The following is a 56,164-nucleotide window of genomic DNA, read 5'->3' as shown; positions in this document are numbered from 1 at the left end:
CGCCGCCCAGGACGTCCCCCGTGACGTCCCCCGCGACATCCCCCAGGAGACCGCATGACCGCCCGCCCCGCGCCCGCCCGTCTCGCCACCCCCGGCGGCGTCCTGACCCTCGAGCCGCTCGTCCCGGACGCGACCACCGTCGAGCTCCTGCACGCCTGGCTCACCCACCCCCGGTCCCGGTTCTGGGACCTGCTCGACGCCGACCCCGAGCGCGTCCGGCGCACCTTCGCAGCCGTCGCCGAGGACCCGCACTGCGACGCGTGGCTGGCCCGCCTCGACGGCGTCCCGCTCGGGCTCGTCGAGACCTACGACCCCGGCGCGGTGCTCCTCCCCGGCCACTACGCGCACCGGCCCGGCGACGTGGGGATGCACCTGCTCCTCGCCCCCGCACGGACCCCCGTGCCGGGCACGAGCGCCGCCCTCATGGCCGCCACGCTGCGCTGGCTCTTCGAGGCGCGCGGGGCCCGGCGCGTCGTCGTCGAGCCCGACGTCCGCAACACCGCCGTCCACCGGCTCAACGCCCGCGCCGGCTTCGAGGTCCACGGCCCGCTCGAGCTGCCCGGCAAGACCGCGCTGCTCAGCACGTGCACCCCCGAGGCGTTCGCGGCCTCCGAGCTGGGCCCCGCGACCGCCGTGGTCCCCGCCGTGGTCCCCGTCGCGGTCCCCGGGGAGGAGGCCGACGACGGGCCCACCCACCTCGGCCTGCACCCGATGCGGACCGCCCACCGCCACCTGTGCTGCAAGGCCCTGGCCGAGTTCGCCCACGAACGGCTGATCGCCCCCGAGCCCGTGGGGGAGGGGCTCTACGAGGTCCGCACCGGCGGGGACCGGGTCCGCTACCGGTTCCGCGCCCGGCGCACCGCCCTGGAGCACTGGGTGCTGGACGAGGGCTCGCTGCGCCGCTCCGTGGACGGCGCGGACGCCGAGCCGGACGCCCAGGCGCTGGTCACGGAGCTGGCCCCCGCGCTCGGCATCCCCCCGCACCTGCTGGCGACCTACCTCGAGGAGATCGCCGGGACCCTCGCCTCGGCCGCGTACAAGCTGGTGCACCGGACCCGGCCCTCGGCCGCGCTCGCGGAGGCGGGCTTCCAGGACGTCGAGGCGGCGATGACCGAGGGGCACCCGGGCTTCGTGGCCAACAACGGCCGGATCGGGATGGGCGTCACCGAGCACGACCGCTTCGCCCCCGAGGCCGCCCGTCCGGTGCGCCTCGTGTGGCTCGCCGTCCGCCGGGAGCTCAGCCGCCTCGACACCGGGCGCGGCCGCACCGAGGAGCAGCTGTGGGCCGGCGAGCTGGACCCGGCCGTGCGGTCCCGCTTCCGGGCCCGGCTGACCGGTCTGGGCCTGGACCCGGAGGACTACCGTCCCCTGCCGGTGCACCCCCACCAGTGGGAGCACCGGATCGCGGTGACGTTCGCCCCCGACCTCGCCCGCCGGGACCTCGTGCTGCTGGGCACCACCGGGGACGAGCACCGGGCGCAGCAGTCGATCCGCACGTTCTTCAACGTCTCCCGTCCCGACCGGCACTACGTGAAGACCGCCCTGGCCGTGCAGAACATGGGCTTCCTCCGGGGGCTCTCCCCCCGGTACATGCGCGACACCCCCGCGATCAACGACTGGGTCGCCGACGTCGTCGCGGCCGACCCGGTGCTCGCGGAGGCCGGGTTCTCGGTCCTGCGGGAGGTGGCCGCGGTCGGCTACACCGGGGACGCGTATCACCGCGCCGCCGCCTCCGGCCACGGGGAGGAGGGCCCGCACACGAAGATGCTCGCGGCGCTGTGGCGGGAGAGCCCCGTGCCCCGGCTCGCGGACGGGGAGCGGCTCGCGACCCTCGCGTCCCTGCTGCACGTCGACGCCGGCGGCACGCCGCTGGTCTCCGTGCACGTGCGCGCGTCCGGGCTGGACGCCGGGGACTGGGTGCGGCGGCTGCTCGCCGTGTACCTCGCCCCGGTGGCCCGGTGCCTGCTCGCCCACGACCTCGTGTTCATGCCGCACGGCGAGAACGTCGTCCTCGTCCTGGCCGGGCACGTCCCGCGGCGGGCGGTCATGAAGGACATCGGCGAGGAGGTCGCCGTCGTCACGGACCGTCCCCTCCCGGAGGGCCTCGAGCGGATCCGCCACGTGGTGCCGCCCGCCACGGCGGCGCTGTCCGTGCACACGGACGTGTTCGACGGCGTGCTGCGGCACCTCGCGGGCCTGCTCGAGGCCGACGGGCTGCTGGCCGCGGACGAGTTCTGGGACCTCGCGGCGCGGTGCCTCCAGGACGTCGCCGACGCCGACCCGGCCGGCGCGGACCGCGTGCCGCTCTTCGCGCCCCGGTTCGAGCACTCCTGCCTCAACCGGCTGCAGCTGCTCAACACCCTGCAGATGGTCGACCTGACCGACCAGGCGGCGTCCCTGCAGTACGCCGGGACCCTGGAGAACCCGGTGGCCGGGCGGATGCCCGTGCACTGAGCACGACGCGGCCCCACTCGGGGCCCGGGCGGGGCCCCGCCCGCCCGGACCCCGAGTGGCGTTTCCCCGGGGCCTGCCCCAGGATTGAGCGGTGCCCGACGACCGTTCCGCCACCGCCGACCCCACCCCCGGCCACGAGCCCGCCCACGACTCCGTGCCCGAGCTGCTGGTCGGCCTCGTCCTCTCCCCCCAGATCGCGGGCGCCCTGCCCCGGGACCTCGCGGCCTCCCTGCCGGGGCCGCTGCACGCGCGCTATCCCGGGGTGCGCTGGCGGGTGGCGGCGGTGACCGACCGGCTGGTCGTCCCGCCCGCCGACGGCCTGGACCTGCTCGAGGCCGCTCGCGACCGGATGCTGGACGAGGACTGGGACCTCGTCGTGGTCCTCACGGACGTCCCGCTCAAGGACGGCCGCAGCCCGGTGCTCACGCAGCTGAGCCCCGTGCACGGCGTGGGCCTGGTCGCCGTCCCGGCCCTCGGCGCGCTGCACGTGGGGCAGAAGGTGCGGCAGACGACCGTGCGGGTGGTCGGCCACCTGCTCGGCCACGACACGGAGGACGCGGACGACGCCGACGCGCAGGAGGAGCTCGTGCGGCGGGCGCGGCAGCGGTCGGAAAACCTGGAGGACCGGCCCGAGGACAACGCCGTGCAGTTCACGGCCCGCGTCCTCGGCGGCAACGTGCGCCTGCTGCTCGGGATGATCCGCGCCAACCGGCCGTGGACCCTGGTGGTGCGGCTGTCCCGCACGCTCGCCCTGGCCGCGGCGACCGGCGTGCTCACCCTGGTCGCCTCGGACCTGTGGCTGCTCGCCGCCGCCTACGGGCCCTGGCGGCTCGGGCTGCTGGGTCTGCTGTCGATCGCCGCGGTGACCGGTGCCCTCGTCGTCGGCGCCCGGCTGTGGGAGCGCCCGCGCCGGCGGGCCGAGCGCGAGCAGGTGGCCCTGTTCAACCTCGCCACCGCCGCCACCGTGGCCATCGGCGTCTCCGTCTTCTACCTCGCGGTCTTCGCCCTGTCCTGGCTCGGGGCGCTGCTGCTCGTGGACGGCGGAGTCTTCGCGGCGGTGATCGGCGCCCCGGCCGGGGCGGTGGAGTACGTCAAGCTCGCGTGGCTGACCGCCACGCTCGCCACCGTGGGCGGGGCCCTCGGCGCCGGGCTGGAGGACGACGACGCCGTGCGCGCCGCGGCGTACACCCGCTCGGAGCCCTGACCGGACCCGCCGCGGGCCTCGTCCGCGCGGACGCCGACAGTCAGTAGACTTGGTGTTCCCGGGGTGCTCCCGGAGCCGACCCGGGAGGACACCATGGCCGCCGCGCAGCAGAGCCCCGCGAAACCCCGCACGCCCCGCACGCCGCGCCTGCGGCGCAGCAACTGCAGCCGTCCCGGGATCACCCGCCGCGGGTACGGCAAGGGGTTCGCCTACCGGCACGCCGACGGCACGAAGGTCCAGGACGGGGACGAGCTCGACCGGATCCGCGGGCTGGCGATCCCCCCGGCCTGGAAGGACGTGTGGATCAGCCCCCAGCCCAACGGGCACATCCAGGCCACGGGAGTCGACGGCGCCGGACGGCGCCAGTACATCTACCACCCCCGGTGGCGGGAGCTGAAGGACCGCGAGAAGTTCGACCGCGTCCTCGACTTCGGCGACACGCTCCCGCAGGCCCGCCCGGCCGTCACCCGGCTGCTGCGGACGGAGGGCGCCACGGAGGAGAAGGCCTGCGCGGCGGCCTTCCGGCTCATGGACGAGGCCGCCCTGCGCATCGGCAACGAGGAGTACGCCCAGTCGAACGGCTCCTACGGCGTCACCACCCTGCTGGTCCGGCACGTCCGGGTGGACGGCCGGGACGTGCACCTCGACTTCCCCGGCAAGAGCGGGCACCGGTGGACGCTGGACCTCCGGGACGCCGACCTCGCCGCCGCGCTCGCGCCCCTGCTGGAGCGCGGCCCGGACGAGACCGCGCTCGCGTTCCGCGACGAGGACGGGCAGTGGACCGGCATCACCAGCGCCCGCCTCAACGACTTCGTGCGGGACCGGTGCGGCCCCGACTTCACCGCCAAGGACTTCCGCACCTGGCAGGGCACGGTGACCGCCGCGATGGCGCTCGCCGCCCGCGCCGGCACCCGCCCCAGCGAGAGCGCCCGGAAGAAGGCCGTGTCCGCCGCCATGCGGGAGGTCGCCGAGCACCTGGGCAACACCCCCGCCATCGCCCGCAGCTCCTACACGGACCCGCGCGTGATCGACCGGTTCCTGGACGGCGAGACCATCGACGCCGCCACCTACCGGGCCGCGGAGCGGTCCCTGCGCGGATTCCTCACCTGAGCCGCGGGCCCGGGGTGGCCGGGCGGCCGCCCCGGGCCCGTGCTCAGGACAGGCCCACGTAGGTGGCCGAGTAGCCGAAGCCGACGACGTCGTCGCGGCCGTCGCCGTCGACGTCCCCGAGCAGGCGCGGATACCGCGCCGGGTCCCAGCCGGCCGCCCAGCCGAAGGAGCCGGACGTCAGCTCGGGCCCGGTCAGGAAGTCGTCGTCCCCGTAGGCCACGAGCACGCCCGCGTTGCCGAAGCCGACCACGTCCAGGATCCCGTCGCCGTTGATGTCCGCGAGGTCCCGGGGGTGCCGGTCGGTGCGCCAGCCCTGCGCGGCGCCGAAGTCGGCGAGCTCGAGCGAGACCGGCTGGTACCTGGGCTCGCCCGGGGCGGAGGGCCGGGAGTAGGCGGCGAGGGCCCCGCGGTGGCCGAAGCCGACCACGTCCGGGGGAAGGTGACCGCTGACGTTGCCGACGACCCGGGGGTGCTGGTCGACGCGCCACCCCTGGGCGTAGCCGAAGTCGCGGATCTCCAGGGCGGGCTGGGTGAACGTGTCCCCGAGCGCCGAGAAGTAGGAGACGTACGTCCCGGCGTCGCCGAAGCCCACGATGTCCGCCGTCCCGTTGCCGTCCATGTCGGCGAGCATCCGGGGGTTCTTGTCGATCCGCCACCCGCGGTCCCAGCCGTAGCTGTCGATCCGCTTGCCGGTGCCGTCGAAGGTGCGGTCCGCACGGCCGTGGGAGATGGTCACGCCGGAGTACCCGAAGCCGACGATGTCCGCCGTCCCGTTCCCGGAGAGGTCGGCCAGCTCGCGGACGTGCTGGTCGACCCGCCAGCCCTGGTTCCAGCCGAACTCGCGGACCTCGAGCTGCGGCGCGGTGAAGCTGCCGTCGGGCTGCGCGTAGGAGACGATCACGCCGGCGTTGCCGAAGCCGACGAGATCGTCCCGGCCGTCGCCGTCGACGTCGGCGACCGTGCGCGGGTGCCGGTCGGTGCGCCAGCCCTGCGCGGTGCCGAAGTCGCGGACCCTCAGCACCGGCGCGGCGAACGTGCCGTTGGTCTGGCCCAGGGCGACGAAGACGCCGGGGTCGCCGAAGGCCACGACGTCGGCGCGGCCGTCCCCGTTGACGTCGGCGAGCTCGCGCACGTGCTGGCCGACCCGCCAGCCGTCGACGTAGGAGAGGAACCCCTGGGTGGACACGGCGTGGGCCGGTCCGGCGAGAGCGATGCCGGTGGTGGCCAGCGCCGCCGCGGAGAGCCCGGTGAGCAGCCGGGCCGTCGGTGAGCGTTTCATGGTGGAACCTCCAGGTTCCGAGGAGCGGAGAACTCGGTCCGGATCGCCGGACGGAGGGTGGGGCGCCGGTCGGCCCCCACCGCCCGGCGATCGGCCGTGCGCTCGGCCGGGGTCCCGGGACCGTGGGTCCACCGGTGACCGCCCTCTGCCGAACGGACGGGACTGCTGGTGGGACCAGTCTAGATCCGCGCGTATGCGATCGCTAAGTGTTCTCCGTGCCATGCTGAATCGTTATCCCGGATCCGTGGCCGGAGGCCCGGGTCCCCGTCCCGGGGCCGCTCAGCGGCGGATGCCGCGCCGGAAGTACAGGACCGGGCCCACGAAGTTGACGGCGATGATCGCGGCCCACTTCCCCTTGCCGCCGTCGACCTCCGCCGCGGGCCGCAGGGCGAGGTCCGTCCAGGCGGTGGCCGCCAGCGAGACCTGCACGGACGCCAGCGTCAGCAGCGCGGTCCGCTGCCCCGGCGTGAGGTCCTTCCACCGGGTGCTCCTCCTGGTGCCGATGCGCGTCATGGTCGTCCTCCCGGTGCTCGGGGACTCGGGGTCCCGGCGGCCGCTCCGCGGGCGGCCCGTGGCACTCATGCTGGTGCGGGCGCCGCCGGTAGTCAACGCCTGACCGGCACGCGGGCCCCGGGCGCCGGTGCACGCGCATGGGGACATCCTCCTCCACCGCCGGGTCCCGTGTCCGAGTGCGACCGAGGATTCAGGGCGTCGGCGGGCTCCGGCGTCCGCCGCGGGGCCGGCACCGGTCCGGCGGTCTAGCCTGGGAGGCATGACCCGGTCCCGGACCTTGCCGCCGTCCGTTCCCGTCCCCGTCCCCGTTCGGGGGCCGGGCGCCCGCGCGGCCGCCGCCGTGCCGCTCGGGGTCCGGCCGTGACCGGGCGGTTGCCGCGCGGCGCCCGCCGGCACTGGGCGGACCTGGAGCGCCCGGGCCACCCGGTGCCGCCCCCGGTGGACACCGCGGCGTTCGCCGGCCTGCCCGAGCCCGCGCGCCGCTGGCTGGGGCACGCCGTGCCGCCCGGCACCCCGGCGTGGGTCTCGGCGGAGCTGTCGATGCGCGGCGAGATCCGGCTCGGCGGCGCGTGGCGCCCCTTCTCCGCCCGGCAGCTCATCACCCCCGGGATCGGCTTCGTCTGGGCCGCCCGCACCCGGGTCCTCGGTCTGCCGGTCGCGGGCTACGACCGGTACGGGCCCGGCGGGGGCGAGCTGCGGTGGCGGCTGCTGGGCCTCGTGCCCGTGCTGTCCGCCGCGGGACCGGACATCACGCGCAGCGCCGCCGGGCGGCTCGCCGGCGAGGCGGTCGTCGTGCCGTCGGCCTGTCCGGCCGCCGCGTGGTCGGAGGGGCCCGTCCCGGACACCGCCGTCATGACCTGGGTCCTCGACGGGGAGCGCGAGGACGCCCTGATCCGGGTCGACCCGGACGGCCGGCTCCGGGAGCTGAGCATGCAGCGGTGGGGCGACCCCGACGGCACCGGGTACGGCCGCCACCCCTTCGGGGTCGCGTTCGCCGAGGAGGCCGATCTCGCCGGCGTGCGCGTGGCCACCGTCCTGCGCGCCGGCTGGGCCTGGGGCACCGACCGGCAGGCCGAGGGCGAGTTCTTCCGGGCGCGGATCGAGGGCGTCCGGTTCCGCTGAGCGGCCCTCCCGGGACGGGACTCCCCGAACGGGGCGACCTGCCCCGGAGGCCGTCCGGTCAGCGGTTCGGTCCCTGGTCGACCGGTCCGTCCCCGGGCCGGTCCTGCGGCCGGTCGTGCGGCCGGTCGGGCGCCGGGGAGGACCAGGGCACCGGCGCGGCCGCAGGGGACCGGGGCTCGACCGGCCCCTGGTCGAGCCGGAACGGCGGGTACTCGTCCCGCAGGAGCAGCACGTAGGCGAGGACCCGGTTGACCCAGCGGTTGATGCCCACGACCAGCGCGAACAGCTCGGGACGGTACCGGCCCGTGAAGAGCAGGACCACGGCGGCCACCAGCACGAGCAGCCCGAGCAGGGACGGTCCCCAGCTGGTGGTCGTCGTGCCGTCGTCGCCGCTGCGGGTGGTGCTCCACGTGCCTCCGCCCGTGAGCACCCCCACGATCAGCAGGTGCGGGATCGCCAGGAGCCACCACTTCACGAGCACGAGACCGCGGGAGAGCCGCTCCGGGTAGGCGACCTCCAGCTGCGCCGGATGGTCCGCACGGGCCAGGGTGAAGGGCGGGTACCGGTCGGTGCCCAGGGCCGAGTAGGAGTAGAACGCCACCCGCCAGCTCCACCGCAGGACCCCCACGCTGAAGGAGAACCACGAGAGCGGGTACCGGCCCGTGAACAGGATGGCGAACCCGGCGGCGACCGTGGTGACCACCAGGGCGAACCACAGCACGGCCAGCACGATCAGGTGCGGGATCACCAGCAGCCACTTGACCAGCCACAGCCACCGGGACAGCCCCGCGTCGAGGAAGCCGGTCAGGCGCACGGGCGAGACCGGCGGCGGGGTCCGGTCCCGCCCCGGGTCCTCGGCGAGGGCCGCGCCCGGGCCCGTGCCGCGCGGCGGGGTGCGCGGGTCGATGTCCCGGCCGAGTCCGGCGGCGCCGAGCAGCAGCAGCGGGAGACCCACGACCAGCCCGGCCAGCCCGCCGACCAGCTGGCCGCCGGCCAGGGGGCCCAGGAGGTCGGAGCGCGCCCCGAGCTGCAGGTCCGCCCAGACCGGCCGGGTGGCGTCGGCGTTCATCACCACGAGCGTCCAGCTGCCCGAGCGCAGGTCCAGGGTCAGCTCCCGGGTGCCGGGGCCCTGGTCCGAGTCGGCCCAGAAGGTCTGGTTCCCGGGCCGGTCGGGCACCCGCTCGCCGGGCACCCGGGCCCGCGTGTCGTCCCCGGACTCCGTGGCGCGGCCGAGCTCGGCGTGGGCGACGCCGTCGAGGTACCGGTCGACGTCGGCGGTCTCGGCCACGCCCACGAAGATGTCCTGCTGCGGGTCGGCGGCCGTCACGCGCACCTGCACCCTGCCGAGCTGGTCGAGGAAGGGCACGGGGGAGAGCTGGGCGTCGCCGACGTCGAGCACGGCGGGCGGGCCCACCAGGGCGTAGGTGATGGTCTGGTGCCGGTCCGGGGACGCGGTGAGGAAGCGCCCGTCCTGCTGGGCCGCGGCCGCGCCGGCGAGGACCAGACCGCTCACGAGCGCCGCCAGGCCCAGGGCGGTCAGCAGGGTGCCCAGGACCAGCAGCACCCACTGCCCGGGTCTGGTGCGGCGCGGAGCGTCCTGCCGGTCGGCCGGACGGGGTGGGCGGGAGGCGGGGTGCTCGTTCACGGGAGCTCCTGAGGAGTCGGGCGGTGGCCGGAGCCCGGTGCGGGGCGTCCGCGGGATGTCGGCGGGTGGTCTCTTCGATGTGCTTCCCGGGTCCGCTGCCCTGCGGTGCGGTCCCTGCGGTGCGGTTCGGTCCCGGCCGGGCCCGGGGCCGGTGGGGCCGGGGCTCACCCGCGCAGGACGGCGGCCCCCGTGATCCGGTCCGCGGCCAGGTCGGCGAGGGCCCGGTCCGCGGCGCGCAGGGGGTAGGGGACGGTGGTGGGCCGCAGCCCCAGCCGGGCGGCCAGCCGCAGGAACTCCTCGCCGTCCTGCCGGGTGTTGGCGGTCACGCTGCACAGCTGCCGCTCCTGGAAGAGCTCCGCGGCGTAGTCGAGGGCCGGGACGTCGCTGAGGTGGATCCCGGCGACGGCCAGGGTGCCGCCCCGGTCCAGGGCGCGCAGCGCCGGGGGGACGAGGGTGCCCACGGGGGCGAAGAGGATCGCCGCGTCCAGCGGCACCGGGGGAGGCTCGTCGGCCTCCCCCACGAAGGCGGCGCCCAGGTCGCGGGCCAGCTCGCGCGCCGCCTCCGAGCGGGTCATGACGTGGACCTCCGCGCCCTGGTGCAGGGCCACCTGGGCAGCGAGGTGGGCGGACGCGCCGAAGCCGTAGATGCCCAGCCGGCCCCCGGGCGGCAGCTGGGCCCGCCGCAGCGCCCGGTAGCCGATGATCCCGGCGCACAGCAGGGGGGCCGCGTGCTCGTCGTCGAACTCCTCGGGCAGACGGTAGGCGAAGGCCTCCGGGGCCAGGGTGAGCTCCGCGTAGCCGCCGTCCTGGTCCCACCCGGTGAAGCGCGGGGCGGTGCAGAGGTTCTCCCGGCCCCGGCGGCAGAACCGGCAGCGGCCGCAGGTGTGCCGCAGCCACGCGACGCCCACGCGCTCGCCCTTCCGGAACCGGGCGCAGCCGGGACCCGCGCCCACCACCTCGCCGACGATCTCGTGGCCCGGGATCACCCCCGCCCGGTGCAGCGGGAGGTCGCCCTCCACGAGGTGCAGGTCGGTGCGGCACACCCCGCAGGCCCGCACCCGGAGGAGCAGCTCCCCGGGCCCCGGCACGGGGTCGGGGCACTGCCCGAAGCGCATCGGCCCGCCGGCCGCGGGACCGGGCTCATCGATCCACCACGCACGCATGCTGTCCTCGTCGATCCCCCGGGAGGGCTCCGGCCGCGGCCGTGCCCCCTGTCCTGGCTCCGAGTCTAGGAACGGATCGGGGGCGCCGTCAGGAAACGAGGAATGTTAATGCCTGGCCCCGGAGCCCGGGGCCGGGCGGGCCGCCCCCGCTTCTCGGCGGGAGGTGTTCCCAATCGGGACGCGGGGGACGAGCATGGGGGGACGAAGGACCGCGCGGGTGCGGCCCGCGTCGCAGGCACCCGGGCGGAACCCGATCCGGCGCGCGACGAGAGGACTCAGGGATGACCGAGCGCATCGACCGATGGCCCACGGGGGCTCCGTGCTGGGCGGACATCATGGTTTCGGACCTCGACCGTTCCATGGACTTCTACGCGAGCGTGCTCGGGTGGCGGTTCACGCCCTCGGACCCGGAGTACGGCGGCTACTGCAACGCCCTGGTGGACGGCCAGCCGGTGGCGGGGATGTCCCCCGCGCTGCCCGAGATGGAGGACGACCCGCACGCGTGGGCGGTCTACCTCGCGTCCGACGACATCGTGGCCACGGGCAGGGCCGCGGTGGCGGCCGGTGCCCGGCAGCTGTTCGAGCCGATGGCCGTGGGCAGCTTCGGCACCATGGGCGTGTGGATCGATCCCACGGGGGCGGCCTTCGGGGTGTGGCAGCCGCAGGAGCACACCGGGTTCAGCATCGTCGGCAAGCACGGGACCGTGGCCTGGTGCGACCTCCTGACCACCGACCAGACAGCCGCCGAGCGGTTCTACGCCGAGGTCTTCGGCTACACGTACCAGGACATCGGGACGCGGCACGAGGCGTACGCGGTGTTCACGGTCCCGGGCATGGACCGTTCGGCCGGCGGCATCGGCGTGGCCGCCGAGGACGTCGACCACCTGCAGGAGGCGCCGCCGCTGTGGTGGGTCTGCTTCGAGGTCGACGACGCCGACACCGCCGCCGAGCGGGTCGTCGCCGCGGGAGGCGCGCTGGTCCAGGAGCCGGAGGAGTTCGGCTACGGGGAGCTGGTGTTCGCCGCCGGCCCGGACGGCGAGCGCTTCGCCATGATGGGCCCGTCCTCGGAGGACTGGACGGAGGAGGACGACGAGGACGCCGACCCGGACGACGACGGCGCCGACGGGGACGCCGGCCGGCCGTGAGCGCCGTCCCGGCCCGCCCCCGCCCGGCGGCGGGCCGGGACGGTCGGGTGCCTCAGGTCGGCGGGCTCAGAACATCCCCACGACGGCGCCGACGAACCACAGCACCACGAACAGCGCCACGAGGCCGATGATGACGGCCAGCGCGAGCTTCCCCTTCGAGGAGTCGCCGGGCCGGTCGACGTCGAGCTCGGGGTTGGTGGGGCCCACGCCCGAGCCGGCGTCGGGAGGGGTGTCGCCCTCGATGCTCAGGCCGGACTCCTCGTTCAGGGCGTCACCGGCCTTCTTCGGGTCGTTGCGTTCCTGCTCGGGATTGATCTCGGCCACGGGGTCCTGCTCTCTTCCGGTGGGACGTGCTGGAACGGGTGCTCCCAGCAGAATAGCAAGCTTGCTGGTGAAACGGTCGGGGTCGCCCGGGTGCGCCGGGAACGGACGAACCGGTGTGCGCGATCGGAAACATGCCCGCCACGCGGGCATGAGATGACTTGAGTGCAACTCGTGGTATCACTTGTACCGTGTGGTACCCGTCACACGCCTGCCGGCAGTCCGGGGACCCGCGTCCCCGCTCCGCCACCCGGAGCCGGTCCTGCCGCTCGCCCCTCGAGGAGTCCGTTCATGTCCACGCCATTCCGTCCGGGGCGCGCCCGCCGCCCCCTCGCCGTCACCTCCCTGGCCGCCGTGGCCGCCCTCGTCCTCACCGGCTGCCTGTCCTCGGACCGCGAGGAGGGGGGAGCCGGCGCCACCCCGGCCGCCGGCGGCGGCGACGTCGACGGCACGTTCGTCTTCGCGGCGTCGTCCGACCCCAAGACCCTCGACCCGGCGTTCGCGCAGGACGGGGAGTCCTTCCGCGTCTCCCGCCAGATCTTCGAGGGTCTCGTGGGCGTGCAGGAGGGCTCGGCGGACCCCGAGCCCCTGCTCGCCGAGTCGTGGGAGCAGTCCGAGGACGGGCGGACCTACACGTTCCAGCTCCGGGAGGGCGTCACCTTCCACGACGGTACGGCGTTCGACGCCGAGGCCGTCTGCGCGAACTTCGAGCGCTGGTACAACTTCGAGGGCCTCCTGCAGTCCGAGAACATGGCCTACTACTACGGCTCGCTGTTCAAGGGCTTCGCGGACGCCCCCGAGGACGCCATCTACTCCGGCTGCGAGGCCACGGGGGAGGGGGAGGCCGAGGTGACCCTGAACAAGCCGTTCGCCGGTTTCATCGCCGCCCTGTCCCTGCCGGCGTTCGCCATGCAGTCCCCCACGGCCCTCGAGGAGTACGGCGCGGACACCGCCGGCGGCACGGAGGAGTCCCCGGAGCTCTCCGAGTACGCCCAGGGCCACCCGGTGGGCACCGGGCCGTTCCGGTTCGACTCCTGGGACGTGGGCAATCAGGTGGTCCTGGCCGCCCACGACGACTACTGGGGCGAGCAGGGCCAGGTCACCGACGTGATCTTCAGGATCATCGACGACCCCCAGGCCCGCCGCCAGGCGCTCGAGTCCGGCAGCGTGGACGGCTACGACCTGGTGGCCCCGGCCGACACCCAGGCCCTGACGGACGCCGGCTACAACGTGGTCACCCGCGACCCGTTCACGATCCTGTACCTCGGCTTCAACCAGGCGCAGGAGGAGCTCGCGGACGTCGACGTCCGCCGCGCCATCGCGCACGCCATCGACAAGGAGGCCCTGGTCTCCCAGACGCTGCCCGAGGGCACCACGGTGGCCACCCAGTTCATCCCGGAGTCCGTCAACGGCTACAACGAGGACGTCACCGAGTACGAGTACGACCCCGAGCGGGCCCGCGAGCTGCTCGCGGAGGCCGGCTACGCCGACGGCCTGGAGCTGGACTTCAGCTACCCGACCGGCGTCTCCCGCCCCTACATGCCGAACCCCGAGCAGACGTTCACCACGCTCACCGCGCAGCTGGAGGAGGTGGGCATCACCGTGAACCCGCAGCCGGACAAGTGGTCCCCGGACTACCTCGACCGCATCAACGGCACCCCGGACCACGACCTGCACCTGCTCGGCTGGACCGGCGACTACAACGACACCGACAACTTCGTGGGCGTGTTCTTCGGCCGGGAGAAGCCCGAGTTCGGCTTCGAGGACCCCGAGCTGTTCCGGGCGCTGGCCGAGGCGCGCGAGCTGACCAGCGTCGAGGAGCAGACGCCGGTCTACGAGGACATCAACGAGCAGATCATGCAGCTGCTGCCGGCGGTGCCCCTGGCCAACCCGGCGCCGTCGCTGGCCTTCGACCCCCGGGTGGAGTCCTACCCGGTGAGCCCGGTCAACGACGAGGTCTTCAACAGGATCGAGCTCAGCGAGTGAGCCCGGGTCCGGGGCGGCGCAGCGCGCGCCGCCCCGGACCGCCCCCGCCGTCCTCCCGGCGGTCCTCCCCTCTGCCCCTCTCCGTCCGGAAGGACCGGAATGCTCCGCGTCATCGGCAAGCGGCTCGCCCTGCTCGTCCCCACCCTCCTCGGCCTGTCGGTCCTGCTCTTCGCGTGGGTCCGCGCCCTGCCCGGCGGGCCGGCCACCGCCCTGCTGGGGGACAAGGCCACCCCCGAGGCCGTGGCCCGCATCAACGAGGTCTACGGCTTCGACCGCCCCCTGCTAGAGCAGTACGTCGTCTACACGGGCCAGCTCCTCCGGGGGGACTTCGGCGCCTCCATCGTGACCGGTCGGCCCGTGGTCGAGGAGTTCCTCACCCGCTTCCCCGCCACCCTGGAGCTCTCGCTCGTGGCGCTGGTCTTCGCCGTGGGCATCGGGGTCCCGCTCGGCTACGTGGCCGCCCGCCACCGCGGCAGGCTCCTGGACCACTCCTCGGTGGTGCTGTCCCTGCTGGGCGTCACCGTCCCCGTGTTCTTCCTGGCGTTCATCCTCAAGTGGCTGCTCGCGATCCAGGTCCCGCTCTTCCCGGCGGACGGACGGCAGGACCCGCGCATCGACGCGACGCACCACACCAACTTCTTCGTCCTCGACGGCGTCCTCACCGGCGAGTGGGACGCGGCGTGGGACGCGCTCCTGCACCTGGTCCTGCCGGGCGTGGCCCTGGGCACGATCCCGCTGGCGATCATCGTGCGCATCACCCGCGCCTCGGTGCTGGAGGTCCAGAGCGCGGACTACGTGCGCACCGCCCGCGCCAAGGGCCTGACGCGCGGTCTGATCCGCGGCCGCTACATCCTGCGCAACGCCATGCTCCCCGTGGTCACCACCATCGGCCTGCAGACCGGCCTGCTGATCTCCGGGGCCGTGCTCACCGAGACCGTCTTCGCGTTCAACGGCATCGGCCGGTTCCTGCGGGACGCGATCTTCACCCTCGACTACCCCGTGCTGCAGGGCTTCATCATCTTCATCGCCCTGGCCTACTCCCTGATCAACCTGCTGGTGGACATCTCCTACAGCCTCATCGACCCCCGGGTGCGTGTCCAGTGAGCGCCACACTTCCCCCCGCCCCCTCCGGCCCCTCGCACACCGAGGGCCCCGAGGCCGTCACGACCACCCCGGGCACCACCGCGGCGGTCGGCACGAGCCTGTGGAAGGACGCCTTCCGCCGGCTGCGCCGCGATCCCGCGGCCATCGCCGGGGCCGTGATCGTCGGCGTCTTCCTGCTCGTGGCCCTCCTGGCCCCGTGGCTCGCCCCGTTCGGCGGCGAGGAGCTGCCCGGGCGCACCGAGATCACCCCCACCACCATCCCCGGCCCCGGGGAGGTCGAGGGCTATCCGCTGGGCCTGGACCGCTTCGGCGGGGACCTGCTGTCCAAGCTGATCTGGGGTGCCCGCGCCTCCCTGGTGATCGGGGTGGTCTCCACCGCCCTGGGCCTGGTCGGCGGAATGGTCCTCGGCCTGCTGGCCGGCGGCCTCGGCGGCTGGGTGGACAGCGTGATCATGCGCTTCGTGGACATCCTGCTCTCCGTGCCCAACCTGCTGCTGGCCGTGTCCATCGCCGCGATCATGGGGCAGAGCCAGTGGGCCGTGATGATCGCGATCGGCGCCTCCCAGGTGCCCATCTTCGCCCGCCTGCTGCGCTCCTCGATGCTGTCCCAGCGGGGCGCCGACTACATCCTCGCCGCCCAGACCCTGGGCCTGTCCCGCCGCACCATCACCATGAGCCACCTGCTGCCCAACAGCACCGGGCCGGTCATCGTCCAGGGCACCCTGACGCTGGCCACCGCGGTGATCGACGCGGCCGCCCTGTCCTTCCTGGGCCTGGGCGGCGGCGTGCCGCAGACGGCGGAGTGGGGCCGCATGCTCACCTACGCCCAGGCGGAGCTGTCGATCGCCCCGCAGCTGGCGTTCCTGCCCGGCCTGTGCATCGCCGTCACCGCCCTGGGCTTCACCCTGCTGGGGGAGTCCCTGCGCGAGTCCCTCGACCCCAAGTCACGAACCGCGTGAGGTGCACCGACCGATGAGACCGGAGAACCACGCCCCGGGGGCGGACGCCGCCCCGCTGCTCGAGGTCGAGAACCTCGCCGTGGCCTTCAGCACGATGAACGGACCGGTCCAGGCCGTCCACGAGGCGTCCCTGATCCTGCGCGAGGGCCGGACCCTCGCCATCGTGGGGGAGTCCGGCTCGGGCAAGTCCACCACCGCCATGTCCGTGATCGGGCTGCTGCCCGGCAACGGCCGGGTCACCGGCGGCTCCGTCCGCTTCGCGGGCCAGGAGCTCGTGGGCCTGGACGAGGCGCGGATGCGGCGGATCCGCGGCCGGCAGATCGGTCTCGTCCCGCAGGACCCCATGTCCAACCTCAACCCCGTGACCACGGTCGGCCGCCAGGTGGCCGAGACCCTGCTCGTGCACGGACTGGCCACCCGCCGGGACGTGGACGAGAAGGTCGTGGCGGCGCTCGCGGCCGCGGGGCTGCCCGAGCCCGAGCGGCGCGCCCGGCAGTACCCGCACGAGTTCTCCGGGGGCATGCGCCAGCGCGCGCTCATCGCGATCGGGCTCGCCTGCCGGCCGCGGCTGCTCATCGCCGACGAGCCGACGTCCGCCCTCGACGTCACCGTGCAGCGCACCATCCTGGACCAGATCGAGCGGATGACCGAGGAGATCGGCACGTCCGTGCTGCTCATCACCCACGACCTGGGCCTGGCCGCGGAGCGCGCCCAGGACATCGTGGTGATGCACCGCGGGCGGATCGTCGAGGCCGGCCCGTCCGCCCGGGTGCTCGAGGACCCGCAGGACGAGTACACCCGCCGCCTCGTGCAGGCGGCGCCCTCGGTGGCCGCGGCCCGGGTGGGCCGGCAGGCCGTCCCGTCGCCGGGCCGGACGGGAGCGGGTGCGACGGCGGCGGCTCCGGCGGCGGCCGGTCCGTCGGCCTCGGGCTCGACGGCGGGAGGCGTCCCGGCCCCCGCCGCCCCGGAGGCGGCCGGGGCCGCGGCCCGGGAGCCGCTGGTGGTGATCGAGAACCTCACCAAGGTCTTCAAGGGGCGGCTGGGCCAGGCGGGCTTCACGGCGGTCCAGGACGTCTCCCTCACGGTGCCCCGCGGCAGGACCGTGGCGATCGTGGGCGAGTCCGGGTCGGGGAAGACGACGACGGCGCGGATGCTGCTGAAGCTCTACGAGCCCACCTCCGGGTCGATCCGCTTCGACGGCCAGGACGTGACGGGGCTCCGGGGCCGGCAGCTGGCCGCGTTCCGTCAGCGGGTGCAGCCGATCTTCCAGGACCCCTACTCGTCCCTCAACCCGATGTTCACGATCGGGCGGATCGTCGAGGAGCCGCTGTCCACCTACGGCCGCGGCACCCGGGCGGAGCGCCGGGACCGGGTGAAGTGGCTGCTCGAGGAGGTCGCCCTGCCGCCCTCGACGGTCAACCGCTACCCCAACGAGCTCTCCGGCGGCCAGCGCCAGCGCGTGGCGATCGCCCGGGCGCTCGCCCTGCAGCCGGAGCTGATCGTGTGCGACGAGCCGGTGTCCGCGCTCGACGTGCTCGTGCAGAAGCAGATCCTGGACCTGCTGGGGCGGCTCCAGGACGAGTTCGGGCTGTCCTACCTGTTCATCTCGCACGACCTCGCGGTGGTCCGGCTGATCTCGGACGAGGTGTGCGTGATGAAGGACGGCCGGCTGGTGGAGGCCGGCGCGAGTGAGGAGATCTTCACCGACCCGCAGCACCCGTACACCCGGCAGCTGCTGGCCTCGATCCCCGGCAACGAGCTGCGCGTGGGGGCCTGAGACCGGCCGGGCGGCCGCGCTCAGCGCAGCGGTGCCGCCGCGGCCAGCCCCGCGAGCACCGCGAGCACGGTCAGCGCGCCGGTGCCCGCGGCGTTGAGCACCGCCCGGAGGGTCCTGCCGTCCCGGACCAGCCGCACGGTGTCGGCCATCGCGGTGGAGAAGGTGGTGTATCCGCCGCAGAAGCCGATCACGGCGACCGACGCCGCGGGCCCGCCCAGCACCCCGGCCAGTGCGGCCCCGGACAGGAGGCCGGCCAGGAACGAGCCGCTCACGTTGACGACCATGGTGCCGGCGGGGAAGGACGTCCCCCACCGCTGCCGCACGGTCCCGTCCACCGCGAACCGGGCCATCGCGCCCAGTCCGCCGAGGAGGCAGATCAGCAGGGCGGTCACGCGCGCCGCCCGCGGGCCGCGAGGACGGTGCCGGCGAGGCACGCCAGGAACCCGCAGAGCAGTGAGATCCCCACGTAGGCCAGCGCCTGTCCCGCGGCCCCGCCGGTCAGCAGCCGCTCGGTCTCGAGGGCGAGCGAGGAGAATGTCGTGAAGCCGCCCAGCGCCCCGGTGCCCGCGCCGAGGCGCAGCAGCATCCCGCGGGGGGTCTCCGCACCGCGCCGCAGGAGGGCCTCCAGGAGCATCCCCAGCAGGAACGCCCCGATCAGGTTCGCGGTCAGGGTGGCCAGGGGCCAGCCGGCCACCGTCGGCACCAGCTCGGCGAGTCCGTGGCGGGCGCCGGTGCCCAGCGCCCCGCCGGCCCCCACGGCGAGGACCAGCAGCAGGCGCCGGTGCGGCGGTCGGCTCATGGGGGTGCTCCTCGGGGGCGGGCTCCCCGGGGGGAGCGGTCGGCGGGCTCGATCCTACCGGCCGGTCCGTAGGATGTCCGGGTGCAGACGATACGCGGCGCCCGGATCCTCCTGGCCCTCAAGACCTCGCTCGCCGTGGCCCTGTCCTGGGTGGTGGCCCAGCGGATGCCCGGCGTGATCGACCAGTACCCCTACTACGCGCCGCTGGGCGCGATCTCCGCGATGTACCCGACCGTGCTGGGTTCGGTCCGCGCCGGGCTGCAGACCGTGGCCGGCATCGCCCTGGGCATCCTCCTGGCGGCCGGGGTCCTGCTGGTCGGCGAGCCCAACCTGGTGACGGTCGCCGTGGCGGTCGGCGTGGGCGTGCTCCTGGCTGGCATCCGCCGGCTCGGGGCGGGTGCGGAGTACGTCCCGGTCGGCGCGCTGTTCGTCCTCATCGTCGGGGGCCAGGACGCCGAGGGCTTCTCGGCCGGCTTCCTCGTGCAGATGTCGGTGGGCGTGGCGATCGGGCTGCTCGTCAACGTGACGGTCTTCCCGCCGCTGGACTTCCGCACGGCCCGCCTGCAGCTCGACCGGCTGCAGAACGTCGTCGTCGACTACCTCGAGGACGTCGCCGGGGAGCTCGCGGAGCCCGGGACCACCGGGGGACGGGACTGGCGCCGGCGCAACCACTCCCTGGTGCGGATCACCGGCGAGGTGCGCGAGGCGGTCGACGAGTCGGCGCGCAGCGCCCGCGGCAACCCCCGGATGGTGCTCCGGCGGCGGCGGCGACCCGCCGCGGACCCGGGGGACCCGGGCTACGACTCCCTGCTGAAGCTCGAGAACGTCATCTTCCACCTCCGGGGCTTCACGGACGCGGTGCGCGAGCTCTACGACCACCAGGCGCACGACTGGCTGGTGCCCGCGGCCCTGACCGCCCGGCTCGGCGAGGCGGTGCAGTCCGCCGCCGACGCGGTGCGGGCGTGGGCCGCGGATGAGGATCCGGAGGAGGCCGCCGAGCGGGTCCGCTCCCTGGTGGGCCGGCTCCACTCCGATCTGACCGACCCCTCCCGGGCGGAGGACCGGCTCGTCATGGCCGCGGCCCAGGATCTCGCCCGGCTCGTGGCGGTCCTGGACCCGCCGACCGCCCCGACGGCCGGCAGCAGCGCCGTGACCCGGGGATAGGGGTCTCCGCCGTCCCGGGGCCCGTGGGGCCACCGGGACGGCGGGCGGCTCAGGACCGGCTGCGCCGCCGCAGGTGCAGCGCGCCCGCCGCGCTCGCGGCGATCCCCGCGGCGAGCAGGCCCGCGGCCAGGCCGGCGCCGGGACGCTGCTCCGGCTCCGCGGCGGCCGTCTGCATGTTGAGGCCCGGGTTGACCTCCACCGGCGCGGTCTCGGCGGGCACCTCGACGGGCGCCGCCTCGACGGGTGCTGCCTCGACGGGCGCCGCCACGGCGGGGGCCGGGGCGGGCTCCGCCGGGGCCGGGAGCACCGGCGCCATGGGGGCCGGGGCCGCGGGCGCCTCGCAGGCCAGGACGGCCTGCTCGAGGAGCACGAGGAACTGGTCGACCGCGCTCTCGTCGAGGGCCAGCTCGGCCAGCAGCGCCTCGAACGCCACGGCGGCCTCGGCGACGGCCTGCTCCGCGACGGCGGGGTCGAGCGTGCCGAGCGCAATGGTGAGCTGCTGGTCGAGCTCCACCAGACGGGCCTCGGCCAGGGCGACGGCCTCCGCGTCGCCGGACTCCTGGGCCGTCATCAGCGCGGCCGCGGCCGCCTCCAGCTCCTGCAGGCTGGGTCCGCCGACGCCCTCGACGAGCGCGGCGTACTGGGCCTCGGCGGCGGCCACGGCCTCGGCCGAGAGGTCGAGCGCCCCGAGCGACTCGGGGGTGAGCCCGGCCCCGGCCAGCGCCGCGTCCAGCTGTGTCGTGGCCTGCAGGCAGGCGGGGTCCCCCGGGGCCGCGACGGCCGCCGGGGCCCCGAGGAGGAGGCCTCCGGCCAGCATCGCGGCGGTGGCGCCCGTGGCCGCCCATGTCTTTCCAGCAGTCATGTCCTGTGTCTCCTGTGCTCGGTCGTCGCCCCGGGGTCGCCCCGCGGCCGGCAGCGCGCGGCAGGACCTCCCCCCGCGTCGCCGGTCCGCGCGATGGCGGGGGCGACAGGAAATGTCGTGCTGCTGGTCGTGCGGCGTGCACCGCGGAGCTCGCGGAGATCCGGAGCGCGTCCGATGGACTGCTGTGCCGTCGAACCTACTTGCCGGTAGCCCGTGTTGACAATAGTGAACAGGCCGGACGCGTGCGGGCCCCGGCCACTGGGCTCCGGCGGCGTCCTGTGCGTGCTGGGTGCTCCCGGTCGCCGTCCTGCGTGCACAGGACGGGAGCCGGGCACGCAGGACGCCCCGTCCCCCCGGTGCGGTGGCACCGGGGGGACGCGGCGTCAGGGGCGGGGCTGCCGTCCGAGCGGAGCGGGGCTCAGCGGGCGGGGGTGGCCTCCAGGGCCTCCTGCCCGGCGGACCAGGCGGCGTAGGAGCCCTCGAGCTCCACCACGTCGTAGCCGGCGTGGCGCAGGGTCGAGGCCACGACCGAGCTGCGCAGCCCGCTCTGGCAGTAGGTCACGATCGTGCCCTGCTCCGGGAGCCGGTCCAGGTTCCACAGGACCCGGCCGCCGTGCAGCTGGGTGGAGCCGGGGATGTGGCCGGCGGTGTGCTCGCTCACGGCGCGCACGTCCAGCAGGACGGACTTGTCGAAGGTCTCGACCTCCTCGGGGGAGACCAGCCGCGGGGTGGTCTGCGGCAGGCCATCGATCCCGGTGACGTAGCCGGCCACGGCGTCGATGCCCACGCGCACCAGGTGGTCCCAGAACTCCTGGGCGGCCTCCTGATCCGGGGCCAGCAGCACCAGCGGCCGGTCGTCGGCCTCGGGGTTCACGGCCCAGGCTCCGAAGGTCGCGATGGACTTCCCTGCCGGGATGTTCAGCGCCCCGGTCACGGTCCCGGCGTGCACCTCGTCCGCGGAGCGGGTGTCCACGAAGGTCACCTCTCCGGCCGCCAGCCGCTGCGCGACCTGCTGCGGGTCGAGCTCGGGCAGGGGTGCCCGCTCGCCCATGACGGCCGGGCCCCGGCGGTTCTGGTTCTTCATCCGGCCGAAGTAGAACGGTGCGTCGGGCTGGCCGTCGAGCAGCTCGGCGACGAAGCCGGCCTCGTCGTCGGCCGCCAGGTAGGGGCCCCACCAGGCGTAGAGACGCTCGTAGCCCACCGTGGTGGAGGGGATCGCACCCAGGGCCTTGCCGCAGGCCGAGCCCGCACCGTGGCCGGGGAAGACCTGGACGTGGTCGGGCAGGGTCAGGAACTTCTCCTTGAGGCTGGCGAACATCTGCTTCGCGCCGAGGAAGCGGGTGTCCACGCCGCCGGCGGCCTCGTCGAGGAGGTCCGGGCGGCCCAGGTCGCCGGAGAACACGAAGTCGCCGGTGAGCAGGTAGCCCGGGGCGTCGGCGAAGGCGCCGTCGGTGACCAGGAAGGACAGGTGCTCGGGGGTGTGGCCCGGGGTGTGCACCGCGGCCACCACGATGTTGCCGATGCGGATCTCGTCGCCGTCGTGCAGGCGGGCGGCCTCGAACTCGTACTGCCAGTCCTCCCCGCCCTCGCCGGAGACGTGGATGTCCGCGCCGGTGGCCGCGGCCAGCTCGCGGGTGCCGGAGAGGTAGTCGGCGTGGATGTGGGTCTCGGTGACGGCGGTGATCTCCATGCCGTTCTTCGCGGCCATGTCCCGGTAGACGTCGATGTCGCGGTGGGCGTCGACCACCAGCGCCTGGCCGGTGCGCTGGCACCCGATGAAGTAGCTGGCCTGGGCGAGGTCCTCGTCGTAGATGCGCTCGATCAGCATGGGGTTCTCCTTCGTTCGATGGCTGGTGACGCGTGTCCGGAGGGGGTTCCCGCGTCGTCCTGAGCACAACGATAATACCCCTGGGGGTATCGCGCAAGTACCCCCTGGGGTATCTAGCCGCGGGGGTGCCGGGGCGGCGGCCGGCGGCTCCGGTGCCGGCGGACCGCCTCCTCGTAGGAGGCCACGAGGAACTCCGTCGCGGCCCGCCAGCCGAGGCCCTCGGCCTCCGCGCGGCCGGCGGCGCCCATCCGCACGCGCAGGGCCGCGTCGTCGAGCAGCCGGGCCAGGCCGGCGGTGAGCGCGTCCGCGTCGCCGGGCGGCACGAGCAGCCCCGTCCGCCCGTGGGCCACCGCGAACGGGATGCCGCCGGCCCGGGCGCCGACCACCGGCACCCCGCTCGCCAGGGACTCCAGGGCCACGAGACCCAGCGTCTCGGTGGTGGACGGGAAGGCGAGCACGTCCGCCGATGCGTAGGCGGCCGCCAGCTCCTCCCCGGCGAGCCGGCCCGGGAAGACCGTGGGGGTGCCCGCGAAGCGCCGTTCGAGCTCGGGCCGGTGCGGGCCGTCGCCCACCACGGCGAGCCGGGTGCCCGGCAGCCGCCGGATCGGCTCGAGCAGCGCCGCCACGTTCTTCTCCCTCGACAGCCGCCCCACGGAGAGCACCAGCCGCTCTCCGGGGTGCCCGCCGGTGAGCCGGGACCGCATCGCGGCGGAGGCCCTGGCGGGGTGGAACAGGGCGGTGTCCACGCCCTTGGGCCACAGCGCCACGCGGCGCACGCCCAGGGCCGCGGCCCGGTCCACCATGGGCCCCGACGTGCACAGGTTGACCTCGGCGAGGTTGTGGGTCGTGCGGATCCACCGCTCCACGGGCCGGCGCAGGGCGCCGAGCCCGTGCCCGAACACGCTCATGTACTGCGGCACGTCGGTGTGGAAGGACGCCAGCAGCGGCAGGTCCCGCGTCCGTGCGGAGAGCGCGCCCCACGCGCCGAACCACACCGGGTTCACGGCGTGCACCACGTCGGGGCGGAACGCCGACACGGCCCGCTCCGTGCGCGGGGACGGCAGGCCTCCCCGGACGTCCCGGTACCAGGGGAACGTCACGGACGGGGCCCCGACCACCCGGTGCGGACCCCAGTGCCCGGGCGGATCCCCCGGCGTGAGCACGAGCACCTCGTGGCCGAGGTCCCCGAGCTCCTCGAGGGTGCGGGTCAGGCGCGTCACCACCCCGTCGACGTTCGGGGCGAAGACGTCCGTCCAGAGCGCGATCCGCATCCGCCGGCTCAGGCGCCCGCGGACATGGGCGCGGGCGTGGACGGGACCGCGGAGCGGGCCGGCCGCGCCGGGATCCCCGGGCGCCGGCGGGCGTTCCACACGGACGTCGCCGGGATGCGGGAGCGGTCCACGCGGTGGGCCCAGCGCACGGCGGTCCGCTCGACCTCGAGCAGCAGCCCCTCCGACAGGGTGGTGGGCCGCAGGCCGAGGTCCAGGAACGCGTCGTTGCCCACGTGCAGGTCGTTCTCCGCGGACTCCTGCCGGGGGTTGGGGACCATCTCCACCTCGGCGCCGGTGAGTCCGGCCACGAGCTCCGCGAGGTCGCGGACCCGGTGGGTCTCCGTCATCTGGTTGAAGATCTTCACGCGGTCGCCGGCCGCCGGGGGGTGGAGCAGGGCCAGCTCCACGCACCGGACCATGTCCTGGAGGTGGATGAACGCCCGGGTCTGCCCGCCGGTGCCGTGCACGGTCAGCGGGTGGCCGACCGCCGCCTGGACGAGGAAGCGGTTGAGCACCGTGCCGTAGTCGCCGTCGTAGTCGAAGCGGGTGACGAGCCGCTCGTCGAGCGCCGTCTCCGCGGTGCCGGTGCCCCAGACGATGCCCTGGTGCAGGTCGGTGATCCGCAGGCGGTCGTTCCTGGCGTAGAACGCGAACATGGTCTGGTCCAGGACCTTGGTCATGTGGTACAGCGAGCCGGGGCGGGAGGGGTAGAGGATCTGCTGGGGCACCGTGCCGTGCGGTCCGGGGACCTCCACGTCCAGGTAGCCCTCCGGGATGCGCATCCCGGCGGTGCCGTACCCGTAGACCCCCATGGTGCCCAGGTGCACCACGTGCACGTCCAGCCCGGACTCCACGACCGCGCACAGCACGTTGTGCGTGGCGCCGACGTTGTTGTCCACGGTGTAGCGCTTCGTGGCCGGGGTGCGCATGGAGTACGGCGCCGCCCGCTGCTCCGCGAAGTGCACCACGGCGTCCGGGCGCTCGACGACCAGGAGGTCGAGGAACGCCTCGTAGTCGGCGGCGAGGTCGATCTCGGCCGCGCCGATCCGCCGGCCCGTCAGCTCCTGCCAGGCCGCGCGGCGCTCGTCGAGGCCGCGGATGGGCGTCAGCGACTCCGTCCCGAGCCGGACGTCGATGGCGCGGCGGGAGAAGTTGTCCACCACCACCACGTCGTGGCCGCGCGCGGACAGGTGCAGGGCCGCGGGCCAGCCGCAGAAGCCGTCGCCGCCGAGGATCGCGATCTTCACTGGTGCTCCGTTCCCGGGCCGCTGCCAGGCCCCGTCGTGTCGGTCTCGCACTCAGCGTGGAGGACGCGCGTGAACCGGGAGTGAACGGTCCTGGACCAGCTGCTGGTGCCCGAACGAACCGGGGAGCACCTCCCAGCCCGGACCGGTCAGCTCGCGCAGCTCGTGGGGCAGGTAGGCGCGGCGCAGGGACCGCAGCCCGTCGGTGCGCAGGAAGGAGCCCGGGGCCAGGGGCAGCACGCCCACCGAGTACAGCCGGTAGGCCGCCGGGCTGCGCACGAGGTCGTTGTGCAGCACGAGCCGGCCGGCCAGGTGCTCCGAGTCCGCCGCGAGGTCCCGCACCGGCCCCGGGTCCAGGTGGTGGAGCAGGTGGTTGGAGACCACCACGTCGAACGTCTCGCCGGCCGCGACCAGCTCCCGGCTGGTGACCCGCCGGAAGACCGGGGGCACTGCCCGCGGGTGCCGGGTCGACCAGCGGCGGGTCCGCGCCGAGGCCCACTCGTGGGCGCGGGCGTCCGGGTCGATGCCGGTGACCCGCAGGTCGATCCCGTCCCGCTGCGCCCACCGGGCCAGGGCGCGTGCCACGTCCCCGCCGCCGGCACCGACGTCCAGGAGGGTCAGCGGCCGGCCGGGCACGGCCAGGGGCCGGATCCGGCGCCGGTAGGTCGCGGCCCACCCGGCGACCAGGGAGTTGACCACGTCGAAGCGTGCGTAGGTGCGCCGCAGCGCGGCGAGGTCGCAGCAGGGGTCGTCCATGAGCTCGCGCAGCTCGGCGTCCCGCCGGGAGAGGTCGGGCCGGGCGCGCGGCTGGACGGAGGGCATCTGCCCATTCTCCGCGGGCCGACACGATCCGCCAAGGAGCACGGCGGGCCGGGGGCGGCGCGGGGTGCCGTCACTAGACTGGGGCTCCCGGCCGGTGCCGGGCAGGACCGGACGGCAGGAGGGGACCGCGTGGGACACACCGTGCACGCCGTGGGCTCGCGACCCGGCCCGTGGATCAGCCTCGCGAGCGCGTGCTGGGCCGCCAACGCCGCCCTGGGGGCGTCCGTCGGCGCCGGGATCGTGCGCACGGGCCGGTTCCGCTGGATCCACCACGCCCTCTACGTCACCACCACCACGACGACGGCGCTGGCCGCGGTCCTCGCCGCCGGCTCCTCCTCCGCCTCCGGGCGCGCGGCGGGCCGGGCCCTGGCGCCGGCGCTGCTGCCCCTGGCCGCCCTGCCGCACCTCGGCACGCCCGCCCAAGGGCACCCGCGCCGCCACGCGCTCGCCGCGCTGTCCGCGGCGCCGTTCTACGCCACCGCCCTGTTCCGAGCCCGCGCCGCCCGCGCCGGCTGAGCCGCCCGACCTGACCGGAGAGCACATGGAGTTCCTCGACGTCGTCTTCAACCGCCGCACCACCAACGGCCCGTTCCTGCCGGACCGGGTGTCCCCGGAGCATCAGAAGCTGCTGCTGCGCACGGCCGCGGCCGCGCCCTCCCAGTTCAACAGCCAGCCGTGGCGCTTCGTGCTGATCGAGGACCGGGGGACCATCGACCGGATCGCCCGGATCAGCGCCGACTCGATGACGCAGGTGATGGCCGAGGGGAGCTTCTTCGACCGGTACAAGCGCTACTTCCGCTTCAGCAGGCAGGAGATGGAGGAGCAGCGCTTCGGGATGCTCTTCGACAAGCTGCCCGCGGTGCTGCGCCCCTTCACCAAGAAGGCGTTCACCCCGGGCGGGCAGGCGATGATGAACCGGCTGCGGGTGCCCCAGACCCTGGGCGCGGAGAACCACAAGCTTGTCGCGGGGTCCCCCCTGCTGATCGGGGTGATGCTCGACCGCCGCGAGTACCGGCCCGGGGAGCTCTCCGGGTTCTACTCGCTGTTCTCGATGGGCGCGGCCATGGAGAACCTCTGGCTGACCACCGTGGAGCTCGGCATGGGCATCCAGTTCATCTCCTTCCCCATGGAGGCCCCCGCCCGGTGGGCCGAGGTCGTGGACCTGCTGGACGTGCCCGAGGACCTCGAGCTCATGGCCGTCTACCGCCTGGGCTACGTCCCGGAGGAGCACCGCCGCCCCGCCATCGACTGGTCCAGCCGGGAGCGGCGCCGGATCTCCCAGTACGTCTTCCGTGAGTCCTGCGCCACGCCGCAGGAGGGCTGGGACGATTGAGCGCCGCCCGCCGGCGACGGGAGCCGGGACGTCGGGCGGGCGGCTCTTCCATTAGTGTGTGACACACACTATCGTGTGGGTATGGCAGCTGAACCGAGCGACCCGATCGTGGCCTCCCACTTCCAGGAGCTGCGCCGCGGCACGGTGGTCCTGGCCTGCCTGCTCGTCCTGGACGAGCCCCGCTACGGCTACGCCCTGCTCCGGACCCTCGGGGACGCGGGGCTCGACGTCGAGGCCAACACGCTCTACCCGCTGCTGCGCCGGCTCGAGGCGCAGGGCCTGCTCGAGAGCGACTGGAACACCGACGAGTCCCGGCCCCGCAAGTTCTACCGGATCACCGGTCCGGGGGCCCGCGTCCGGGACGCCCTCGAGGCCGAGCGGCTCCGGCTGCACGCCGCCCTGTCCACCCTCGCCCGCCCCACTCGTCCCGAGGACTGATCGCCATGTCCGCCAGCACCCTCACCCCGCGCACCGAGAGCTATCTCCACGAGGTCGCTCGGCGCCTGCCGCCCCGAGCCCGCGAGGACGTGTCCCGGGAGCTGCGGGGCACCGTCGCCGACATGGTCGACGACGGCGTGGCGCACGGTCTGCCACCGGCCGAGGCGGAGCGGCGCGCCCTCGAGGAGCTCGGCGACCCCGCCCTGCTGGCCGAGGACTACGGCCCCGGCCCGCGGCACCTGATCGGGCCCGAGCACTACCACGACTTCCTCGAGCTGCTGAAGGTCCTGGTGCCCGTCCTGGCCGGCCTCTTCGGCGGGCTCACCCTGATCGGCCGGCTCTTCGGGGAGGCGGGGCGCGAGGACCTGGTCACCTACCTCGTGCTCTCGCTCGCCCCCGCGGTCGGTGCCGCGATCCAGGGGGCGCTCATGGGGGCGGGCATCGCCGTCGTCGTCTTCGCCGTGGTGGAGCGCACGGAGGCCGCGGAGGCGGTGGGGCGCGGCGCCCGGGGGGAGGCCGGGGCGGCGGCGGAGGCGCCCCCGCGCTGGACGGTCGAGCAGCTGCCGCCGCCGCGCCCGGAGCGGGACTCGACCGTGGGGGAGCTGGTCTGGGCCACCATCGCCCTGGGCCTGGCCTTCGCCGCGCCGTTCCTGCTCTCGCGGCCGCTGCTCCGTGAGGGCCCGCTCGCCGGCGAGCCCCTGCTCGACCCCGCCGTGTGGACGCCCTGGGTGCCGCTCTACCTGGGGATCGTGCTGCTGGCCTGGGGGTGGGAGCTGCTGCGCTTCTTCCGCCGCCGCTGGTCCTGGGCGCTGTTCGGGGTCGGCGCCGTCCTGGACCTCGCCATGGCCGCGCTGCTCATCACCGCGCTGCGCACCGAGTCCGTGGTGAACCCGGTCTTCCGCGAGCGCGGCTGGGTGGGCGAGGAGTTCGCGCAGATCGGGGTCGCGCTCGTGGTGGTCGTCACCGTCTGGGACCTCGTGGCGAGCTTCCTCGCCTGCCGCCGGTCGACGGGCCGGCGGCGCTGAGCGGCGGCGCCCGTCGCTCCTGTCCGGCGCTCCTGTCCGGGGAAGCACTCGGCCCGCGGGGGCTCCGAGGAGCTCCCGCGGGCCGGAAGGGGGCCTCTGCCGCCGCGGGGTGCCGGGCAGCGCGGGACGCGGGACGCTTCGTGGGCGACCGGCGCCGGCCGGGATGCACCGAACCGGGTCAGGTGGCGCATCGTGTGACCATCATTCGACACCCTGGTCGGCACTGTGCGCAAACGTCTACTCTGGAACCGATCAGATCGATCAGATCGAGGCGGGGAAGTGGGGCTGCGGTGGTCAGCATGACGAACGGCGGGGCGGCAGCGGGTCCGCTGGACGCGACGGACCGGAGGATCCTGGCGGCGCTGGACGAGGACCCGCGGATGACGGTGCTGGCCCTGGCCCAGCGCACCGGTCTGGCGCGCGGGACGATCCACGCCCGGCTCGAGCGCTACCGCGCGAGCCCCGCGCTGCGCCCGCACAGCACCCGGGTGACGCCCGCGGCGCTCGGCTACGGCCTGGCCGCGAGCGTGGCCGTGGAGCTCGACCAGCACCAGCTCGACGAGGCGATCGCGGGACTGCAGGCGATCCCGCAGGTCATCGAGGTGTTCGCCCCCGCGGGGCAGACGGACCTGCTGTGCCGGGTGGTGGCGAAGGATCCCGAGGACCTCTACCGGGTCTCCGAGGAGATCCGGCTGTGCCCCGGCATCCTGCGGACCTCCACGAGCATGTTCCTGCGCACGGTCATCCCGTACCGGGTGGCGCCGCTGCTCGCGGGTGACGAGGTCCTGGGGAGGGGCGGGGTCAGTTCCGGGCGGCCGCGCCCATGACCTCGGCGCGCAGCCGGTCCAGGTCCACGGCGTCCCCCTCGTGCAGGCCGTGGGTGCGGACCCACGCGCGGGCGCTGAGCATGATGTCGTCGTAGTGCTGGTGCGTCTCGCAGTGGGCGGCGCCGATCCGGGCCTGGGCGCGGTGCTCCCGGTCGTCCTCCGTGAAGGAGATGACGGCCACCGGGCTGAGGGCGAGTCCCACCACGCCGCGGACGGCCGTGATGGTGCGCCCGTGGAAGGTGTCGCCGGGAGCGAGGTCCCAGGCCCTGGCGGCGGGGTGCTGATGGGTGAGGTCCATGATCGGCTCTTGTGGTGTCGGGAGGCCGTCCCCCGCGCGCAGTGCCGGGGGACGGCCTCGGGGGCGTCGGGAGGAGGAGCGGTCCGGGGGTCGTCCGGTGTGCGGCCGGCCCCCGGTGCCGTCCGGTCAGTGGCCGAGACCGGTCCAGTGGCTGGTCTCCTGGTACCAGGGGGACCAGTGCTTGCCGTCGTAGTAGCGGTACTTGACCACGTGGTAGACCTTCTTGGCGTCGTGGTGGTCCAGGTGCTTCCAGTGCTCGCCGCCCCAGGAGCCGCCCCAGTAGTAGTCGTGGTGGCCGCCGGTGTAGTAGTGGTGGTCGTGCTTGTCCACCGCGTAGTAGTACTGCTTGACCTCCACCTTGTATCCCTTGTGGCACTTCACGTGGAAGGGGTACTTGACGTACTTCTTCCCGTGGTGCCACGTCCAGGACGGCTTGTGGGCGTCGACCGAGCAGTGCTTCTGGTGGGGCTTGTGCGACGCCGTCTCGAGCACCGAGGACTGCGTCGAGGCGGCCTGGGCCGGTGCGGCCTGGGCCGGGGCGCCCAGCAGCGGCAGGGCGCCTGCGGCCAGGGTCAGGGAGGCCAGGGACAGCACCGCCTTGCGGGCGTGGCGGCGGGCGCCGGCCGGCTGCGGGGCTGCGGTCGTGCTGGTTTCGATGGACATTTCGGGTCTCCTGCGGGACAGAGATTTCGTGGGTGCCGGCGGTTCCTGCCCGGGGTCCGGAGGGGAACTTCTCGAACCGACAGGACCAGGGTCGCAGTGGGGGGCACCTCCCGGCGTCCACCCGGGAGGTGAACTCCGGCGTACAACCGGGGTGGTACGCGCGGGACCGGGGGCAGGGCTCAGAAGCGGTCGGTGGGCTTGACGAGCCCGCTCTTGAACGCCGCCGTGACCGCCTGGGCGCGCTCGCTGACGCCCAGCTTCAGGAAGATCCGGTGGACGTGGGTCTTCACGGTCGCCTCGCTGAGGAACAGGCGCCGGGCGATCTCCGAGTTCGTCAGGCCGTGGGCGACGGCGACCAGGACCTCGCGCTCCCGCCGGGTCAGCTGCTGCAGCCGCTCCGGCGGAGGGGCGGAGGGGTCGGGCCCGCGGCCGAACTCGGTCAGGAGCCTGCGGGTCACGTCCGGGTCCAGCCAGCCCCCGCCGCGGGCCAGCGAGCGGACGGCGTCCGCCAGGACCTTCGGCGCGGAGCTCTTGAGGATGAAGCCGGAGGCGCCCGCCCGCAGGGCGGCGTGGACGGCGGCGTCCTCGTCGAAGGTCGTCAGCACCAGGACGGCGGGGACGTTCGGCACCCGGTCCAGGAACGCGTCGGAGGTGAGCACCCGGGTGGCGGCCACCCCGTCCGTGCCGGGCATGCGCACGTCCATGACCACCACGTCCGGCTGCAGCCGCGCGGTCTCCTCGACGGCCTCAGCGCCGTCGGCGGCCTCCCCGACGACGATCAGGTCCGGCTCGGCCGTGAGGAGCATGGCCAGCCCGGAGCGCACCATCGCCTCGTCGTCCACCAGGAGCACCCGGACGGGTGCGGCTTCCGCGCCCCGTGTCATCCGGTGCCCTCCCCGCGGCCCGTGGCCGCCGTGGTCGCCGCGGCGTCCTGCGCCGCGGCGTCGCCGGGGCCGGGCGGCCGGACGGGCAGCCGCGCGGACACCAGGTACCCCCCGTTCGTATCGGGCCCGGCCGTCGCCTCGCCGCCCACCGCCCGGGCCCGCTCCGCCATCCCCCGCACCCCGTGCCCGGTCGACAGCCGCGCGGAGAGCCGGCCCCGGGCCCCGGCGCCGTCCGTGCGGACGGAGAGCTCGACGTCCCGGGGGCCCCAGTCGAGGGCGACCCGGACCGGGCGGTCCGGGCCGGCGTGCTTGACCGCGTTGGTCAGCGCCTCCTGCGCGATCCGGTACGCGGCCTCGTCCACCGCCGGCTCCAGGGCCCCGGGCTCGCCCGCCACGCAGAGCTCCACCTCACGGCCCGCCGTGCGCAGGTGGTCGAGCAGGCTGTCCAATCGCTGCAGGCCCACCGGCTCCGGCGCGGTCTGCGCCGCATCGGACGGCGCCGGGGAGAGCAGGCCCAGCATGCGCCGCAGCTCCGTGACGGCCTGCTCCCCGAGCTCGTCGACCTGCCGCAGCGCCGCCCGCGCCCGCTCCGGGTCCCGGTCCATGACGCGCTCGGCCCCTCCGGCCTGCAGCACCATGAGGCTCACCGCGTGGGCCACGACGTCGTGCAGCTCCCGGGCGATGCGCTGGCGCTCCTCGGCCTCGGCCCGGGCGGCGGCCAGCCGGGCCACGAGCGCCCGCTGGGCCACGCTCCAGCGGACCCAGCGGCCCACCCCGAAGACGACCACGTGGGCCACGGTGAGGAACAGCGCGGCGACGACGAACGTGGCCACCCGCATCGACGGGTCGGGAGTGTCCCGGACGGTGGCCTGCACGCTCGTGGCGACCGGCAGGAACGCGAGCGCCAGGCCGAGGAGGGCGTTCCGGTCGGAGCAGTGCGCGGCCGCCGCGAAGAGGGCCAGCCAGACGCAGAAGACGGGGTGGAACGCGAAGCCGAGCAGGGGGACGGCCACGGCGCCCAGCGACACCAGGGCCAGCACCGTCAGGGGCCGGCGCCGGCGCCAGAACAGGGGCAGGTACAGCAGCGCCGCCGTGAGGACGACCACCCAGGTGGCGGTCGCGTCCGGCTCCGCCGTGCGGTCCCACGTGATCTGGAGCTCGATGCCCCACAGCACCGGTACCGCGACGAGGTCCACGGCCAGGCGCGAGGGGTGCCTCCGGGATCTCATCGGGTCCCGCTCAGCTGCACACGGACCTGCCGAAGACGGTGCAGATCCACATCCGCTCGACGGGAGGAGCGGGCAGCCGGCAGTCCTCCACGATCGAGTGGCGCCGGATCTCCTCCCACGCCACCACGGGTCGCAGGGCCTCCTCGGTGCTGTCCGGGGCCTCCTCGGCCGGGGCCGGGCCCAGCACCGTGTCCACGGCCGAGCACAGTTCGGCGCCCGTGGCGAGCCGGCGCTCGGAGCCCGCGCCGTCCGGTGGGCCCTGGGCCGGGCACCCGGACGGGTGGTCGAGCCGGATGCCCGTCATCTCGGACGCGGGGTCGTGCAGGACGCCGTGCAGCTGGATCCGGGCGATCCTGATCCGCTCGACCTCGTCCGTCCGCCCCGACGCGACCCGGGCGATCAGCACCTCGGGGTCGACGTCCCGTCCCAGCCAGTCCGGCGGGCCGTGCACCAGCACGTAGTCGCTGTCCACCAGGCGTCCCCACGCCAGGTGGCCCTCGATGGCGTCCGCCGCCCGTGCGTCCTGGACGGACACCAGTGTCCGGAATGCTGTCTCGAGATCCGCCATGTCGAGCCCCCCGCAGGTCGTGCGGCAATTCTCCCCGTCCGCCCACGTCAAGTCCATAGTCCTCCGTGGGGCGCCCCGGGCCGGTGTCGGCCAGCCCGGTGCCGGCCGGGCCGCCGACCCCTGGTCACACCGTGCGCCCAGCGGTACCGTAAGCACACTGGCGAATCGGCGAGGCTTCGTCATCCCTGATCGTCGAGACGGATCGAAGGAGATGCCATGAGCACCAGGGTCGAGAAGACTGTCGTGGTCGACGTGCCGCTGAGCACCGTGTACAACCAGTGGACCCAGTTCGAGGACTTCCCCCGCTTCATGAACGGCGTGAAGAGCGTGACCCAGCACGGCGCCGACCGCCTCGAGTGGGTCGCCGAGCTCGGCGGCGTCCGCCGGCAGTGGGAGGCGAAGATCGTGGAGCAGGTCCCCGACAGCCGGGTCTCCTGGGCCGCCACCGAGGGCGCCACCAACGCCGGCACCGTGACGTTCCGCGACGCGGGCAACGGCCGGACCGAGGTGCACCTGGTCCTCGAGTACGAGCCCGAGGGCCTCGTGGAGAAGGTCGGCGACAAGCTCAACGTGGTCGAGAACCAGGCCGAGGGCGACCTCGAGCGGTTCAAGAAGTTCATCGAGGCCGAGGGCTACGCGACCGGCGCCTGGCGGGGCTCCGTCAACGAGGGCGCCCCGGTCGGCACGCCCGGCGTCGAGCACGCCGCGGCCTCCCGCGGCGACGACGGCAAGGCCGGGGTGTCGGGCAAGGCGGTCGCCGCGGGCGTCGCCGCGGCCGGGGTGGCCGCCGCCGGGGTGGCCGCCGCCGCGAGGAAGAAGGACGCCGGCCCGGACACGGAGCCGGTGACCTTCGAGACGACCGCACCACCGGCGGCGCCGGCCGCTCCGGCGGCACCGGTGGCACCGGTGTCGCCGGGGGCTCCCGGGGAGACCGTGACCGGGGAGGTCCCGCCGATCCCGCCCGTGGACGAGGCCCTCGCCGACGGCACCGCCGACGCGGACCCGGGCGTGGACCCCGCCACCCGGCGCATCGACGACCGCCCCGCGGGGGGCCCGCTCTGATTCGTCCCCGTGCACGCACCGGGCCCCGACCGCACGCGGTCGGGGCCCGGTGCGTGCACGGGGCGTCCCGTTCGGCGGGGCGGCGGAACCGGCCGGTCAGCCGGTGACGGCGCCCAGCGAGGCCGAGCGCACCAGCTTGACGTACTTGCCCAGCACGCCGCCCTCGTATTGCGGGCGCAGGGGGGCCCAGCCGCTGCGCCGCCGCGCCAGCTCCTCGGCGTCCACCAGCAGGTCCAGGGAGCGGGCCGCCAGGTCCACCCGGATCCGGTCGCCGTCGCGCAGGAACGCGACCGGTCCGGCGTCGACGGCCTCCGGCGCGATGTGGCCGATGCACAGACCCGTGGTGCCGCCCGAGAACCGGCCGTCCGTGAGCAGCAGGACGTCCTTGCCCAGCCCCGCGCCCTTGATCGCCCCGGTGATGGCCAGCATCTCGCGCATGCCGGGGCCGCCCTTGGGGCCCTCGTAGCGGATCACGAGCACGTCCCCGGCCGTGATCTCCCCGGCCTCCAGGGCGTCCATCGCGGCCTGCTCGCGCTCGAAGACGCGGGCCGGGCCCTCGAAGACCTCGGCGTCGAAGCCCGCGGACTTCACCACCGCGCCCTCCGGCGCCAGGGAGCCGTGCAGGACGGTGATCCCGCCCGTGCGGTGGATCGGGTTGTCGAGCGTGCGGATCACGTTGCCGTCCAGGGGCCCGGGGTCCAGGGCGGCCAGGTTCTCGGCCACCGTGCGGCCGGTCACGGTGAGGGCGTCCCCGTGCAGCAGCCCGGCGTCGAGCAGGGCCTTCATGACCACCGGGATGCCGCCGTGCCGGTCGACGTCGTTCATGACGTACCGGCCGAACGGCTTGAGGTCCGCGAGGTGCGGGACGCGGTCCCCGATCCGGTTGAAGTCCTCGAGGGTGAGATCCACCTCCGCCTCGTGGGCGATGGCCAGCAGGTGCAGGACGGCGTTGGTGGACCCGCCGAGGGCCATGAGCACGGTGACGGCGTTCTCGAAGGCCTCCTTCGTCAGGACGTCCCGGGCTGTGATGCCCTGCCGGAGCATCTCGACGACGGCCTCCCCGGAGCGGTGGGCGAACTGGTCGCGCCGCCGGTCCGCCGAGGGCGGGGCCGCGGAGCCGGGCAGGCTCATGCCCAGAGCCTCGGCCACGGAGGCCATCGTGTTGGCCGTGTACATCCCGCCGCAGGCGCCCTCGCCCGGGCAGATGGCCCGCTCGATGCGGTCGAGGTCCGTCCTGCCCATCAGGCCCGCCTTGCACGCGCCCACGGCCTCGAACGCGTCGATGAGGGTGACGTCCTTCTCGGTCCCGTCGGTGAGCTTCACCCACCCCGGGGCGATGGTCCCCGCGTAGAGGAACACCGAGGCCAGGTCCAGGCGCGCGGCGGCCATGAGCATGCCCGGCAGGGACTTGTCGCACCCGGCCAGCAGGACGGACCCGTCGAGGCGCTCGGCCTGCATCACCGTCTCCACGGAGTCCGCGATGACCTCGCGCGAGACCAGCGAGAAGTGCATCCCCACGTGGCCCATCGAGATCCCGTCCGAGACCGAGATCGTGCCGAACTGGAGGGGGTAGCCGCCGCCGGCGTGGACGCCCTCCTTGCAGCCCTGGGCGAGCCGGTCCAGGGAGAGGTTGCAGGGGGTGATCTCGTTCCAGGAGCTCGCGATGCCGATCTGGGGCTTCTCCCAGTCGGCGTCGCCCATGCCCACGGCGCGGAGCATGCCGCGGCTGGCGGTCGCGTCGATGCCGTCGGTCACCTGACGGCTGCGGGGCTTCATGTCGGGGCTCATGCGGTCTCTCCCGGGTCGTCGGTGCGCGGTGGGGTGCGTGCCGCGAACCTATCAACGGAACTCGAGGAGCGTCGAGGGGTGTCCACGGCCGGCGCGGAAGATTGTGCCCCCGGGGGAAGACAAGGGGGCGCCCGTCCTCCTAGGGTGGGAGAAGCAAACGATAAGCAACCTGATCGAAGGAGCCCGACATGCCCGAGGCACCCGTCTCCCAGCACGCCCGCGCGATGGCCGACGACGAGGGCGGGATGCCCGAGCAGCAGCAGACGCCCCCGGGGCTGACCGCCGCCATGGACCCCGTCCCCGACCACGGCGAGGCGTCCTGGGAGGGCAGGGGCCGGCTCGAGGGGCTCAAGGCCCTCATCACCGGCGGGGACTCCGGGATCGGCCGCGCCGTGGCCATCGCGTTCGCGCGGGAGGGGGTCGACGTCGCGATCAACTACCTGCCCGAGGAGCAGGAGGACGCCCAGGACGTGGTGGGGTGGATCGAGAAGGCCGGCCGCACCGCCGTCCTGGTCCCCGGCGACGTGCGCGAGGAGCAGAGCTGCCGGGACATCGTGGACCGGGCGGTCGAGGGCCTCGGCGGGCTCAACGTGGTCGTCAACAACGCGGGCTTCCACTGGGCCCGCGGGGAGGCGGGGCTCAAGGGCCTCGCCACGGAGGACCTCGAGCGCGCCGTGCGCACCAACCTCTACGGCACCCTCTGGATCAGCCGGGCGGCGCTGCCGCACCTCGGCCGCGGGGACAGCATCATCAACACCACGTCCGTGCAGGCCTACGACCCGTCCGTGTCGATGATCGACTACGCGGCCACGAAGGCCGCGCTGAACAACGTCACCGCCAACCTCGCCGCCGAGCTGGGGCCCGAGGGCATCCGCGTCAACGCGGTCGCCCCCGGACCGGTGTGGACCCCGCTGGGGCCCGCCACGAAGGAGCCCGGAGCGGTCGCGAACATGGGCAAGGAGACGCCCCTGGGCCGGATCGGCCAGCCCGCCGAGCTGGCCGGCGCCTACGTCTTCCTCGCGAGCCCGGCCGAGGCCAGCTACGTCAGCGGCACCGTCCTCGGCGTCACCGGCGGCATGCCCGTCTTCTGAGCCGCGCCCCCACATCCCTACGGAAGGAGCACCTCGTGCCCAAGACCGGCAAGGACGACCACGCCAAGAAGAGCGAACTGCCCTCCACCCTGCAGCGCTCGGGGCAGAAGGCGCAGGACACGTTCGCCAAGACCTACGACTCCGCGCTCGAGGAGTACGGCGACGAGGAGCGCGCGGCGCGCACGGCCTACAGCGCGCTCAAGCACACCCACGAGAAGGTCGGCGACCACTGGGAGGGCAAGGAGGAGTACGGGCCCTCCGACGAGCACGCCGCGGGCGGCCGCGATTCCCGCGCGGAGACCGCCGGCGGGGTCGACGCGAACTCCTCGAAGGTGCACCTCTACGAGGTGGCGAAGCGGCTCGACGTGGAGGGGCGCTCCTACATGACCAAGAAGGAGCTCGTCGACGCGATCCGGAAGGCCAACGACGCCGCGACGCGCCGGGCCCGCGAGGACTGAGGGGCGGCCGGGCTCAGAGCACGCCCAGCAGCCCGCGCACCAGCGTGATCGCCCCGCCCAGCCCCGCGAGGACCAGAGCGACCGTGCGCGCCGTGCTCAGGGACACGCGGCGGGCGACGACCCCGCCGATCCGCACGCCCAGCACCACCGTGAGGACCACGCCGGGGGCCACCCACCACGGCGGCATCCCGCCGGTCCCCGCCGCGCCCAGCAGGGTCTTGGTGAGCACCGACAGGGCGCCCATCGTCATGAACACCGGCTGCAGGGTCGCGGCGAAGGAGCGCTGCTCCCAGCGGGCCAGCCGGGAGTGGATCACCATGACCGGTCCGGCCACCCCCGCCGTGGTGTTGAAGAACCCCCCGATCGCCCCGGCGAGCACCGTGGGCAGCCGCCCCGGCCACTCGGGCAGGCGGGGGAGCCCGAACATGGTGGTGAGGGCCAGCAGCACCACGCCGCCCACCAGCACCTGCAGCCAGGCGGCGGGCAGCTCGCGGACCACGAGCGCCGCCGGCACGGCGCCCACCGCCGCGGCCGGGGCGATGAGGGCGAACCGCCGCCAGTCCACGTGGCGCCACACCGAGAGCATGATGAGGAAGCCGGAGACGGTCGTCGTCGCGTTGGTCACGAGCACGCCCGTGGCGGGGCCCAGCAGCAGGGCGAGGGTCGGGGCCACGACGAGGCCGACCCCCGTGCCCGAGACGCGCTGCAGGACCGAGCCCACGAGGATCGCGAGGGCGGCGATGACGATGATTTCCACGGGTCCCATTCTGCGCCCCCGGCCGCCCGGCCCCGGACCGCACACGGGCCCGCCGTGGTGATCCCCGGATTCGATAAGTACCCTTGCTGTCGGGAGGGCTCCCCCGCGGGACGCCGTCGGACGAGAGGAGCACCATGGGCATCAGCCGGGACCCGATCGGCGACGAGGACGGGCACGGGTCCGCGACCGTCCTCGCCCGGCCCCCCGCTGAGCCGGTGGGTGTCGCCACGGGCGCGGGCCGGCGCGCCGCACCGGTCACCGCCGAACGGCTCCGGGAGGTCGCCGTGTCCCGCTTCGGCATCGAGGAGTTCCGCGAGGGCCAGCTCGAGGCGATGGCGGCGGCGGCGGCCGGCCGGGACGTCCTGGCGGTGATGCCCACCGGCCACGGCAAGTCCGCGATCTACCAGGTCCCGGGCGCCGCCCTGCCCGGGACCGCCGTGTTGGTGTCCCCGCTGATCGCCCTCCAGCACGACCAGGTCGAGGCGATCAACGAGGACCTCGGGGCGGAGGCCGCCTTCGCGGTGAACTCCGCGGTGGGGGTGCGGCGCGAGCGCGCCGCCTGGGACGCCGTGGCGCGCGGGGACGCGAAGTTCCTCTTCCTCGCCCCCGAGCAGCTCGCCCGGGAGGAGATCACCGGCCCTTCACAGATGAGCATGGGTAGGTGTCTTTCTCCACGGCCGGTGACCGCCGGCGGCGAGCAGGGCTCGTAGGCGGTAGTTGTCGAAATTGCGGAAGCCCCGGGCGACCCGGCGCATCGTCTCGATCACCCCATTCACGGCCTCGGTGGGACCGTTCGAGGCTCCGGCGGTGTCGAAGTAGGCCAGAATCGCCGACCGCCACCGGCGCAGGGTCCGTCCGAGCCGGGCGATCTCCGGGATCGGACAGGACGGGAAGGCGTGCAGGATCTCGGCGACGAGCCTGCGTCCGGCTTCGGGGCGGGCGTGGTAGACCGCGCGCAGCTTCTGGTAGCAGTGCCAGGCCAGGGTCACCTCGTGGTGCGGGTCCCCGGCCTCGAGCTTCGCGTTCAGGCGGGTGATCTGCTTGGCGGTGAGGTGCTCGGCTCCGATCTGCAGGGTGCGGCGGATCCCGTAGAGCGGGTCCCCTGCACGCCCGCGGTGACCCAGGGTGTCCTGCTGCACCCTGCGGCGCACCTCGTCGACGACTTGACCGCCGAGCTTCACCACGTGGAAGGCATCGAGCACCGTGATCGCCTCCGGGAGCTCGTCGCGGATCGCGTTGGCGTAGCCGTGGAACGGGTCCAGCGTCGCCGTGCGGATCCCGCTCGTGAACCCCGGCCCCTGGGTAGCAAGCCAGTCGCCGTAGGCCGCCCCCGTGCGCCCGGGCACCAGATCCAGCAACCTCGCCCGGGGCCGGCCGTCCTCACCGCGGGAGTGGTCCACGATCCCGGTGACCAACCCGGTCCCCGGTGGACCCACATGGCGCCAGACGTGCTCGTCGACCCCGAGAGCGTCCACCCCGGCCAGCCGATCCTCGGCTGTCAGCTGGGTCTCGATGACCGGGGCGATGGCGTCCCACACGGTGTTCCAGGCGACCCCGAGCATGTCCGCCAGAGCCGAGACCGCGATGTCGTGGGAACGTAGCTGAGCCACAGCCCAAGCGATCGCCCGGGTGGTGAGCTTGCCCCGTGGCGCTGCCAGCTCGTGAACCTCGCTGAACGTCAACGCCTCGCAGGCGACCTCCCGGCACCGGTAGATCCTCTTGTGCCACATCACCCGGACCGGCACACCGGCACAGGGCAGGTCGTGGAGCAGAACCTTCCGCCGGCCGTGGCCGGTCACGAGCACCCCGCAAGACGGACACCCGGCTATCGACGGCACGGTCTCGACGGCCAGAGTGAACGAGCGCGGGCCCCGTTCGACGGCGAGCACGTGGACGTCGGGCAGGTCAAAGAGCGTGCAGGCAGGCGCGCACGTAGCATGGAGCATGTCGAGGCCTTCGAGGATGGTTGGATTCAGCACCCCCATCCTGGAGGCCTCGACCTCTACCTGGCCCCCGTGACACACCCCCGGCAGAACTGCTCACCCATGCTCATCTGTGAAGGGCCAGATCACCGAGCGGCTCGCCGCGCACCCGCCGTCCCTGTTCGTGGTGGACGAGGCGCACTGCATCTCCTCGTGGGGCCACGACTTCCGCCCCGACTACCTGGTGCTCCAGGAGGCCGTCGAGCGGATGGGGCGCCCGGCCGTCGTGGCTCTGACCGCCACCGCGTCCCCGCACACCCGGGCAGAGATCGTCGACCGGCTGGGTCTGCGCGACCCCCTGGTCCTGGTGCACAGCTTCGACCGGCCCAACATCGAGCTGCGGGTGGTGCGCCACCACCAGGCCTCCGACAAGCGCCGGGCGGTGCTCGACGAGGTCTCCGGGCTCGCCGGCCCGGGGCTGGTCTACGTCGCCACCCGCCGGGAGACGGAGGACTACGCCGCCGAGCTGGTCCGGCGCGGTGTGCGCGCCGAGGCCTACCACGCGGGACGCCGGAGGTCCGAGCGGGACGAGGTGCACGCCCGGTTCCACGACGACGAGCTGGACGTGGTGGTGGCCACCACCGCCTTCGGGATGGGCATCGACAAGCCGGACGTGCGCTTCGTGGTGCACGCGGACGTCCCCGACTCCCTGGACAGCTACTACCAGGAGATCGGCCGGGCCGGCCGGGACGGGAGACCCGCCCTCGCCGTGCTGCACTACCGCTCCGAGGACCTGGGGCTCCAGCAGTACTTCGCCGGGGCCGCCCCCGAGCCGGCGGACCTCGAGCAGGTCCTCCGCGCGGTCCGCCGGCACGGGCCGGTCCGGGCCCGCGAGCTGCGCGAGCACACCGGCCTCGGCCCCCGCGCCCAGGCCCGTGTCCTGCACCTGCTCGAGCACAGCGGCGGCGTGCTGGCCCGGCCCGAGGGCTACCGGGCCGTGGACGGGGTCGCGCCGGAGGACGCCGTCGCCGCCGCGCTCGAGGAGGCCGAGGCCCAGCACCGGATCGACCGCTCGCGGATCGACATGATGCGGGGCTACGCCGAGACGGACGGGTGCCGGCGGGACTGGCTGCTCCACTACTTCGGCGAGGAGACCGACGGCTGGTGCGGCAACTGCGACACCTGCGCGGAGACCGGCTCCGCCGCCGAGGCCGCGGAGCGGTCCGCCGCCACCCCGCACGGCTGGGAGATCCAGAGCCCCGTCACCCACCGCGAGTGGGGCCACGGGATCGTGATGGGCGCGGAGCCGGACCGGATCACCGTCCTGTTCGACACGGTCGGGTACAAGGAGCTCTCCCTGCGCCTGATCGAGGAGCACGACGGGCTGCTGGTGCGCGGCTCCGGGGAACGGCCGGATGAGGGACCGTGAGCCCCGACGGGCGGCCGCCGGTCAGCGGACGACGTCGTAGACGGACTTGAGGACGCCGTTGGCGTAGGCCTCGTGCTCCACCAGTTCCAGGGTGCGGAACGTGTCGGTGCTGTCGTCGAAGAGACGGCGGCCCGCGCCGAGCAGCACGGGGAACACCAGCAGGTGGTACCGGTCCACGAGATCCGCGGCGGCGAGGCCCTTGGCCAGGGTGGCGCTGCCGTGCACGAGGATCGTGCCGTCGACCGTGGCCTTCAGCCGCGCGACCTCGTCGAGGGAGCGCAGCACGGAGGTGTTGTGCCAGCGCGGGTCCTCCAGGGTGGAGGAGACCACGTACTTGGGCATGGCGTTGTACTCGGCGAACTCCTCCATCGACGGCCAGACGGGGGCGAACTCGTCGTAGCTGACCCGGCCCATCAGCATCGCCGCCGCCTCCTTCTGCTCCCGGTCCTTGAGCTCGTAGGCCGCCTCGTCATAGGTCACGTGCCGGAAGCTCCAGCCCGCGTGCGGGTGCGGGCCGCCGCCGGGGGAGTCGACGACGCCGTCGAGGGTGATGAACTCGGTGACGATCAGCGTGCCCATGGGGATCTCCTGTCGGTGCGGTCGGCGTCCGTCGCTGCGGTTCCCACTCTCGCGCTCCCGCGCGGCCGGGGGAAGGGGGCGGCGCGGGATGACGCGTCCGGCCGGGACGCGGGCCGGGCCGCCTCTTGCGCGACCGCCACCCCGGTGGGATCGTCGGCAGGGACAGCGGACGAGCGAGGGCCCGGGAGGCACCCGTGGCGGCGGAGCGGACGACGGAGCAGGTGCGGACCACGTGCTGCGTGGTGGGCGGCGGCCCGGCCGGGCTGATGGCCGGGGTGCTGCTCGCGCGGCAGGGCGTGGACGTGGTGGTCCTGGAGAAGCACGGGGACTTCCTGCGCGACTTCCGCGGCGACACCCTGCACCCCTCCACCCTCGAGCTGATGGCCGAGCTCGGCTGGCTCGAGGACGTCCTGGCGCTGCCGCACACCCGCGTGGAGCGCGCCACCGTCTCCCTCGGCGGCGAGACGGTGGTGGTCGGCCGGTTCGACCGCCTGCCCGTGCGCTGCCCGTTCATCGCGTTCCTGCCGCAGTGGGACTTCCTGGACCTGCTCGCCGAGAAGGGCGAGGCGATGCCCGGCTTCCGGCTGCTGCGCTCCACGGCCGCCGACGGCCTACTCGTCGAGGACGGCCGGTGCACCGGTGTCACGGCGCACGACGACGACGGGGCGCCGGTGCGGATCCGGGCCGATCTGGTGCTGGCCGCTGACGGCCGCGACTCCGTGCTGCGGGCCGCGGCCGGCCTGGCCCCGGTGGCCTCACCGTCCCGGATGGACGTGCTGTGGTTCCGCGTGCCCCGCAGCGAGGGACAGGAGCAGCCGCTGTTCAACGCCGGGGACGGCGCGGTGGTCGCCCTGCCGCGCACCGGCTACTGGCAGGCCGCCATGATCGTGCGGGCGGGCGAGCACGACGCGCTGCGCGCCCGGGGGCTCGAGGCCTTCCGGGACCGGGTGCGCGCGCTCGCCCCCGGCCTGGGGGAGGGGCTCGCCACGATCGAGGACTGGGAGCAGGTGAAGCTGCTGCGCGTGCGCGTGGACCGGCTGCGCCGCTGGTGGCGGCCCGGGGTGCTGTTCCTCGGCGACGCCGCCCACGCGATGTCCCCGGCCGGGGGCGTGGGCATCAACCTCGCGATCCAGGACGCGGTGGCCGCCGCGAACATCCTGGGACCGCGGCTGCTGCGCGGCGGGGTGCGGGCGCGGGACCTCGCCCGGGTGCAGCGGCGGAGGGCGTGGCCGGCGCGCGCCACCCAGCTGTTCCAGCTCCTGCTGGCCCGCCGGCTGGTCCCTTCCCGGCCCGGGCAGGCGCCGCGGCCTCCGCTGCCGCTGGGGGTGGTGCGGGCCCTGCCGTTCCTGCCCCACGTGACCGGACGGGCCATCGGCATCGGCCTCCGGCCCGAGCACGTCCACCTCAATTGAATCAGGGGGCCTGCGGCGGCTCGCCGACCCGCAGGATGCCCCACATGCCCTGGGCGACGGCCCAGCGGAAGGCCCCGCTGCGATAGGCGTGGTCCCCCTTGTCCCAAGGACGCTTGTTTCCTGTCTCATCCGGTAGTAGCACCAAGTCTTGGGCGAAGCCGGCCGAGATGGCACCCATACCGCCCGTGTGGGGACCTTTCTGCACCCACGGCGCGGCGTTCCACACGAAGCCGTGCAGCGTGAACGTGTGGTTGCGCGGCTTGTCACCGGCGCACACCAAGTGGAGCCAGACGGGAAGCTGCTCGTCGGCTCGGATGACGGGCGTCGGATGACCACTCCACGCCAGCGGATCCTTCGTCGGGGTGAGGGGGGAGCGGTAGCTGATCGCCTTCTGTCCTACGTCCACGGGGGGATCACTGGGGGAGACGTCTGGCACCGGCTGGTCGATGTCACCGCGCAGGAAGTGTCGCAGCCCGTCCTGGAGGAAGAGCACGTGCTCCTCGGCCACGGCAGCATTCTTGTCGTGGAGACGGACGTGCGGACCCACCCATTTTTCCTGGCCTTCGGCGTCCGGGTCCATGGGGGTGACGCTCTGCGGCTCGACGACGACGGCTCCGATCAGCCCGTGGTGGCGGTGGTTGCGGATGTCGCCCATGTCGAACAGGTAGCAGGCCTGGCCCGGACGGGGGGTGACGCCCCCGGCGGGGGCCAGCTTGTCATCGACGTACCACCAGTACTCACGCCAGTTAGGGTCCCGGTGACCGATTGCGTGGTCGGTGCGGTGGGTGACCGCCGCCGCTGGATCGTGGGCGCCGTGCACGACGTTCGCGGTGTCGTCCATGTCCAGGGCGGCCACCGTGCTGTCGTGGTTGCGTCCCACCCATGATCCGTCGTGGCGCACCACGTCGTACTGGAGGAGGCTGGGGTGGAGCGCCACCCGTGGGCTGACGGTGCGCCGGTCCGGGTAGCCGAGGTGGTCGCGGTGCTCGACCGGCAGACGCGGTGGGCTCACCTCCGGTCCGAACGGGGGCAGCTCCCGGTCACGAGTGACGAGGCCCCTCTGTCCCCCGTCGTCGGGGAGCAGGACCTCGTTGACCAGGATGACGCGCAACCATTCACCAGGATGGGCTCGGAGCACCAGCGGTTCGTCGCTGAGCTTCGGCCGCCCGTGCTCGTCCGTCGCCATGACGGCGCGGAGGTGGCCCGTGCTCCCGTCGCCGTCGGGCACCACGTCCTCGGCATTCCGGTAGATCAGGCCCCACGGATCCGTGAGCGCCGGTCCGGCGTACAGGTGCTCGTGGCGCTGCGCGGCAATGACGTACTGACGGATGTTAAGTTCCCCGCACTGGTCGGTCGTCAGCAGACGTGGCAGACCGGTGTCCTCGTCGAGCGTCCCTATGCCGAGGGTGCGCTGGGGGATGTCCTCGTGTGCTGTCCTCCGTCGTTCCTTGGCCACTTTGCAGGCCTTCCGCAAAGGTTTTGCCCAAGTCTCCACGTCCTCCTCGGGACGCGCGAGATCGAGGCACTCGAGCGGCAGAGGCGGCAGGGCCTCGAAATTCGCCTCGCCGGTCTCGAGGGAGCGGATCAGCCCCCAGCAGCCGAGCCACAGGTCGTCCATGACCGTGAACTGCCACAGGAAGTCGCCCAGACCGTAAGGGCTGGCGTCGTCCGGGTTGATGTCCACGGTGAAGGCTTCTGAGATGCCGATGGTCTGTTGATTCACCAGAGGGGACGTACGGTTGTACCAGTCCTTGCGCCATCTCATGCCGTTGAGCATGAAACTGTGCTGCTCCTCGTGGGAGCCCTGGAAGAGGCGGATCCGCAGCCGTTCTCCCGGGTAGGTGTAGAGCACGGGGGTGTCCGGGTCCCCGGCCTCCTTGAGCGGCACGGGAATACGAGGCGAGGTACCGGTGACGTCCAGCGGTGCACGAGGGTTCCCGGCGTTCTTCAACTGGGAGCGGCGGGAGCTGAACCACTCCGACGGGTCCTTGCCGCGCTGTTCCATCGGCGTGCAGCGGTAGTTCACGCCCATGACCCCGGGGTCGTCGTCACCGCCCAACAGATGGGGTTCGTTGAGCGGCTCGCCGTTGCGTCGCTGCAGGGGGACGAAGTCGCCAAGAGCCAGGCATGCCTCCCTGTAGGGGGTCAGCCGCACCGCAGGAGAGTCCCCCTTCACTTTCGCTTTGTTGTGACGAGCGGACGGAACCACGACCGCTTGGGAACCCGTCCAGGCGACGGTCTTCTGATCGGGGAGGTACCAGCGTGAGCCCTGGGGCTCCGCGACAAGGGCCGCGAACAGCCCCCGCTTCTGCCGGAAGTTGGCCAGTAGGTGGTCGTGGAAGAAGCACGGGCCGAACTCCTCGTCCACCACCCAGCGGTGCAGCGAGACGTTGCGATCCGGTTTGCCCGGGATGTTGGGCCCCACCGCCTCGGGGGAGCTGGCGCCCGACAGGTAGTTCCATCCGCTGGCCGAGCCGTCGGCCGCGAGGACGTCGAACTTCACCAGGTGCACGTGGAGCCCGCACTCGACCGGGTGGCCGGGGAAGTCGAAGTGGTCGATCCCGGAGGTACCCAGCAGGTTGTGCAGCCGGAGCTCGACGACGTCGCCGTGATTGGCACGGAGGAAGAGCGGCTCGACCTCGTCCTTCGCCGAGGACACGGGCAGCGGGAGGCTCGGTGGAGAGGCCGCATCGGGAGGGGGCGCACCGGCGTCCCGGACCGAGGCGCCCGTGAGCCGGTAATAGTGACCCATGGGATCGTGCCAACCCGAGGAGTTGTAGGTCATGGGTCGGGACGTGACCTCGATGTCGTATCTGATGATCCGCTGCTCGGGCAGCTGGGGGGCCTGTCTGTTCCAGCCCTCGGCCTGCCCATCGAGGTCGACGAAGAGCGCACCGGGCTGTGAGCCGTCGGCGCAGGCCGGGTCGAACGCGTTCCGTTCCATGTCACGAGACCGGCCCAGGCGCAGCAGCTGCCGCCGTCCGTCGACCAGGAAGTTCGGGGCGTCCGCTTCCGACGGGGCGGGCGGCGGTGGTGACTTGCGCGGGTAACGGTAGTCGATGAACCAGGGGAATCCCGGTCGATCCTCCGCCGGTTGCCGCCCCGGCAAGGGCTGGAGCTCGAAGCACGGCGTGCCGTCGGGATAAGGGTCATGATTCTTGCCGATCAGCCGGTCGAAGCTGCGCCACAGTCCCCACATGCCGTGGTGGAAGTGCGGGTACAGGTGGCAGTGCCAGATGATGTCGCCCACGGCGTGCTGACGGCTGCCGGAGCCGTACAGGGGGTCGATGGTCATGCCGGTCTGCGGGCCGATGGAAATCGAGTCCAGCAGCTGGGAGCCGTGGTGTTCACCCGGTTGCCACGCCGACGGCTTCGCGACGTCCTGGGCCACGGCGCGCCACTGGTGCACGTGCAGGTGAAAGACGTGCGTCTCCTTGACGCCGGCGTGGACCAGCCGCACCCGGCAGGGATCTCCCTTGTACGCGCGCAGGATCGGCGTGACGGGCTCTCCGAACAGCCAGGAGCTGTGGTGCTGCTCTTCTCCGGAGACCCGTTCGAGGAATCCCTTCTTCCGGGCGTCGGCGTACAGGGGCAGGTCGTCGTGGTCTTCGAAGAACGGATCCGTGGTGTCCTTGGCGACCCAGAACTCTTCGCCGAGCAGGTGGTCGAGGGTGATCTCCACGGCGGAGTGATCGATGCCCCTGTCGCGGAGGTCAAGGTTCTTCGCTTGTTTCGTGCGCTTCTTCTGCTCGGCCTCCCGCCACCGCTTCCGCAACCGGTAGGGCAGGCGGTTGTGCATCGGCTCAGCGCGGTAGGACAGGGGCATGGCGGAATGCGGCAGCGGATGCGGAATGGCGCTGTGGGTCTCGGGTTCGTCGTGGAAGAAGACGGCGAACTCGCGGAAGCTGCAGTTCTTCTGGTCCCGGGTATGGAAGTCGACGAATTCCACGGGGTGTTGTTCAGCGGCTTGCGCGTCATTCAGCCCGTGCTCATCAATGGGGACCACGTCGACGTACAGCCCGTCCGGGTGACAGGTGTTGTCGAGCCGGCACCCCGTCTCGGGGTCGTACCATTGCGCGCCCTCGGGCTCCACGACGAGGGCAGCGAACAGCCCGTGGTTGTTGGTGCCGCGGTCCGTGCCCCGGACGTCGCCCAGGTCGTTGATCGGCCAGACGCCCTCGCGTGTGGCCTCCCAGGTGTAGTCCCATCGCTGCTGATAGCCCACCACGCTGGCCCGGTTCTTGCCCACGTGGGCTCCGTCCGAGTGCAGGCCCCATGAACCGGGACCAGCCGCATTCGCTTGACCGCCCAGCCGGTCGAGCTGGACGTGCATGCCCACCTTCCGGCTGCGGATCTCGTTCTCGAAGTGCACCTGCACCGTCTGGCCCAGCGTGGCCCGCAGCACAAGGGGCCGGACAAGAGGGATGGGCCGGAGGGGGTTGAACCGGTGGTACCGCGTGGGCTTCGAAATCTGGCCCTGACCGGCTCCTGCTTCCTCGACCGGGAGGTGGTCGTTGCACAGCAGCCGCTCTATCTCCTCGCGGGTGAACTCGACCAGAGGATCGTGGCAGTTCCTGGGCAGCTCCGTGTCCTCGGCGGACCCTTCGGCGGCTCCTGCCTCCTTGCGACGTTCCTGAAGTGCTGTGTCGCGGCGTTCCTGGAGTACTCCGTGATCGGGGGCGTAACGTCTCAACTCATCTTTCAGACGAGCGTCGACTGCGAGGAGCGCCTTTTCCACGGCTCGCTGTGCGTCTTCGAGCTGGGCGAGCCACTTCGTCCGCCACCCGTCGAGGACCTGCGGATCGATGGAGAGGTGGGTGACGCTTCCACGGGTCAGCTCGCGCAGAGCCGTCACGAGCTCGTCCACCGTGGCCCGGTAGTTCTGACGTACGGCGCGTTGCTCCGGGGTCGGCGTCGGCCGGTGGGCGTCCCGGATCTCCCGGTCGAGGACCTCGGACTCGCCGCCGAGCTCCTGGAGGAGATAGTGGTTCCCCACGGGGCCCTGTTCGAGGATCTCCCGCATGCGCTTGTAGCGGGGAATGCCGTCGGCCACTACCTCCATGAGCTGGCACTTGCGGTGCATCTTCGGGAGATACTCGTCGTTGTCCTCCCACTGTCGCTTGGCCCAGTCCAGGAGCGGCTTGTACACCCGGAGGGTGTAGAGCATCCCGTTGGGGTCGTGGTCCCCCTCCAAGGAGTAGACGATGGGGAAGGACAGGGCGACGACGTCGTACTCACGGTCGGGATTGATGCCGCGCTCAACAGGGGCCTTGACAAGTGCCTCGACGCGGTCCTCCGCGGTGGCGGGATTGTTCATGGTGGTCTCCAGGGGTGCATCGCTTGTGGGCGGGGAATCTACGGGATCAGACAATGAGTGATGAGGTGCTCAAGATCATCACCGTTCCCAGCAGGATTAGGAGAAGTCCGGCGGGGCGGACCAGACGCCGGCCCCACGGGACGAGCCGTTCGGCGGCCATGACCACGGTCAGGGCCACCATGACGGGAAGGGCAGCCGTGCCGACCGCGAAGCAGACGAGCATCAGGGCCCAGCAGCACCCGATGCAGGACAGCGCGTAGGCGCCGCTCAGCGCGACCGTCTCCGCGCCCGGAGAGTGCCGACCCTGCCAGTGGGCCAGTACGAAACTGCGCGGGCTACGACATCCGCGCAGGCACAGGTCCTTCAAGGGGGTGAACTGGTAGACGCCGGCCGCGATCAGCACGGCCCCGCTCGCCCAGCGGAGATCGCTGCCCGACCACGCGGTGGCGACCAGTGCCCGGAGGCCCAGGTCGCCCAGGACGACCACGGCTCCGACCACGGCCCACGCCCCGACGAACGTCATGGCGCTCAGCGTCGTCAGCCGCCAGGGGTCGGGCCGGCGGGACACCAGCCGCCGCACCGTCTGTAACAGGGGCAGCGCCGGGGGCAGCATCATGGCGACCACCATGACCGTCCAGGCGCCGACCGCCAGTCCGGCGTCGACCAGAAAGGCAGGAGGAGCGACATCGGTGACGGCGGAGCCTCCGTGGTGGGGGTGGCTCTCGGTCGCCGCAGGCAGCTCCGTCTCGGCGTGACCGGTGGTCGAGTGGCCACCATCCCCGTGTGTGAGAAGGAGGACGGCCCAAGCGGTCGCGGCCAGGGCCAAGATGGCCAGTACGACGAGGTTCTGGTCGACAGGCCGCGGGGGGCTGGGCTGCTGGACGGATGCGGAGGATGCGGTGGTCATGTCGCCAGTTACTGGTCCGCCGGACCGGCGTTCGCAGACACAGGGTCCGCATGTTCGTATTTGAACGTTCCGCGCATCCCCGACCGTCCGGTGACCTCCAGGCTGCCACCGGGCAGGGCGCCCACGTTGATGGCCAGTAGGTCACCCTTTTGCGCGGTTACGGGGTTTTCGGCCTGCAGTTCGTGGGAGAGGGCCGTGTTGGACAGGTTGAGAGGCTGTTGATTCTCGACGTCCTTCGTGTCGAACCGTGCCGGATGCCCCGTCGCCTCGATAAGAGGACTCTTCTGCACCGCCTCGGCAGCATCGCCATCATTCTTCCTTCGGCGTGTGACGCTGGCGGTCCAGCGCTCAGTCGCTTCATCAAGGTCGAAGAGGATGTCCGCCTCTTCCGCGCCGACGATCGTCCCGCTCACCTCCGCCAGCTCGGCCAGCGGCCCGAACTGGTCCTTGCTGCCGGGGTCAGCGGTGAAGGCCTTCCGCAGGATCTCGAAGGCAGCGTCCCCGTTAACCGTCTCATCCACGCGCTTCGAGACGTCGATGTACAACATCGACGTGGTCGGCGCGGTGCTGCCTCGGCGCTTGCCCGAGTGCGTTGACACGCTGACGACCCTGCACCCGGTGACGTTGTGCTCGGTGTGGTCGTCCGTGATCGTGGATTTCTTGTCGCGTTCGAAGTCCCACAGGATGAATCCGGTGCAGTGGCCTCCCACGGGGTCGTCGTCAACCCAGCAGGGGCAGATGACGGTGCAGTCGCAGGCTTCGAGGAACTGGCCTGCCAGTGTGTAGTCCATGATGGTTCCTTGCTGATCCGGTGCGGTGTACGGGAGGGGGATCGACCGGCTCAGCCGACGACCCTGATGCTGCGGGTGCTGAGGCCTCCCGCAGTGGATTCAACGGTGATGACTGGAGGAGGTGCGTCGACGTCGGTCAGCACTCCGACCGGTCCGGACAGGCCACCGCGGCCGATCACGGTGAGCGCCGGCGGGGTCTGCTGGTCGCTCGACGTGGCCACCACGGTGAGTGACCGCGCCGCGGCGTCGTAGTCGGCCTGAGTGATCTCCACGGCGTCGGTGACCGCGGCGGTAGTGGGCAGCGGCGAGGAGTCGGTCAGGTTCGTGACCGTCACCTCCGTGGGCACGGTGGAGCCGCTGTCAAGGCGGGCGACATAGTTGCGTGTGGCCCCGCCCTGCATGGGTGTGTCGGGAAGGCCGGCGCCAGCGACGAGAAGTTGCTGGCCCGTGATCGAGCGGGCGAACACGTCCGTCGTCACGGTGCCGTCACCGGCGCGGGTGTAGACGGCGCGGGGGACGTCGGCCCCGTTCACCGTGGCGATCCGGCCCTGCAGCACGAAGAGGTCCGTGTAGATCTTGTCGAGATTGCCCGGATCGCCGGGGTCGGGCTGATTTCCGGCGGCGCCGACCCCGGGTCCCTCGACGAGCGCGAAGTTCGTCCCGAAGGGGCTGCCCGTGACGGTGTGCTCCGTGGTCCCGTCGCCGACGTAGCCGGGGGGCAGGTCTGGGTCGGGTGTCCAGCGCAGGAAGGGAGCGATGGAGGAGCCCAGTGCACCTGTGAAGTCCAATGGGGTCACGCCGATGTCCTCGGTGACGGTCACCCGGCCTCTGTCATCGGTCGTTCCTTCAACCGTCCCGTAGGGGTGGGTGAGCTTGTACGCCGTCTCCGGCAGACCGTCCCGTACCCGGAAGCGGATGCGGCCGAAGACGATCTGCTGACCATCCATCACCTCTCCGGTGCCGCCGAACGTGGCCTCCAGGGCGAGGATCACCCGGATCCGTGCCGTGCGGTTTCCGGCCCCTGCCGTGAACTCCGTCTCGGCAGACATGTAGAAGGCCTCGCCGGGAAACGGGTTGCCCCGCAGTGTTCCGCTCTCCTGGTCGAGCACGACGGGTGCGTTGTCGTCGCCTTCTCTCCAGACGAGTTCCAGCCGCAGCCCCGTGGAGTCCTCGTACCAGAACGGAAAACCGGTCTGCGGGTCGATGGGGCCGACCTCTGCCAGCCGTTGCGTGTTCTTCGTGACCATGGCTTGCCCCTTGCCGAGATGACGTCCCCTGTGCGCCGATGAGAATAAATGTAGGAGCGGAAATCTGTATGACCATGAATGAAGCAATCACAAATGGAGAAACACTGTGAAGTAGTAACGCTGGAATAACGGCCCCTTTTTGTCCCTCGCTATGCTGATCCATTTTCCTTGCGCTTTCCCATCCATGGGAGGTGGCGTCCGTGACAGGCGGCAGGAGGTGTCCCTGGGCGCGGACGCACGCCGTATCGGCGGGTCTGCTTGCTCGTCAGCGGGGATAGATTTGTCGTGTGACGTCTTCTTCGCCTCCCGGCCTTTCCGGCAGCTCCGGGACGGATGTGTCGCCCACTGCCAAGCGCGCCCGCGTGGACGAGCCCCACGTGGCCCCGCTCAACGCACGGGTCCGGGTCTGGCGCGGCGGCGGTCGGTTCGTGCCCTGGGTCGATCCCGACGGCGGCGGCACCGGCGCTCGCGTGCTCGTGCTCATGGAGGCGCCCGGGCCGGCCACCGTGGCGGCCGGGGACCTGAGCTTCAGCTCCGAGCACAACCCCGACCCCACCGCCCGGATCTTCAGGGCGCTGCGGGAGGAGTCCGGGCTGGTCCGCGGCGACTACCTGCGCTGGAACGTGATGCCCTGGGCGCTGCTGGGCGCGGACGGGCGGCACCGCCCACCCCGGGTGGATGACCTCGCCGAGGCGGAACCGGCCCTGCGGGAGCTGGTCGGGGCGCTGCCGGAGCTGCGCGTCGTCGTGACCTTCGGAGCCCCGGCACTCACGGGAATGATGCGCCTGCTCACCGTCGAGCAGCCCCCGCGGCTGCTGCCCGTGCTGGGCGTGCCGCACCCGTCGCTGCGCAACGGGCACCGCCGGGCCGAGACCCGGCAGCGGATCCTCGTCGCGCTGCGCACGGCAGCCGCCGCGACGCGGGCCTGAACCGGGGAGTTCAGGGGCGCGGGCTGAGCCGGTTCACCGCGGTCAGGAGGTGCTCCAGGATGGTGTGCCGCTGTGCGCTGTCGTCGGGCAGCAGGCCGATCGACGCGTTGTGGTAGAGCCCGTCGCCCATCTGCTGGACCGCGGTCGCCACCACCGGGTCGCCCACGTCCGCGAGGATCAGCTCGTACCACGCCACCTCGAGCCGCTTCAGGGCGGCCCGAGCGTTCTCGTCCCCGGCCTGGACGAGCCGGGAGGCCACGATCAGGGCACGGTCCAGCCGGCTGTCCTCGAACAGGGACGTGACCAGGAAGTAGCGCGCGGCCCCGTCCGGCGCCGCCGCCATGGCCTCGAGGTCCAGCTGCATGAGCTCCTCGAGGCGCTGCAGCGTCGCGTCCACGAGGGCCTGGCGGTGCGGGAAGTGGTAGAGCAGACCCCCCTTGGACACTCCGGCGGCGGCGGCGACGGCGTCGAGGGTCGCGGCGCGCTCGCCGTCGTCGAGGACGATCTGCTCGAAGGCGGCCAGGAGCTTGTCCCGGGCCACGGGTGGGCGGGGCATGTGAGGAAGACCTCCCTGGGTCGGACGTGGTGCCCATTGTGTCAGCTCGCCCATAACTGTACCGTCTAGACGGTACAGTTACTGAGGCTGTCCGCTCCCGATCCGTTCCCCGGAGGTGAACCATGACCACTCTGCTGACGCCCCGCCCCACGGCCGGTGCGCGCGAATGGGCCGCGCTCGCGGTCCTGATGATGCCCGTCCTGCTCGTGTCGGTCGACAACACGGCCCTGAGCTTCGCGCTGCCCACCATCTCGCAGGCGCTGCACCCCACCGGCGCGCAGCTGCTGTGGATCGTGGACGTCTACCCCCTCGTGCTCGCCGGCCTGCTCATCCCCATGGGCTCCATGGGGGACCGGATCGGCCGCCGGCGGCTGCTGCTGATCGGCGGCACGGGCTTCGCCGCCGTCTCCGCGGCGTCGGCCTTCGCGCCCACGGCCGAGCTGCTCGTGGCCGGGCGGGCCGCCATGGGGCTCTTCGGCGCGATGCTGATGCCCGCGACCCTGTCCCTGCTGCGCAACATCTTCCTGGACCCGGGGCAGCGCCGGATCGCGATCGCGGTCTGGGCCGGCGGCTTCAGCGGCGGCGCCGCACTGGGCCCCATCGTCGGGGGCTTCCTGCTCAACCACTTCTGGTGGGGCTCGGTGTTCCTGATGTCCGTGCCGGTGCTGCTGCCCCTGCTGGTGCTCGGCCCCCTGCTGGTGCCGGAGTCGCGGGACCCCCGGCCCGGGCCCGTGGACGTGCCGTCCGTGCTGCTCGCCATGCTCGCCATGACCCCCGTGGTCTACGGCATCAAGGCGGCGACGGCCTCCGGGGAGCTCTTCCAGGGTCTGCTCAGCGCGGCCTTCGGCGTGCTGGCCGGTGTGCTGTTCGTCCGGCGCCAGGCGGTCCTGGCGCACCCGATGCTGGACCTCGGCCTGTTCCGGCACCCGGGCTTCCGCGGCGGCGTCACCGTCAACGTGCTCGGCAACGTGGGGCTCTACGGGTTCCTGTTCATGCTGACCCAGTACCTGCAGCTCGTGGTCGGTCTGGATCCGATGACCGCGGGGCTCACCATGGTCCCGGGCCTGGTCCTCACGGTCCTCGCCGGCTTCGTGGCCGTGCGCGCCGTGCAGTGGCTGAGCCCCCGGACCGTGATCACGGCGGGGATCCTCCTGTCCTCGACCGGCTTCCTCGTGGTCACCCTCGCGGACCTCTCCGCGACCGCCGGCGCTGTGGTGGTCCTCGTGGCCTTCTGCCTGGTGGGCACCGGCATCGGGCTCGCCGAGACGCTGTCCAACGACCTCGTCCTCACGGCGGCCCCGCCGCACAAGGCCGGCGCGGCCTCGGCGATCTCGGAGACCGGCTACGAGGTCGGTGCGGTGCTGGGCACGGCCGTGCTCGGCGGACTGATGACCGCCTTCTACCAGCGCCACCTCGACCTGCCCACGGCCCTGGACGCCGGCTCCTCGGCCGCGGCGCACGAGACCCTCGGCGGAGCCGTCGAGGTCGCGGAGGGCGCCGGGGCGCTCGGTCCGGCGGTGCAGGAGGCGGCGGTCGCCGCGTTCACGGCGGGCATGCACTGGACGGCGCTGGTCATGACGGCCGTGGTGGTCCTGGCGGCGTTCACGGTCGCCCGCATGCTGCGGCCGGCCGTGCGCTGACCCGCCCGCCCCCGGGCCGTCACTTCATCGGGACCCGGCGCCACGGCCCCTGGGGGACGTAGGCTCGGCGGCAGGGGCCGGCCCGGCCCCGGCGAGGAAGGAATGGTCGCGATGACGCCGCAGGAACTGTTCGAGGACGCCGCCCGCCGCCCGTCCGAGGTGGCGGAGCACGTGCTCGAGGGCATCTCTGCGGAGGTGCTGCACACCATGCCGGGCGGGACCGCGAACTCCGTGGCCTGGCTGGTGTGGCACGCGTCCCGCCAGCAGGACGCACAGGTGGCCCAGCTCGCCGGCACGGAGGAGGTGTGGACCGCCGAGGGATGGAGCGGGCGGTTCGGCCTCGACGTCCCCGACTCCTCCATGGGCTTCGGAGACGGGCCGGAGGACGTCGCGCGGATCCGGGTGGCGTCCCCCGACCTGCTGCGCGGCTACCTCGACGCGGTGGTCGAGCGCACCGTGACGTACGTGCACGGACTCACGGAGGCTCAGCTGGACGACGTGGTGGACCGGTCGTGGACCCCGCCCGTCACCCGGGGCGCCCGCCTGGTGAGCACGGTCGACGACGCCGCGCAGCACCTCGGCCAGGCCGCCTACGCCCGCGGTCTGCTCGAGGACGGGTGGTCGGGGCCCTACTGACCGTCCGACCCGAGGCGTTTGCGTTTGCATCAAGTCGTCGCATGACAAGGCGCTGATGTGGGGACGGGAGTTTCCTCGGTGGTCAGACTCCGTTCGCTTAAGCTGATCACGCTGGGTCCCAGCACCTCGAACTCCTGCACGATCTTCACGTCGCTCGTCGCGACATCCTGGGGGAAACACCGTCATGCCCCGCGACTCCTCTCGCCGTCCCGCCCGCCCCGGTCTGCGCCAGCGCGCGTCCTCGCCGGTGACCGCGCTCACCGCGTTCTCGGCGCTGGTGGCCGTCAGCGTGGCGGTCAGCTCCGGCATCAGCCCGGACACCGGGCAGGGCCGGGGCTCGGCCTTCGGCGCCCCGGCGGCCTCCGCGGAGCGGACGGAGCAGAGGGACAGCGGATGGAGCCTGCTCGCGGCCGGGCAGGAGCGGCCCGCTCCGCCGGCCGGGCCGCTGCGGGACGACCGCACGACCTCGCCCGTGCGGGACGGCGGAGCGGGCAAGGGCTCCTGGCGGGCCGGGACGGGCCGCGGTGACGGGGGGCGCGAGTCGGCCTCGACCGTGCGCCCGGGCCGGCAGGCGCCGAAGCTGTACCAGGGCGAGCTGCCCGTCAA

52 protein-coding genes (1 of these 52 cut by a window edge) are annotated in these 56,164 nt (G+C 73.3%); 26 read left to right on the top strand and 26 right to left on the bottom strand.

Going from position 1 to position 56,164, the window contains the following annotated elements; genetic code table 11:
- From RF640_RS01955 to RF640_RS01940, 4 genes are all read left to right on the top strand, one after another.
- A protein-coding gene (locus RF640_RS01955) for a lysine N(6)-hydroxylase/L-ornithine N(5)-oxygenase family protein (RefSeq protein ID WP_109221385.1) crosses the window boundary here: on the top strand, positions 1 to 58 show its final stretch. Its footprint begins 1,304 nt before the window's first position; 58 of the gene's 1,362 nt are visible here — the last part of the coding sequence; its start codon lies off the left edge, out of view; the stop codon is at positions 56 to 58.
- On the top strand, positions 55 to 2,454 hold the full coding sequence (locus tag RF640_RS01950) for a GNAT family N-acetyltransferase (RefSeq protein ID WP_109221384.1): 2,400 nt from the start codon (positions 55 to 57) through the stop codon (positions 2,452 to 2,454). The genes RF640_RS01955 and RF640_RS01950 overlap by 4 nt, the downstream gene beginning before the upstream one ends.
- A gap of 91 nt (positions 2,455 to 2,545) precedes the next feature.
- Complete coding sequence (locus RF640_RS01945) at positions 2,546 to 3,658, top strand: hypothetical protein (RefSeq protein WP_109221383.1); 1,113 nt, start codon at positions 2,546 to 2,548, stop codon at positions 3,656 to 3,658.
- A gap of 63 nt (positions 3,659 to 3,721) precedes the next feature.
- Positions 3,722 to 4,768: a DNA topoisomerase IB gene (locus RF640_RS01940; protein ID WP_241482788.1), complete on the top strand. Its 1,047-nt coding sequence runs from the start codon at positions 3,722 to 3,724 to the stop codon at positions 4,766 to 4,768.
- Positions 4,769 to 4,811: 43 nt separating this feature from the next.
- Here the strand turns inward: RF640_RS01940 and RF640_RS01935 are convergent, their stop codons facing one another.
- Complete coding sequence (locus RF640_RS01935; RefSeq protein WP_126346612.1) at positions 4,812 to 6,047, bottom strand: VCBS repeat-containing protein; 1,236 nt, start codon at positions 6,045 to 6,047, stop codon at positions 4,812 to 4,814.
- A gap of 279 nt (positions 6,048 to 6,326) precedes the next feature.
- Positions 6,327 to 6,560, bottom strand: a complete 234-nt coding sequence (locus tag RF640_RS01930; protein WP_211309887.1) for a hypothetical protein — start codon at positions 6,558 to 6,560, stop codon at positions 6,327 to 6,329.
- 360 nt (positions 6,561 to 6,920) lie between these two features.
- On the opposite strand from RF640_RS01930, the gene RF640_RS01925 reads away from it, so the two are divergent.
- On the top strand, positions 6,921 to 7,682 hold the full coding sequence (locus tag RF640_RS01925) for a DUF6544 family protein (RefSeq protein ID WP_368826370.1): 762 nt from the start codon (positions 6,921 to 6,923) through the stop codon (positions 7,680 to 7,682).
- 58 nt (positions 7,683 to 7,740) lie between these two features.
- On the opposite strand, the gene RF640_RS01920 is transcribed toward RF640_RS01925, so the two are convergent.
- Together RF640_RS01920 and RF640_RS01915 are read right to left on the bottom strand one after the other, a co-directional pair.
- A complete protein-coding gene (locus RF640_RS01920; protein ID WP_109221380.1) occupies positions 7,741 to 9,327 on the bottom strand; it encodes a DUF4389 domain-containing protein in 1,587 nt (528 codons plus the stop codon).
- A 164-nt stretch (positions 9,328 to 9,491) separates the two neighbouring features.
- The gene (locus tag RF640_RS01915) at positions 9,492 to 10,490 is read right to left on the bottom strand and encodes a zinc-dependent alcohol dehydrogenase family protein (RefSeq protein WP_017834710.1); all 999 of its coding nucleotides are present in this window, start codon (positions 10,488 to 10,490) and stop codon (positions 9,492 to 9,494) included.
- A gap of 281 nt (positions 10,491 to 10,771) precedes the next feature.
- On the opposite strand from RF640_RS01915, the gene RF640_RS01910 reads away from it, so the two are divergent.
- Positions 10,772 to 11,635: a VOC family protein gene (locus RF640_RS01910; RefSeq protein WP_035923377.1), complete on the top strand. Its 864-nt coding sequence runs from the start codon at positions 10,772 to 10,774 to the stop codon at positions 11,633 to 11,635.
- A 66-nt stretch (positions 11,636 to 11,701) separates the two neighbouring features.
- Here the strand turns inward: RF640_RS01910 and RF640_RS01905 are convergent, their stop codons facing one another.
- Positions 11,702 to 11,959, bottom strand: coding sequence for a DUF6480 family protein (locus tag RF640_RS01905; RefSeq protein ID WP_052132666.1), 258 nt, complete (start codon positions 11,957 to 11,959; stop codon positions 11,702 to 11,704).
- Between the two features lie 288 nt (positions 11,960 to 12,247).
- Between RF640_RS01905 and RF640_RS01900 the strand changes: the two genes are divergently transcribed.
- The 4 genes from RF640_RS01900 (at position 12,248) to RF640_RS01885 (ending at position 17,782) form a co-directional block, all read left to right on the top strand.
- On the top strand, positions 12,248 to 13,942 hold the full coding sequence (locus RF640_RS01900) for an ABC transporter substrate-binding protein (protein WP_035923375.1): 1,695 nt from the start codon (positions 12,248 to 12,250) through the stop codon (positions 13,940 to 13,942).
- 99 nt (positions 13,943 to 14,041) lie between these two features.
- Positions 14,042 to 15,046, top strand: a complete 1,005-nt coding sequence (locus tag RF640_RS01895; RefSeq protein WP_035923373.1) for an ABC transporter permease — start codon at positions 14,042 to 14,044, stop codon at positions 15,044 to 15,046.
- The gene (locus tag RF640_RS01890; RefSeq protein ID WP_109221379.1) at positions 15,043 to 16,005 is read left to right on the top strand and encodes an ABC transporter permease; all 963 of its coding nucleotides are present in this window, start codon (positions 15,043 to 15,045) and stop codon (positions 16,003 to 16,005) included. The genes RF640_RS01895 and RF640_RS01890 overlap by 4 nt, the downstream gene beginning before the upstream one ends.
- A 13-nt stretch (positions 16,006 to 16,018) precedes the next feature.
- Entirely contained in the window at positions 16,019 to 17,782 is a 1,764-nt protein-coding gene (locus RF640_RS01885; protein WP_109221378.1) for an ABC transporter ATP-binding protein, read from the top strand.
- A 20-nt stretch (positions 17,783 to 17,802) separates the two neighbouring features.
- Here the strand turns inward: RF640_RS01885 and RF640_RS01880 are convergent, their stop codons facing one another.
- On the bottom strand, positions 17,803 to 18,174 hold the full coding sequence (locus RF640_RS01880; protein WP_109221377.1) for a CrcB family protein: 372 nt from the start codon (positions 18,172 to 18,174) through the stop codon (positions 17,803 to 17,805).
- Positions 18,171 to 18,581: a CrcB family protein gene (locus tag RF640_RS01875; protein WP_109221376.1), complete on the bottom strand. Its 411-nt coding sequence runs from the start codon at positions 18,579 to 18,581 to the stop codon at positions 18,171 to 18,173. Before RF640_RS01875 ends, RF640_RS01880 begins: the two co-directional genes overlap by 4 nt.
- An 81-nt stretch (positions 18,582 to 18,662) precedes the next feature.
- Between RF640_RS01875 and RF640_RS01870 the strand changes: the two genes are divergently transcribed.
- The gene (locus RF640_RS01870) at positions 18,663 to 19,745 is read left to right on the top strand and encodes an aromatic acid exporter family protein (RefSeq protein ID WP_109221375.1); all 1,083 of its coding nucleotides are present in this window, start codon (positions 18,663 to 18,665) and stop codon (positions 19,743 to 19,745) included.
- 49 nt (positions 19,746 to 19,794) lie between these two features.
- Here the strand turns inward: RF640_RS01870 and RF640_RS01865 are convergent, their stop codons facing one another.
- The 5 genes from RF640_RS01865 to RF640_RS01845 all read right to left on the bottom strand — a co-directional run bounded on the left by RF640_RS01865 (position 19,795) and on the right by RF640_RS01845 (position 25,772).
- Entirely contained in the window at positions 19,795 to 20,607 is an 813-nt protein-coding gene (locus RF640_RS01865; RefSeq protein WP_146202062.1) for a hypothetical protein, read from the bottom strand.
- A 418-nt stretch (positions 20,608 to 21,025) separates the two neighbouring features.
- Complete coding sequence (locus RF640_RS01860; RefSeq protein ID WP_109221373.1) at positions 21,026 to 22,435, bottom strand: MBL fold metallo-hydrolase; 1,410 nt, start codon at positions 22,433 to 22,435, stop codon at positions 21,026 to 21,028.
- Between the two features lie 113 nt (positions 22,436 to 22,548).
- Positions 22,549 to 23,706 carry a glycosyltransferase family 1 protein gene (locus tag RF640_RS01855; protein ID WP_170122801.1) on the bottom strand — a complete coding sequence of 386 codons (1,158 nt, stop codon included), beginning with the start codon at positions 23,704 to 23,706 and terminating at the stop codon, positions 22,549 to 22,551.
- Positions 23,707 to 23,714: 8 nt separating this feature from the next.
- Entirely contained in the window at positions 23,715 to 24,953 is a 1,239-nt protein-coding gene (locus RF640_RS01850; protein ID WP_109221371.1) for an NAD-dependent epimerase/dehydratase family protein, read from the bottom strand.
- 51 nt (positions 24,954 to 25,004) lie between these two features.
- Positions 25,005 to 25,772 carry a methyltransferase domain-containing protein gene (locus tag RF640_RS01845; protein WP_095650297.1) on the bottom strand — a complete coding sequence of 256 codons (768 nt, stop codon included), beginning with the start codon at positions 25,770 to 25,772 and terminating at the stop codon, positions 25,005 to 25,007.
- 129 nt (positions 25,773 to 25,901) lie between these two features.
- Between RF640_RS01845 and RF640_RS01840 the strand changes: the two genes are divergently transcribed.
- The 5 genes from RF640_RS01840 to RF640_RS01820 all read left to right on the top strand — a co-directional run bounded on the left by RF640_RS01840 (position 25,902) and on the right by RF640_RS01820 (position 29,395).
- Positions 25,902 to 26,288 (top strand): hypothetical protein, encoded by a 387-nt coding sequence (locus RF640_RS01840; RefSeq protein ID WP_249033702.1) that lies wholly within the window; start codon positions 25,902 to 25,904, stop codon positions 26,286 to 26,288.
- A gap of 25 nt (positions 26,289 to 26,313) precedes the next feature.
- The gene (locus RF640_RS01835) at positions 26,314 to 27,105 is read left to right on the top strand and encodes a nitroreductase family protein (protein ID WP_109221370.1); all 792 of its coding nucleotides are present in this window, start codon (positions 26,314 to 26,316) and stop codon (positions 27,103 to 27,105) included.
- A gap of 81 nt (positions 27,106 to 27,186) precedes the next feature.
- A complete protein-coding gene (locus RF640_RS01830) occupies positions 27,187 to 27,543 on the top strand; it encodes a PadR family transcriptional regulator (RefSeq protein WP_031283698.1) in 357 nt (118 codons plus the stop codon).
- 5 nt (positions 27,544 to 27,548) lie between these two features.
- Complete coding sequence (locus RF640_RS01825; RefSeq protein ID WP_109221369.1) at positions 27,549 to 28,568, top strand: permease prefix domain 1-containing protein; 1,020 nt, start codon at positions 27,549 to 27,551, stop codon at positions 28,566 to 28,568.
- 299 nt (positions 28,569 to 28,867) lie between these two features.
- On the top strand, positions 28,868 to 29,395 hold the full coding sequence (locus RF640_RS01820) for an Lrp/AsnC family transcriptional regulator (RefSeq protein ID WP_043739643.1): 528 nt from the start codon (positions 28,868 to 28,870) through the stop codon (positions 29,393 to 29,395).
- Here the strand turns inward: RF640_RS01820 and RF640_RS01815 are convergent.
- The 5 genes from RF640_RS01815 to RF640_RS01795 form a co-directional block, all read right to left on the bottom strand.
- Positions 29,370 to 29,693 (bottom strand): hypothetical protein, encoded by a 324-nt coding sequence (locus RF640_RS01815; RefSeq protein WP_017834729.1) that lies wholly within the window; start codon positions 29,691 to 29,693, stop codon positions 29,370 to 29,372. The two genes, RF640_RS01820 and RF640_RS01815, sit on opposite strands and share 26 nt — an antisense overlap.
- Before the next feature lie 126 nt (positions 29,694 to 29,819).
- Positions 29,820 to 30,356 carry a hypothetical protein gene (locus RF640_RS01810; protein ID WP_017834730.1) on the bottom strand — a complete coding sequence of 179 codons (537 nt, stop codon included), beginning with the start codon at positions 30,354 to 30,356 and terminating at the stop codon, positions 29,820 to 29,822.
- Positions 30,357 to 30,535: 179 nt separating this feature from the next.
- Complete coding sequence (locus RF640_RS01805) at positions 30,536 to 31,240, bottom strand: response regulator transcription factor (RefSeq protein ID WP_109221368.1); 705 nt, start codon at positions 31,238 to 31,240, stop codon at positions 30,536 to 30,538.
- Positions 31,237 to 32,469: a sensor histidine kinase gene (locus tag RF640_RS01800; protein ID WP_146202061.1), complete on the bottom strand. Its 1,233-nt coding sequence runs from the start codon at positions 32,467 to 32,469 to the stop codon at positions 31,237 to 31,239. Before RF640_RS01800 ends, RF640_RS01805 begins: the two co-directional genes overlap by 4 nt.
- A gap of 10 nt (positions 32,470 to 32,479) precedes the next feature.
- Positions 32,480 to 33,004, bottom strand: a complete 525-nt coding sequence (locus RF640_RS01795) for a hypothetical protein (protein ID WP_368826360.1) — start codon at positions 33,002 to 33,004, stop codon at positions 32,480 to 32,482.
- A 249-nt stretch (positions 33,005 to 33,253) separates the two neighbouring features.
- On the opposite strand from RF640_RS01795, the gene RF640_RS01790 reads away from it, so the two are divergent.
- On the top strand, positions 33,254 to 34,099 hold the full coding sequence (locus tag RF640_RS01790) for an SRPBCC family protein (protein WP_368826358.1): 846 nt from the start codon (positions 33,254 to 33,256) through the stop codon (positions 34,097 to 34,099).
- 96 nt (positions 34,100 to 34,195) lie between these two features.
- Here RF640_RS01790 and ilvD read toward each other — a convergent pair whose 3' ends face one another.
- Positions 34,196 to 35,887 carry a dihydroxy-acid dehydratase gene (gene ilvD, locus RF640_RS01785; RefSeq protein WP_368826356.1) on the bottom strand — a complete coding sequence of 564 codons (1,692 nt, stop codon included), beginning with the start codon at positions 35,885 to 35,887 and terminating at the stop codon, positions 34,196 to 34,198.
- Between the two features lie 188 nt (positions 35,888 to 36,075).
- On the opposite strand from ilvD, the gene RF640_RS01780 reads away from it, so the two are divergent.
- Complete coding sequence (locus RF640_RS01780; RefSeq protein WP_035923348.1) at positions 36,076 to 36,978, top strand: SDR family oxidoreductase; 903 nt, start codon at positions 36,076 to 36,078, stop codon at positions 36,976 to 36,978.
- A gap of 35 nt (positions 36,979 to 37,013) precedes the next feature.
- Entirely contained in the window at positions 37,014 to 37,436 is a 423-nt protein-coding gene (locus tag RF640_RS01775) for a ChaB family protein (protein WP_368826353.1), read from the top strand.
- Between the two features lie 13 nt (positions 37,437 to 37,449).
- Here RF640_RS01775 and RF640_RS01770 read toward each other — a convergent pair whose 3' ends face one another.
- The gene (locus tag RF640_RS01770; protein ID WP_017834738.1) at positions 37,450 to 38,202 is read right to left on the bottom strand and encodes a sulfite exporter TauE/SafE family protein; all 753 of its coding nucleotides are present in this window, start codon (positions 38,200 to 38,202) and stop codon (positions 37,450 to 37,452) included.
- Positions 38,203 to 38,327: 125 nt separating this feature from the next.
- On the opposite strand from RF640_RS01770, the gene RF640_RS01765 reads away from it, so the two are divergent.
- Complete coding sequence (locus RF640_RS01765; protein ID WP_368826351.1) at positions 38,328 to 38,903, top strand: DEAD/DEAH box helicase; 576 nt, start codon at positions 38,328 to 38,330, stop codon at positions 38,901 to 38,903.
- Here the strand turns inward: RF640_RS01765 and RF640_RS01760 are convergent.
- Positions 38,835 to 40,139: an ISL3 family transposase gene (locus RF640_RS01760; protein ID WP_368826587.1), complete on the bottom strand. Its 1,305-nt coding sequence runs from the start codon at positions 40,137 to 40,139 to the stop codon at positions 38,835 to 38,837. The genes RF640_RS01765 and RF640_RS01760 overlap by 69 nt on opposite strands.
- A gap of 109 nt (positions 40,140 to 40,248) precedes the next feature.
- On the opposite strand from RF640_RS01760, the gene RF640_RS01755 reads away from it, so the two are divergent.
- Positions 40,249 to 41,544: a RecQ family ATP-dependent DNA helicase gene (locus tag RF640_RS01755; RefSeq protein ID WP_368826349.1), complete on the top strand. Its 1,296-nt coding sequence runs from the start codon at positions 40,249 to 40,251 to the stop codon at positions 41,542 to 41,544.
- 21 nt (positions 41,545 to 41,565) lie between these two features.
- Here the strand turns inward: RF640_RS01755 and RF640_RS01750 are convergent, their stop codons facing one another.
- Positions 41,566 to 42,123, bottom strand: coding sequence for a dihydrofolate reductase family protein (locus tag RF640_RS01750; RefSeq protein ID WP_017834740.1), 558 nt, complete (start codon positions 42,121 to 42,123; stop codon positions 41,566 to 41,568).
- 194 nt (positions 42,124 to 42,317) lie between these two features.
- Between RF640_RS01750 and RF640_RS01745 the strand changes: the two genes are divergently transcribed.
- A complete protein-coding gene (locus RF640_RS01745) occupies positions 42,318 to 43,535 on the top strand; it encodes an FAD-dependent oxidoreductase (protein ID WP_368826347.1) in 1,218 nt (405 codons plus the stop codon).
- Between the two features lies 1 nt (position 43,536).
- Here RF640_RS01745 and RF640_RS01740 read toward each other — a convergent pair whose 3' ends face one another.
- Genes RF640_RS01740 through RF640_RS01725 form a run of 4 tightly spaced genes read right to left on the bottom strand, consistent with a single transcriptional unit; the run spans position 43,537 to position 51,884 of the window.
- Positions 43,537 to 48,852 (bottom strand): multicopper oxidase domain-containing protein, encoded by a 5,316-nt coding sequence (locus tag RF640_RS01740; protein WP_368826345.1) that lies wholly within the window; start codon positions 48,850 to 48,852, stop codon positions 43,537 to 43,539.
- Between the two features lie 46 nt (positions 48,853 to 48,898).
- On the bottom strand, positions 48,899 to 49,759 hold the full coding sequence (locus RF640_RS01735) for a DUF2182 domain-containing protein (protein ID WP_368826343.1): 861 nt from the start codon (positions 49,757 to 49,759) through the stop codon (positions 48,899 to 48,901).
- Positions 49,760 to 49,767: 8 nt separating this feature from the next.
- Positions 49,768 to 50,550 carry a DUF1326 domain-containing protein gene (locus RF640_RS01730; protein WP_368826341.1) on the bottom strand — a complete coding sequence of 261 codons (783 nt, stop codon included), beginning with the start codon at positions 50,548 to 50,550 and terminating at the stop codon, positions 49,768 to 49,770.
- 50 nt (positions 50,551 to 50,600) lie between these two features.
- Positions 50,601 to 51,884, bottom strand: coding sequence for a hypothetical protein (locus RF640_RS01725; RefSeq protein WP_368826339.1), 1,284 nt, complete (start codon positions 51,882 to 51,884; stop codon positions 50,601 to 50,603).
- A gap of 275 nt (positions 51,885 to 52,159) precedes the next feature.
- Here RF640_RS01725 and RF640_RS01720 point away from each other — a divergent pair, with 275 nt between their 5' ends.
- On the top strand, positions 52,160 to 52,726 hold the full coding sequence (locus RF640_RS01720; RefSeq protein WP_368826337.1) for a uracil-DNA glycosylase: 567 nt from the start codon (positions 52,160 to 52,162) through the stop codon (positions 52,724 to 52,726).
- 10 nt (positions 52,727 to 52,736) lie between these two features.
- Here RF640_RS01720 and RF640_RS01715 read toward each other — a convergent pair whose 3' ends face one another.
- Complete coding sequence (locus RF640_RS01715; protein WP_368826335.1) at positions 52,737 to 53,282, bottom strand: TetR family transcriptional regulator; 546 nt, start codon at positions 53,280 to 53,282, stop codon at positions 52,737 to 52,739.
- A gap of 122 nt (positions 53,283 to 53,404) precedes the next feature.
- On the opposite strand from RF640_RS01715, the gene RF640_RS01710 reads away from it, so the two are divergent.
- From RF640_RS01710 to RF640_RS01700, 3 genes are all read left to right on the top strand, one after another.
- A complete protein-coding gene (locus RF640_RS01710; protein ID WP_368826333.1) occupies positions 53,405 to 54,922 on the top strand; it encodes an MFS transporter in 1,518 nt (505 codons plus the stop codon).
- Positions 54,923 to 55,033: 111 nt separating this feature from the next.
- Positions 55,034 to 55,558 (top strand): DinB family protein, encoded by a 525-nt coding sequence (locus RF640_RS01705; protein WP_272026684.1) that lies wholly within the window; start codon positions 55,034 to 55,036, stop codon positions 55,556 to 55,558.
- Between the two features lie 184 nt (positions 55,559 to 55,742).
- A partial coding sequence (locus tag RF640_RS01700; RefSeq protein ID WP_368826331.1) for a hypothetical protein occupies positions 55,743 to 56,164 on the top strand: 422 nt, incomplete at its 3' end.

Source organism: Kocuria sp. CPCC 205231 (genome assembly GCF_040980965.1).
GTDB classification, from domain to species: Bacteria; Actinomycetota; Actinomycetes; order Actinomycetales; family Micrococcaceae; genus Kocuria; species Kocuria rosea.
Note: the sequence above shows the minus strand (reverse complement) of the source record. Positions and strands in the feature narration are given on the sequence as shown.

Excerpts from the sequence above, each read along its gene's own strand:
- RF640_RS01900 (WP_035923375.1), top strand. The coding sequence starts at position 12,248 with ATGTCCACGCCATTCCGTCCGGGGCGCGCCCGCCGCCCCCTCGCCGTC.
- RF640_RS01865 (WP_146202062.1), bottom strand. The coding sequence starts at position 20,607 with ATGACTGCTGGAAAGACATGGGCGGCCACGGGCGCCACCGCCGCGATG.
- RF640_RS01815 (WP_017834729.1), bottom strand. The coding sequence starts at position 29,693 with ATGGACCTCACCCATCAGCACCCCGCCGCCAGGGCCTGGGACCTCGCT.
- RF640_RS01710 (WP_368826333.1), top strand. The coding sequence starts at position 53,405 with ATGACCACTCTGCTGACGCCCCGCCCCACGGCCGGTGCGCGCGAATGG.
- RF640_RS01740 (WP_368826345.1), bottom strand. The coding sequence starts at position 48,852 with ATGAACAATCCCGCCACCGCGGAGGACCGCGTCGAGGCACTTGTCAAG.
- RF640_RS01930 (WP_211309887.1), bottom strand. The coding sequence starts at position 6,560 with ATGACGCGCATCGGCACCAGGAGGAGCACCCGGTGGAAGGACCTCACG.
- RF640_RS01885 (WP_109221378.1), top strand. The coding sequence starts at position 16,019 with ATGAGACCGGAGAACCACGCCCCGGGGGCGGACGCCGCCCCGCTGCTC.
- RF640_RS01810 (WP_017834730.1), bottom strand. The coding sequence starts at position 30,356 with ATGTCCATCGAAACCAGCACGACCGCAGCCCCGCAGCCGGCCGGCGCC.
- ilvD (WP_368826356.1), bottom strand. The coding sequence starts at position 35,887 with ATGAGCCCCGACATGAAGCCCCGCAGCCGTCAGGTGACCGACGGCATC.
- RF640_RS01845 (WP_095650297.1), bottom strand. The coding sequence starts at position 25,772 with ATGCCCTCCGTCCAGCCGCGCGCCCGGCCCGACCTCTCCCGGCGGGAC.
- RF640_RS01805 (WP_109221368.1), bottom strand. The coding sequence starts at position 31,240 with ATGACACGGGGCGCGGAAGCCGCACCCGTCCGGGTGCTCCTGGTGGAC.
- RF640_RS01910 (WP_035923377.1), top strand. The coding sequence starts at position 10,772 with ATGACCGAGCGCATCGACCGATGGCCCACGGGGGCTCCGTGCTGGGCG.
- RF640_RS01915 (WP_017834710.1), bottom strand. The coding sequence starts at position 10,490 with ATGCGTGCGTGGTGGATCGATGAGCCCGGTCCCGCGGCCGGCGGGCCG.
- RF640_RS01855 (WP_170122801.1), bottom strand. The coding sequence starts at position 23,706 with ATGCGGATCGCGCTCTGGACGGACGTCTTCGCCCCGAACGTCGACGGG.
- RF640_RS01820 (WP_043739643.1), top strand. The coding sequence starts at position 28,868 with ATGACGAACGGCGGGGCGGCAGCGGGTCCGCTGGACGCGACGGACCGG.
- RF640_RS01715 (WP_368826335.1), bottom strand. The coding sequence starts at position 53,282 with ATGCCCCGCCCACCCGTGGCCCGGGACAAGCTCCTGGCCGCCTTCGAG.
- RF640_RS01860 (WP_109221373.1), bottom strand. The coding sequence starts at position 22,435 with ATGCTGATCGAGCGCATCTACGACGAGGACCTCGCCCAGGCCAGCTAC.
- RF640_RS01825 (WP_109221369.1), top strand. The coding sequence starts at position 27,549 with ATGTCCGCCAGCACCCTCACCCCGCGCACCGAGAGCTATCTCCACGAG.
- RF640_RS01730 (WP_368826341.1), bottom strand. The coding sequence starts at position 50,550 with ATGGACTACACACTGGCAGGCCAGTTCCTCGAAGCCTGCGACTGCACC.
- RF640_RS01735 (WP_368826343.1), bottom strand. The coding sequence starts at position 49,759 with ATGACCACCGCATCCTCCGCATCCGTCCAGCAGCCCAGCCCCCCGCGG.
- RF640_RS01835 (WP_109221370.1), top strand. The coding sequence starts at position 26,314 with ATGGAGTTCCTCGACGTCGTCTTCAACCGCCGCACCACCAACGGCCCG.
- RF640_RS01875 (WP_109221376.1), bottom strand. The coding sequence starts at position 18,581 with ATGAGCCGACCGCCGCACCGGCGCCTGCTGCTGGTCCTCGCCGTGGGG.
- RF640_RS01760 (WP_368826587.1), bottom strand. The coding sequence starts at position 40,139 with ATGCTCCATGCTACGTGCGCGCCTGCCTGCACGCTCTTTGACCTGCCC.
- RF640_RS01750 (WP_017834740.1), bottom strand. The coding sequence starts at position 42,123 with ATGGGCACGCTGATCGTCACCGAGTTCATCACCCTCGACGGCGTCGTC.
- RF640_RS01780 (WP_035923348.1), top strand. The coding sequence starts at position 36,076 with ATGCCCGAGGCACCCGTCTCCCAGCACGCCCGCGCGATGGCCGACGAC.
- RF640_RS01800 (WP_146202061.1), bottom strand. The coding sequence starts at position 32,469 with ATGAGATCCCGGAGGCACCCCTCGCGCCTGGCCGTGGACCTCGTCGCG.
- RF640_RS01770 (WP_017834738.1), bottom strand. The coding sequence starts at position 38,202 with ATGGGACCCGTGGAAATCATCGTCATCGCCGCCCTCGCGATCCTCGTG.
- RF640_RS01705 (WP_272026684.1), top strand. The coding sequence starts at position 55,034 with ATGACGCCGCAGGAACTGTTCGAGGACGCCGCCCGCCGCCCGTCCGAG.
- RF640_RS01895 (WP_035923373.1), top strand. The coding sequence starts at position 14,042 with ATGCTCCGCGTCATCGGCAAGCGGCTCGCCCTGCTCGTCCCCACCCTC.
- RF640_RS01950 (WP_109221384.1), top strand. The coding sequence starts at position 55 with ATGACCGCCCGCCCCGCGCCCGCCCGTCTCGCCACCCCCGGCGGCGTC.
- RF640_RS01830 (WP_031283698.1), top strand. The coding sequence starts at position 27,187 with ATGGCAGCTGAACCGAGCGACCCGATCGTGGCCTCCCACTTCCAGGAG.
- RF640_RS01790 (WP_368826358.1), top strand. The coding sequence starts at position 33,254 with ATGAGCACCAGGGTCGAGAAGACTGTCGTGGTCGACGTGCCGCTGAGC.
- RF640_RS01935 (WP_126346612.1), bottom strand. The coding sequence starts at position 6,047 with ATGAAACGCTCACCGACGGCCCGGCTGCTCACCGGGCTCTCCGCGGCG.
- RF640_RS01765 (WP_368826351.1), top strand. The coding sequence starts at position 38,328 with ATGGGCATCAGCCGGGACCCGATCGGCGACGAGGACGGGCACGGGTCC.